The organism is Isoptericola halotolerans (assembly GCF_045689585.1).
GTDB lineage: Bacteria > Actinomycetota > Actinomycetes > Actinomycetales > Cellulomonadaceae > Isoptericola > Isoptericola halotolerans_B.
This window is the reverse complement of sequence record NZ_CP140108.1, coordinates 452,830-507,578: the sequence shown is the minus strand read 5'-3', so window position 1 is coordinate 507,578 and position 54,749 is coordinate 452,830. Positions and strand designations below refer to the sequence as shown.

58 protein-coding genes, 1 tRNA gene and 1 pseudogene (2 of these 60 only partly in view) are annotated in these 54,749 nt (G+C 72.7%); 34 read left to right on the top strand and 26 right to left on the bottom strand.

Annotated features, from left to right (window positions below; genetic code table 11):
* A protein-coding gene (locus tag UQW22_RS02380; RefSeq protein ID WP_407319249.1) for a DinB family protein crosses the window boundary here: on the bottom strand, positions 1–65 show its 5' portion. The gene continues 457 nt to the left of window position 1, outside the view; only the first 65 of its 522 coding nucleotides appear in the window; the start codon lies at positions 63–65; its stop codon lies off the left edge, out of view.
* Positions 66–180: 115 nt separating this feature from the next.
* On the opposite strand from UQW22_RS02380, the gene UQW22_RS02375 reads away from it, so the two are divergent.
* The 3 genes from UQW22_RS02375 to UQW22_RS02365 all read left to right on the top strand — a co-directional run bounded on the left by UQW22_RS02375 (position 181) and on the right by UQW22_RS02365 (position 3,437).
* Complete coding sequence (locus tag UQW22_RS02375; RefSeq protein ID WP_407319248.1) at positions 181–1,251, top strand: hypothetical protein; 1,071 nt, start codon at positions 181–183, stop codon at positions 1,249–1,251.
* Positions 1,252–1,344: 93 nt separating this feature from the next.
* Complete coding sequence (locus UQW22_RS02370; RefSeq protein WP_407319247.1) at positions 1,345–1,872, top strand: hypothetical protein; 528 nt, start codon at positions 1,345–1,347, stop codon at positions 1,870–1,872.
* Positions 1,869–3,437 (top strand): methyltransferase, encoded by a 1,569-nt coding sequence (locus UQW22_RS02365; protein WP_407319246.1) that lies wholly within the window; start codon positions 1,869–1,871, stop codon positions 3,435–3,437. The genes UQW22_RS02370 and UQW22_RS02365 overlap by 4 nt, the downstream gene beginning before the upstream one ends.
* A gap of 14 nt (positions 3,438–3,451) precedes the next feature.
* Here UQW22_RS02365 and UQW22_RS02360 read toward each other — a convergent pair whose 3' ends face one another.
* Positions 3,452–4,213 (bottom strand): alpha/beta hydrolase family protein, encoded by a 762-nt coding sequence (locus tag UQW22_RS02360; RefSeq protein WP_407319245.1) that lies wholly within the window; start codon positions 4,211–4,213, stop codon positions 3,452–3,454.
* 90 nt (positions 4,214–4,303) lie between these two features.
* Between UQW22_RS02360 and UQW22_RS02355 the strand changes: the two genes are divergently transcribed.
* Together UQW22_RS02355 and UQW22_RS02350 are read left to right on the top strand one after the other, a co-directional pair.
* Entirely contained in the window at positions 4,304–5,257 is a 954-nt protein-coding gene (locus UQW22_RS02355; protein WP_407319244.1) for a LysR family transcriptional regulator, read from the top strand.
* A 43-nt stretch (positions 5,258–5,300) separates the two neighbouring features.
* Entirely contained in the window at positions 5,301–6,215 is a 915-nt protein-coding gene (locus tag UQW22_RS02350; protein ID WP_407319243.1) for a CAP domain-containing protein, read from the top strand.
* A gap of 162 nt (positions 6,216–6,377) precedes the next feature.
* Here UQW22_RS02350 and UQW22_RS02345 read toward each other — a convergent pair whose 3' ends face one another.
* Positions 6,378–7,592, bottom strand: coding sequence for a TrkH family potassium uptake protein (locus UQW22_RS02345; RefSeq protein ID WP_407319242.1), 1,215 nt, complete (start codon positions 7,590–7,592; stop codon positions 6,378–6,380).
* Positions 7,593–7,765: 173 nt separating this feature from the next.
* On the opposite strand from UQW22_RS02345, the gene UQW22_RS02340 reads away from it, so the two are divergent.
* Positions 7,766–8,101, top strand: a complete 336-nt coding sequence (locus UQW22_RS02340) for a YnfA family protein (RefSeq protein WP_407319241.1) — start codon at positions 7,766–7,768, stop codon at positions 8,099–8,101.
* A 6-nt stretch (positions 8,102–8,107) separates the two neighbouring features.
* On the opposite strand, the gene UQW22_RS02335 is transcribed toward UQW22_RS02340, so the two are convergent.
* On the bottom strand, positions 8,108–8,479 hold the full coding sequence (locus UQW22_RS02335) for an SdpI family protein (protein WP_407319240.1): 372 nt from the start codon (positions 8,477–8,479) through the stop codon (positions 8,108–8,110).
* Between the two features lie 157 nt (positions 8,480–8,636).
* On the opposite strand from UQW22_RS02335, the gene UQW22_RS02330 reads away from it, so the two are divergent.
* Complete coding sequence (locus UQW22_RS02330; protein ID WP_407319239.1) at positions 8,637–8,942, top strand: hypothetical protein; 306 nt, start codon at positions 8,637–8,639, stop codon at positions 8,940–8,942.
* Between the two features lie 73 nt (positions 8,943–9,015).
* On the opposite strand, the gene UQW22_RS02325 is transcribed toward UQW22_RS02330, so the two are convergent.
* The gene (locus UQW22_RS02325) at positions 9,016–9,426 is read right to left on the bottom strand and encodes a RidA family protein (protein WP_407319238.1); all 411 of its coding nucleotides are present in this window, start codon (positions 9,424–9,426) and stop codon (positions 9,016–9,018) included.
* 73 nt (positions 9,427–9,499) lie between these two features.
* Between UQW22_RS02325 and UQW22_RS02320 the strand changes: the two genes are divergently transcribed.
* The 4 genes from UQW22_RS02320 (at position 9,500) to UQW22_RS02305 (ending at position 13,594) form a co-directional block, all read left to right on the top strand.
* A complete protein-coding gene (locus UQW22_RS02320; protein ID WP_407319237.1) occupies positions 9,500–9,883 on the top strand; it encodes a winged helix-turn-helix transcriptional regulator in 384 nt (127 codons plus the stop codon).
* Positions 9,884–10,111: 228 nt separating this feature from the next.
* The gene (locus UQW22_RS02315; RefSeq protein WP_407319236.1) at positions 10,112–11,161 is read left to right on the top strand and encodes a tyrosine-type recombinase/integrase; all 1,050 of its coding nucleotides are present in this window, start codon (positions 10,112–10,114) and stop codon (positions 11,159–11,161) included.
* A complete protein-coding gene (locus UQW22_RS02310; RefSeq protein ID WP_407319235.1) occupies positions 11,158–13,104 on the top strand; it encodes a tyrosine-type recombinase/integrase in 1,947 nt (648 codons plus the stop codon). The genes UQW22_RS02315 and UQW22_RS02310 overlap by 4 nt, the downstream gene beginning before the upstream one ends.
* Positions 13,094–13,594 (top strand): DUF6262 family protein, encoded by a 501-nt coding sequence (locus UQW22_RS02305; protein ID WP_407319234.1) that lies wholly within the window; start codon positions 13,094–13,096, stop codon positions 13,592–13,594. The genes UQW22_RS02310 and UQW22_RS02305 overlap by 11 nt, the downstream gene beginning before the upstream one ends.
* Here UQW22_RS02305 and UQW22_RS02300 read toward each other — a convergent pair.
* Together UQW22_RS02300 and UQW22_RS02295 are read right to left on the bottom strand one after the other, a co-directional pair.
* The gene (locus UQW22_RS02300; protein ID WP_407319233.1) at positions 13,555–14,922 is read right to left on the bottom strand and encodes a dihydrolipoyl dehydrogenase family protein; all 1,368 of its coding nucleotides are present in this window, start codon (positions 14,920–14,922) and stop codon (positions 13,555–13,557) included. The genes UQW22_RS02305 and UQW22_RS02300 overlap by 40 nt on opposite strands.
* 65 nt (positions 14,923–14,987) lie before the next feature.
* The gene (locus UQW22_RS02295; RefSeq protein WP_407319232.1) at positions 14,988–15,293 is read right to left on the bottom strand and encodes a thioredoxin family protein; all 306 of its coding nucleotides are present in this window, start codon (positions 15,291–15,293) and stop codon (positions 14,988–14,990) included.
* Positions 15,294–15,348: 55 nt separating this feature from the next.
* Between UQW22_RS02295 and UQW22_RS02290 the strand changes: the two genes are divergently transcribed.
* Positions 15,349–15,777, top strand: a complete 429-nt coding sequence (locus tag UQW22_RS02290) for a heavy metal-responsive transcriptional regulator (RefSeq protein WP_407319230.1) — start codon at positions 15,349–15,351, stop codon at positions 15,775–15,777.
* On the opposite strand, the gene UQW22_RS02285 is transcribed toward UQW22_RS02290, so the two are convergent.
* From UQW22_RS02285 to UQW22_RS02265, 5 genes are read right to left on the bottom strand one after another with little or no spacing between them, the layout of a single operon-like run.
* Positions 15,734–17,020 (bottom strand): MFS transporter, encoded by a 1,287-nt coding sequence (locus UQW22_RS02285; RefSeq protein WP_407319228.1) that lies wholly within the window; start codon positions 17,018–17,020, stop codon positions 15,734–15,736. The two genes, UQW22_RS02290 and UQW22_RS02285, sit on opposite strands and share 44 nt — an antisense overlap.
* A 41-nt stretch (positions 17,021–17,061) precedes the next feature.
* Positions 17,062–17,637 (bottom strand): carboxymuconolactone decarboxylase family protein, encoded by a 576-nt coding sequence (locus tag UQW22_RS02280; RefSeq protein ID WP_407319226.1) that lies wholly within the window; start codon positions 17,635–17,637, stop codon positions 17,062–17,064.
* The gene (locus tag UQW22_RS02275) at positions 17,634–18,449 is read right to left on the bottom strand and encodes a class I SAM-dependent methyltransferase (protein WP_407319225.1); all 816 of its coding nucleotides are present in this window, start codon (positions 18,447–18,449) and stop codon (positions 17,634–17,636) included. Before UQW22_RS02275 ends, UQW22_RS02280 begins: the two co-directional genes overlap by 4 nt.
* Before the next feature lie 7 nt (positions 18,450–18,456).
* Positions 18,457–19,836, bottom strand: a complete 1,380-nt coding sequence (locus tag UQW22_RS02270) for a dihydrolipoyl dehydrogenase family protein (RefSeq protein ID WP_407319224.1) — start codon at positions 19,834–19,836, stop codon at positions 18,457–18,459.
* Entirely contained in the window at positions 19,833–20,168 is a 336-nt protein-coding gene (locus UQW22_RS02265) for a DUF427 domain-containing protein (RefSeq protein ID WP_407319223.1), read from the bottom strand. Before UQW22_RS02265 ends, UQW22_RS02270 begins: the two co-directional genes overlap by 4 nt.
* Positions 20,169–20,318: 150 nt before the next feature.
* Here UQW22_RS02265 and UQW22_RS02260 point away from each other — a divergent pair, with 150 nt between their 5' ends.
* From UQW22_RS02260 to UQW22_RS02240, 5 genes are all read left to right on the top strand, one after another.
* Positions 20,319–20,804: a hypothetical protein gene (locus UQW22_RS02260; RefSeq protein ID WP_407319222.1), complete on the top strand. Its 486-nt coding sequence runs from the start codon at positions 20,319–20,321 to the stop codon at positions 20,802–20,804.
* Positions 20,805–20,923: 119 nt separating this feature from the next.
* A complete protein-coding gene (locus tag UQW22_RS02255; protein WP_407319221.1) occupies positions 20,924–21,082 on the top strand; it encodes a hypothetical protein in 159 nt (52 codons plus the stop codon).
* 1 nt (position 21,083) lies between these two features.
* Positions 21,084–21,767: a Crp/Fnr family transcriptional regulator gene (locus UQW22_RS02250; protein ID WP_407319220.1), complete on the top strand. Its 684-nt coding sequence runs from the start codon at positions 21,084–21,086 to the stop codon at positions 21,765–21,767.
* Between the two features lie 291 nt (positions 21,768–22,058).
* On the top strand, positions 22,059–23,150 hold the full coding sequence (locus UQW22_RS02245) for a DUF222 domain-containing protein (protein ID WP_407319219.1): 1,092 nt from the start codon (positions 22,059–22,061) through the stop codon (positions 23,148–23,150).
* Entirely contained in the window at positions 23,140–23,481 is a 342-nt protein-coding gene (locus UQW22_RS02240) for an HNH endonuclease signature motif containing protein (protein WP_407319218.1), read from the top strand. The genes UQW22_RS02245 and UQW22_RS02240 overlap by 11 nt, the downstream gene beginning before the upstream one ends.
* Before the next feature lie 172 nt (positions 23,482–23,653).
* Here UQW22_RS02240 and UQW22_RS02235 read toward each other — a convergent pair whose 3' ends face one another.
* On the bottom strand, positions 23,654–24,703 hold the full coding sequence (locus UQW22_RS02235) for a serine hydrolase domain-containing protein (RefSeq protein ID WP_407319217.1): 1,050 nt from the start codon (positions 24,701–24,703) through the stop codon (positions 23,654–23,656).
* 253 nt (positions 24,704–24,956) lie between these two features.
* Here UQW22_RS02235 and UQW22_RS02230 point away from each other — a divergent pair, with 253 nt between their 5' ends.
* Entirely contained in the window at positions 24,957–25,901 is a 945-nt protein-coding gene (locus tag UQW22_RS02230) for a phosphatase PAP2 family protein (protein ID WP_407319216.1), read from the top strand.
* Positions 25,902–26,082: 181 nt separating this feature from the next.
* Positions 26,083–28,872 carry a type I DNA topoisomerase gene (topA, locus tag UQW22_RS02225; protein WP_407319215.1) on the top strand — a complete coding sequence of 930 codons (2,790 nt, stop codon included), beginning with the start codon at positions 26,083–26,085 and terminating at the stop codon, positions 28,870–28,872.
* 7 nt (positions 28,873–28,879) lie between these two features.
* On the opposite strand, the gene UQW22_RS02220 is transcribed toward topA, so the two are convergent.
* On the bottom strand, positions 28,880–29,101 hold the full coding sequence (locus tag UQW22_RS02220) for a hypothetical protein (protein ID WP_407319214.1): 222 nt from the start codon (positions 29,099–29,101) through the stop codon (positions 28,880–28,882).
* Positions 29,102–29,176: 75 nt separating this feature from the next.
* Between UQW22_RS02220 and UQW22_RS02215 the strand changes: the two genes are divergently transcribed.
* A complete protein-coding gene (locus UQW22_RS02215) occupies positions 29,177–29,644 on the top strand; it encodes a MarR family winged helix-turn-helix transcriptional regulator (RefSeq protein WP_407319213.1) in 468 nt (155 codons plus the stop codon).
* Positions 29,641–30,711 (top strand): Gfo/Idh/MocA family protein, encoded by a 1,071-nt coding sequence (locus UQW22_RS02210; protein WP_407319212.1) that lies wholly within the window; start codon positions 29,641–29,643, stop codon positions 30,709–30,711. Before UQW22_RS02215 ends, UQW22_RS02210 begins: the two co-directional genes overlap by 4 nt.
* Before the next feature lie 53 nt (positions 30,712–30,764).
* Here the strand turns inward: UQW22_RS02210 and UQW22_RS02205 are convergent, their stop codons facing one another.
* On the bottom strand, positions 30,765–31,157 hold the full coding sequence (locus UQW22_RS02205) for a pyridoxamine 5'-phosphate oxidase family protein (RefSeq protein WP_407319211.1): 393 nt from the start codon (positions 31,155–31,157) through the stop codon (positions 30,765–30,767).
* 124 nt (positions 31,158–31,281) lie between these two features.
* On the opposite strand from UQW22_RS02205, the gene tmk reads away from it, so the two are divergent.
* The 5 genes from tmk to UQW22_RS02180 all read left to right on the top strand — a co-directional run bounded on the left by tmk (position 31,282) and on the right by UQW22_RS02180 (position 36,784).
* Positions 31,282–31,923 carry a dTMP kinase gene (tmk, locus tag UQW22_RS02200; RefSeq protein ID WP_407319210.1) on the top strand — a complete coding sequence of 214 codons (642 nt, stop codon included), beginning with the start codon at positions 31,282–31,284 and terminating at the stop codon, positions 31,921–31,923.
* Positions 31,920–33,104, top strand: coding sequence for a DNA polymerase III subunit delta' (locus tag UQW22_RS02195; RefSeq protein ID WP_407319208.1), 1,185 nt, complete (start codon positions 31,920–31,922; stop codon positions 33,102–33,104). Before tmk ends, UQW22_RS02195 begins: the two co-directional genes overlap by 4 nt.
* A gap of 126 nt (positions 33,105–33,230) precedes the next feature.
* Positions 33,231–34,931, top strand: coding sequence for an enoyl-CoA hydratase-related protein (locus tag UQW22_RS02190; protein ID WP_407319207.1), 1,701 nt, complete (start codon positions 33,231–33,233; stop codon positions 34,929–34,931).
* A gap of 41 nt (positions 34,932–34,972) precedes the next feature.
* Positions 34,973–36,553, top strand: a complete 1,581-nt coding sequence (locus UQW22_RS02185) for an alpha/beta hydrolase (RefSeq protein WP_407319206.1) — start codon at positions 34,973–34,975, stop codon at positions 36,551–36,553.
* A gap of 158 nt (positions 36,554–36,711) precedes the next feature.
* Positions 36,712–36,784: transfer RNA gene (locus UQW22_RS02180), tRNA-Thr, on the top strand.
* 92 nt (positions 36,785–36,876) lie between these two features.
* Here UQW22_RS02180 and UQW22_RS02175 read toward each other — a convergent pair.
* Together UQW22_RS02175 and UQW22_RS02170 are read right to left on the bottom strand one after the other, a co-directional pair.
* Entirely contained in the window at positions 36,877–37,233 is a 357-nt protein-coding gene (locus UQW22_RS02175; RefSeq protein WP_407319205.1) for a hypothetical protein, read from the bottom strand.
* A 260-nt stretch (positions 37,234–37,493) separates the two neighbouring features.
* A pseudogene (locus tag UQW22_RS02170) lies at positions 37,494–37,625 on the bottom strand (uracil-DNA glycosylase family protein); the annotation flags it as partial.
* Between the two features lie 53 nt (positions 37,626–37,678).
* Between UQW22_RS02170 and def the strand changes: the two are divergent.
* Positions 37,679–38,365 carry a peptide deformylase gene (gene def / locus UQW22_RS02165; protein WP_407319204.1) on the top strand — a complete coding sequence of 229 codons (687 nt, stop codon included), beginning with the start codon at positions 37,679–37,681 and terminating at the stop codon, positions 38,363–38,365.
* Positions 38,366–38,373: 8 nt separating this feature from the next.
* Here def and UQW22_RS02160 read toward each other — a convergent pair whose 3' ends face one another.
* Positions 38,374–39,207 carry a hypothetical protein gene (locus UQW22_RS02160; protein ID WP_407319203.1) on the bottom strand — a complete coding sequence of 278 codons (834 nt, stop codon included), beginning with the start codon at positions 39,205–39,207 and terminating at the stop codon, positions 38,374–38,376.
* A gap of 101 nt (positions 39,208–39,308) precedes the next feature.
* Positions 39,309–39,893 carry an alpha/beta family hydrolase gene (locus UQW22_RS02155; RefSeq protein WP_407319201.1) on the bottom strand — a complete coding sequence of 195 codons (585 nt, stop codon included), beginning with the start codon at positions 39,891–39,893 and terminating at the stop codon, positions 39,309–39,311.
* 68 nt (positions 39,894–39,961) lie between these two features.
* Here UQW22_RS02155 and UQW22_RS02150 point away from each other — a divergent pair, with 68 nt between their 5' ends.
* Both UQW22_RS02150 and UQW22_RS02145 read left to right on the top strand, forming a co-directional pair.
* Positions 39,962–40,996, top strand: coding sequence for a family 43 glycosylhydrolase (locus tag UQW22_RS02150; RefSeq protein WP_407319200.1), 1,035 nt, complete (start codon positions 39,962–39,964; stop codon positions 40,994–40,996).
* Between the two features lie 193 nt (positions 40,997–41,189).
* Positions 41,190–42,521, top strand: coding sequence for an oligosaccharide MFS transporter (locus UQW22_RS02145; RefSeq protein WP_407319198.1), 1,332 nt, complete (start codon positions 41,190–41,192; stop codon positions 42,519–42,521).
* On the opposite strand, the gene UQW22_RS02140 is transcribed toward UQW22_RS02145, so the two are convergent.
* A complete protein-coding gene (locus UQW22_RS02140) occupies positions 42,502–43,407 on the bottom strand; it encodes a universal stress protein (protein WP_407319196.1) in 906 nt (301 codons plus the stop codon). The genes UQW22_RS02145 and UQW22_RS02140 overlap by 20 nt on opposite strands.
* Before the next feature lie 61 nt (positions 43,408–43,468).
* The gene (locus UQW22_RS02135; protein ID WP_407319194.1) at positions 43,469–44,161 is read right to left on the bottom strand and encodes a hypothetical protein; all 693 of its coding nucleotides are present in this window, start codon (positions 44,159–44,161) and stop codon (positions 43,469–43,471) included.
* Positions 44,162–44,370: 209 nt separating this feature from the next.
* Between UQW22_RS02135 and UQW22_RS02130 the strand changes: the two genes are divergently transcribed.
* Positions 44,371–46,938: an ATP-dependent Clp protease ATP-binding subunit gene (locus UQW22_RS02130; RefSeq protein WP_407319193.1), complete on the top strand. Its 2,568-nt coding sequence runs from the start codon at positions 44,371–44,373 to the stop codon at positions 46,936–46,938.
* A gap of 96 nt (positions 46,939–47,034) precedes the next feature.
* On the opposite strand, the gene UQW22_RS02125 is transcribed toward UQW22_RS02130, so the two are convergent.
* The 4 genes from UQW22_RS02125 to UQW22_RS02110 are packed head-to-tail and all read right to left on the bottom strand — an operon-like array spanning position 47,035 to position 49,948.
* Positions 47,035–47,703, bottom strand: a complete 669-nt coding sequence (locus UQW22_RS02125; protein ID WP_407319192.1) for an HAD hydrolase-like protein — start codon at positions 47,701–47,703, stop codon at positions 47,035–47,037.
* A 9-nt stretch (positions 47,704–47,712) separates the two neighbouring features.
* Complete coding sequence (locus tag UQW22_RS02120) at positions 47,713–48,123, bottom strand: DUF664 domain-containing protein (RefSeq protein WP_407319191.1); 411 nt, start codon at positions 48,121–48,123, stop codon at positions 47,713–47,715.
* Between the two features lie 27 nt (positions 48,124–48,150).
* On the bottom strand, positions 48,151–49,164 hold the full coding sequence (locus UQW22_RS02115; RefSeq protein WP_407319189.1) for an NAD-dependent epimerase/dehydratase family protein: 1,014 nt from the start codon (positions 49,162–49,164) through the stop codon (positions 48,151–48,153).
* A gap of 28 nt (positions 49,165–49,192) precedes the next feature.
* The gene (locus UQW22_RS02110) at positions 49,193–49,948 is read right to left on the bottom strand and encodes an IclR family transcriptional regulator (protein ID WP_407319187.1); all 756 of its coding nucleotides are present in this window, start codon (positions 49,946–49,948) and stop codon (positions 49,193–49,195) included.
* Between the two features lie 68 nt (positions 49,949–50,016).
* Here UQW22_RS02110 and eda point away from each other — a divergent pair, with 68 nt between their 5' ends.
* Complete coding sequence (gene eda, locus UQW22_RS02105; RefSeq protein ID WP_407319185.1) at positions 50,017–50,658, top strand: bifunctional 4-hydroxy-2-oxoglutarate aldolase/2-dehydro-3-deoxy-phosphogluconate aldolase; 642 nt, start codon at positions 50,017–50,019, stop codon at positions 50,656–50,658.
* Positions 50,655–51,761, top strand: a complete 1,107-nt coding sequence (locus tag UQW22_RS02100; protein WP_407319184.1) for a sugar kinase — start codon at positions 50,655–50,657, stop codon at positions 51,759–51,761. The genes eda and UQW22_RS02100 overlap by 4 nt, the downstream gene beginning before the upstream one ends.
* A 90-nt stretch (positions 51,762–51,851) precedes the next feature.
* Here the strand turns inward: UQW22_RS02100 and UQW22_RS02095 are convergent, their stop codons facing one another.
* Positions 51,852–52,871, bottom strand: coding sequence for a LacI family DNA-binding transcriptional regulator (locus UQW22_RS02095; protein ID WP_407319183.1), 1,020 nt, complete (start codon positions 52,869–52,871; stop codon positions 51,852–51,854).
* Positions 52,872–53,103: 232 nt separating this feature from the next.
* Here UQW22_RS02095 and UQW22_RS02090 point away from each other — a divergent pair, with 232 nt between their 5' ends.
* Both UQW22_RS02090 and UQW22_RS02085 read left to right on the top strand, forming a co-directional pair.
* Positions 53,104–54,147, top strand: coding sequence for an ABC transporter permease (locus UQW22_RS02090; RefSeq protein ID WP_407319182.1), 1,044 nt, complete (start codon positions 53,104–53,106; stop codon positions 54,145–54,147).
* Positions 54,144–54,749, top strand: the 5' portion of a protein-coding gene (locus UQW22_RS02085; protein ID WP_407319181.1) for a carbohydrate ABC transporter permease. 315 nt of this gene lie beyond the right edge of the window; 606 of the gene's 921 nt are visible here — the first part of the coding sequence; the start codon lies at positions 54,144–54,146; the stop codon falls past the right edge of the window. The genes UQW22_RS02090 and UQW22_RS02085 overlap by 4 nt, the downstream gene beginning before the upstream one ends.

Genomic DNA, 54,749 nt, shown 5'->3' with positions numbered 1-54,749 from the left:
GTCTCCTTCTCACCGACCGGGTCGGCACCGGTCGTGCGCGGATCCAGCTCGGGTGCGACCCACATGCCTGTCATCGTTGCGCTCACTCGCATAATCTGGCGGTCGGCGGGTACCTGGGTCAAGGTCACGAAGGCAACGATCTGGACACCTTCGGCGTGTCATTGGGTAGCCTTCGCGATCATGAGGCGGACCACAGCGAGGGACGAGGCGCTGCCGCCCGACGTCGGAAGCCCTGTTCCTGCACCTCAGGGTGGTTTCCCGTTCGGTCCGGTGGGCGGTGCGGGCCCTGGAGGGACCCCGCCGTGGGGCGGTCCGTCGCAGGCATCGGCAGGCTCGGCCGGGTCCGCCGCCGACCCGGACCCGTTCCCGGACGCCCCGTTCCCGCCCGGCGCGGCCGCAGCCGCTCCGGCCCCGGCCGCCCTGCCGTGGGCGAGCACCGACGTGCCCACCGACGTCCCCCCGCTCGACGACGTCCTCGACGGCTCGGCCGACGTCGCCGGGACGTTCCGCGACGTGGGCCAGAACGTGGGCAGGTCGACGAAGAAGACGAAGAGGAAGCACGGCCGGAAGGACCGTGCCGCCCGGGTGTCGGAGGGCGGTACCGCCAGCGGCGGAGCGGCCCGCGACGACACCGTCCACGGCGATCCCACCGGCGAGGGCGGCGCACCGGACCGGGCGAGTCGTCGTCGCGCTGCCCGGACCGGGGGTGGTGGCGCGCGCAGCCTGACCGTGCGCGCCCGGACCGTGGCCGCCGTCCTGCCCCGGCGCCGGGCCACCGGGCTGTTCGCCCGTGGCGTCACCCTGTGGGCCGCGGGCGGGCTCGCGCTCGCCGTGGGCATCGGCGTCGGCGCCGGAGCCGACTACCTCGGGAGCGACGCGGAGGCGAGCACCGACGCCGCGACCGCGACGGTCACCGAGGTCACGCCCGAGGTGTGCGCGGCGGCCCAGGTCGCGTGGTCCCGGGCAGCCTCCGCGCAGGTCCGGATGGACGTCGAGTCGCCGCGCTCGTTGCGGACGGGGTTCGTCGGTGCGCGGGACGCGCTCAGCATGGTCGACCCGCCCGGCGCCGTCATCACGGACTGGGCCACCGTGCTCACCTATGTCACCGCCGCGGCCGACGCCACCCAGGACGTGGAGGACGACGAGGTGGAGGCCGCCGTGGCCGATGCGCTCGCCGCGCACGACACCGAGGAGATGACGGCCGCGTCGCAACGGATCACGGACTACCTGGCGGCCGACTGCACGTCCTGACTCGTCCGCTCTCGCCCGATCTGCCCCGTGAGACGTCTCACGGGCCGGTCCCTCGATTTCCCGACCACCCCGGACCTGAGCCACCATGGTGGGATGCTGCCGCTCCGTCCGCGTACCCGCCGCACCGCCTCCGCCGCCGCGGTGGCGCTCGCCGTCGCGGCGTCCGTCGGCGCCTGCGGTTCCTCAGGCGGTTCCACGCAGGCCGCCCCGGAGCCGGCCCCGGCGATCTCCGTCGACGCCGACCTCTCCATGAGCGACGGCGAGGGCGGCGACGAGCCCCCGGCGCTGACCGAGGAGTGCCTCGAGCTCCAAGAGGTGTGGGCGGAGACCAACCGTGCGCTCGCCGGCATCGACCAGGAGCACCCCCGCCTGCTGGTCGCGGGCTTCCGGGAGGCGCACCGGTCCATCACCTCCGTCGAGGACGCGGCCGACGTCCCGGGTTGGGACGGCATGACCGCCTACCTCGACAAGGCGGTCGGAGCCTTCGAGGACGTCGACACCGACGACGACCAGGCGGTCGCCTCGGCCGCGACGCTGGCGATCACGGACGTCGACACGGCGCGGGCCACCACGGCCCACGAGTCGGTCACCGCCTACCTCGACGAGGGCTGCCGCGGGTGACGTCGGTACCGCCCCCGGCCGGGGAGCCGGCGGCGGTCGCCGCCCTCCGCCCGGCGCTGGAGGCCTCCTTCACCGTCGACGCCGTGGAGGACCTGCTGGGCGACGTGGCCTCGGCGGCCCTGCAGCGGGGACAGCTGCTGCCCGCGCGCCGCGTCGTGGCCGGCAGCACCGACCCGCGTGCCGCGCTCACCGCGCTGTTCCTCCTCGGTGACGAGGTGCCGCGGTCCGAGCTCGACGCCGCGCTGCCCGGTCTCGGGGCCGACGGCGCCGCCCGCCTCGGGCTCGTCCGTGCGGCGGGCCAGCAGGCCGGCGACCCGGTGCGCGCCGTCGTCGACCTGCAGCCGTACGCCGCGACGGACGCCACCGGGCCGGTCGCCTGGTGGTTGGCCAGCGATCTGAGCGAGGTCGTGACGGGCCGTCGGCTGGCCGCCGACCACGTGCTCGGTACCGGCGGGGCGTCGACGACGCTGGCACAGGTCACCGTCCGGCCCGAGGTGGGTCGGGTGCTCGACCTCGGGACGGGGTGCGGCATCCAGGCTCTCCACGCGGCCCGGCACGCCGGGGCCGTGGTCGGCACGGACATCTCGCGCCGCGCGCTCGCCTTCGCGCGGTTCAACGCCGCCCTGAACATGCCCGACGCGGACCTGACGCTGCGGCACGGGTCGATGCTGGAACCGGTCGCCGGTGAGCGCTTCGACCTCGTGGTGTCCAACCCGCCGTTCGTCATCACGCCGCGCACAGGTGCACCGGGGGCGGCCGTGGCGGAGGCGCTCGGCGCGTTCGAGTACCGCGACGGCGGCCGGTCCGGCGACGACCTCGTGCGGGACCTCGTCACCGGCGTCGGCGCGGTGCTCGCGCCCGGCGGCGTCGCACAGATGCTCGTCAACTGGGAGCACCGCCGCGGCGAGCCGTGGACCGACCGTGTCGGCGCGTGGCTGGACGAGTCCGGCCTGGAGGCCTGGGTCGTCGAGCGCGAGCTGCTCGATCCGGCCGAGTACGCCGAGACCTGGATCCGCGACGGCGGCACGTCCTCCGAGCGGGAGCCGGACGCGTGGACGGCGGCCTACGGGGCCTGGGTGGACGACTTCGCCGCCCGCGACGTCGAGGCCGTCGGCTTCGGCCTCGTCACGCTGCGCCGTCCGGCGGACGGCGGGCGCGCCACCCTGCGGCGGATGGAAGAGCACCACGGGGTGCTGCGCCAGCCGCTCGGCGGGCACCTCGCGGCCTCCCTGGCCGCCCACGACTGGCTGGAGGCGCACGACGACGAGGCGCTGGCGGCCACGCGGCTCGTCGTGGCGGCCGACGTCACCGAGGAGCGCTACCTGACCCCCGGCGCCGCCCACCCGAACGTCGTGGTCGTGCGGCAGGGCGACGGGTTCGGCCGGGGAGTGCAGGCCTCGACGGGTCTGGCGGCCTTCGTCGGCGTCTGCGACGGCGAGCTCTCGGTGGGGCAGACCGTCGGGGCGCTGGCCGCCCTGCTGGAGGTGCCGTCGTCGGACCTCGCGGCCGAGCTGCTGCCCGCCGTCCGCGGCCTGGTCCGCGACGGCTTCCTCGCGCCCGCCTGACCCTTGCCTGACCCTCAGTCCTGCTCGAGGTACGGATCCGCCCAGGCACTGATGATGCGGGCCGCGCGCCGCGCCTGGCCGGACCTCGTCAGCAGGTGGTCCGACCCCTCCAGGGACACGAAGCTGCGCGGGTGGCGCGCTGCCCGGAAGATCTCGCTCGCGTTGTCGATGCCCACGGTGTTGTCCGTGGGGGAGTGCATCACGAGCAGGGGCAGGCCCAGCGCGGGGATGCGGTGCGCGAGGTCCGCCTCCCGCACGTCCTCGACCATCCCGCGCTTGAGGTTGAGGCGCTTGCCCCCGACCTGCCACACCGCGTGACCCTCCTCCAGCACCTGGTCGACCAGGCCGTCGTAGTGGTGCTCGGCATGGCTGGGGTCGAACGGCGCGCACACCGTCGCGACGGCGCGGGCGGCAGGGATCTCGGGCGCCGCGGCGATCGCGGCGGCGCCGCCCCAGGAGTGCCCGGCCACGATCTCCACCGGGGTGCCGCGTGCCGCCATGAGCTCGGCGGCGAGCACCGTGTCGGCCACCTTGACGGTGAACGAGCCGTCGCCCCAGTCGCCGTCCGAGTCGCCGAGGCCGAGGTTGTCGTAGCGCAGCATGCCGACGCCCTCCGCGGCGAGCTGCTTGCAGATGCGGGCCGCGGCAGGGGAGTCCTTGCCGAGGGTGAACCCGTGGACGAACAGCCCCCAGCCCCGCACCTCGCCCTCCGGCTCGTCGATGATCCCGGCCAGGGTCGGTCCCGTGCTGGACGCGAACGTCACGTGCTCCGTCATCGTTCTCCTTCACTCGGTGCTGGTCGTGTCGTGGGACGGTCCGTGTCCGGGGGCATCCCACCGGTGGTCTGGAAGAAGTATCTTCTCGGTATGGAGATCGACCTCCGGCACCTCCGGCTCGTGACCGTCGTCGCCGAGCAGGGAAGCGTCACGAAGGCTTCCGCCGCCCTCGGCATGGCGCAACCCGCGTTGTCCGCACAGCTCAACCGTATCGACCAGGCGCTCGGGGGTCCGGTCTTCGTCCGCGGTCGGCACGGCGCGCGCCCCACGCCGCTGGGCGAGCTCGTGCTGCGGCACGCGCGCGTGCTGCTGCCCGCGATGGACGCCTTCCACGGCGACGTGCGCCGTCACGTCCTCGCCCGGCCCGACGCCGCCACCGCGCTGCGGGTCGGGACAGTGTCGACCGTGCTGGGCGGCATCTTCCTCAACCGCCTGCGTGCCGACCTCGCCGGCGTGAACGTCACGTCCTTCACCTCGTGGTCCGCGGACGCGGCGGCGGTGCGCCTCGCCGACGGCACGCTCGACATCGCGCTGGTCGGTGCGTGCGGGGACGCGGTGCTGCCGACCGACGGCGGTGTCGAGTGGACCCGGTTGAGGACCGACCCGGTGTTCGTCCTGCTGCCGGAGGACCACCGGCTCGCGGCCGGCGACGAGGTGCCGCTCGCCGAGCTCGCCGAGGAGAACTGGCTCTCCGCCCCGGGCGACGGGTGCTTCGAACGGTGCTTCGTCTCCGCGTGCGCCCGCTCGGGCTTCACCCCGCGGGAGGTGAGCGAGACCGAGCGGGCGTCCGCCGTCGAGCAGGTCAAGGGCGGGCACGCCATCGCGCTGGTCCAGCCGCTCCTGCTCGACCTGCCCGGGGTCCGTGCGGTCGCGCTGGAGGGCGAGCCGCTGCGCTGGACGCAGTACGTCGGGTGGCGCGGCGACGCGGGTGAGCGCTTCGACGTCGCCGTCGTCCGGGCGGCCGCCGTCTACGCCCACGCCGAGGCCGTCCGCCGCACGCCGGCCTACGAGCGCTACGTGATCGCGCAGGGATCCGCCCGGTAGCCGGACCTTTCGTCCGGTACGTCGGGGACGCTACGGTGCCCGCGTGTCGAGTCGACGAGGAGGGGCCCTGCGCCAGCTCGGCGCGCTGCTGGCCACGTTCGGCGTGGGTCTGCTGCTCGTCGTCGTCCTGGCGGTCGTCGCCCCGGACGTGCTGCGGATCGGTGCCCGGGGCGCCGACGGCGTCTCCGCGGCCGCGTTGACCCATGCTTCCCAGGAGCTCGCGGAGGCCGCCGTGCGCGAGCTACCGACCGACGCTGCCGCCGACGGCGAGCGCAGCGCCGACGACGACGCCGATGCTGCCGATGACGGAGCGGATCCCGGCACCGACGACGCCGACGGCGAGCGCAGCGCCGACGACGCCGACGACGGGGCCGAGGCTGCCGATGACGGAGCGGATCCCGGCACCGACGACGCCGACGACGCCGACGACGCCGACGACGGGGCCGATGCTGCCGATGACGGAGCGGATCCCGGCACCGACGACGCCGACGACGGGGCCGAGGCTGCCGATGCTGCCGATGACGGAGCGGAGCCCGACGCCGACGACGCCGACGACGGGGCCGAGGCTGCCGATGCTGCCGACGCGGCGCCGTCGGAACGGGTCCTGGAGCTGGTGAACGCGGAGCGCGCGGCCGCGGGCTGCCCGGCCCTGCGTGCCGAGCCCGCGCTGGACGACCTGGCCGCGGCCCACGCCTCGGACATGGCCGCTCGCGGCTACTTGGACCACACGACGCCCGAGGGGCTCTCGCCGTGGGACCGTGCGGAGGCGGCAGGGGTCGAGGGGGTCGGCGCCGAGAACATCGCGCGGGGCCAGCCGGACGCCGCCGCGGTGGTCGCGGCGTGGATGGACAGCCCAGGGCACCGAGCCAACATCCTGAGCTGTGACCTCACCCGGCACGGACTGGGTGTCGCGCAGGCGTCGGGCGGCCCGTGGTGGACCCAGGTGTTCGGGCGGTGAGCCGGGTCGCGCGGCCATCGGCGCCGGGCCGGGTCAGCCGATGATGACGGCGGACTCGGGCCGCCGGTAGAGCTTGTGCCGGTGACGCAGGGCGAGGCCGGTCCCCAGGGTGATCGGGCCGAGGCGCCCGAGGAACATCAGTACCGCCAGGAGGACCTGGTGTCAGCCGTCGAGGTCGGCGGTGATGCCGGTGGACAGCCCGGTCGTGGTGAAGGCGGAGACCACCTCGAACAGGACCCGGTCGAGCGGCAGGACCGCCGCGGGGACCGACACCGTGATCGTGAGCGTGGTGACGACGACGGCGGCCACACCGACGAGCGCGACGGTCAGCGCCTGACGCTGGGTCGCGCGGGCGATCCGTCGGTCGAAGGCGGTGACGTCGGGGTCGCCGCGGAGCTCGGACCAGATGATGAACGCCAGGACGGCGAACGTCCCCACCTTGACCCCGCAGGCGGTACCCGCGCTGCCGCCGCCGACGAACATGAGCATGTCGGTGAAGAACCAGGTGCCGTGGTTCAGCTCGGAGGTGTCGATCGAGTTGAACCCGGCGGTGCGCGGCATGACCGACTGGGTGAAAGCGGCGAGCATCTTGCCGGGCACGCTCAGCGGGCCGAAGGTCTGCGGGTTCGCCCACTCGACCACGAGGAAGAAGACGGTGCCGACGGTGAGCAGGATCGCCGTCGTGCCGAGGGTCAGGCGGGTGTGGATGCTCCAGCGCGAGGGGTCGCGCAGCGCCGTGCGGGCCGCGTCGCCGCGTCGGGTGCGCGACAGGCGCCACAGCTCGAGCAGCACGGGGAACCCGAGGCCGCCGACGATGACGGCCGCGCAGATGGGCAGGCAGATCCAGGGGTCGCTGACAAACCGCATGAGCGAGTCGCCGTAGATCGAGAACCCGGCGTTGTTGAAGGCCGACAGCGAGTGGAAGATCCCCGACCACGCGGCGTGCCGGAAGGTCTCCCCGTAGCCGATCATGAGGCGCACCGTGAGGACCACGGCCAGGACGAGCTCCGCGACCACGGTGAACCGCAGCGCGCCCAGCATGACCTTCTTGACGTCCCTGAGCCCCACGGTGTGCGTGGACTCGGCGGCGACCATGCGGGTGCGCAGACCCAGGCGCCGGGAGAGCAGCAGCCCCAGCAGCGAGGCGACGGTCATGACGCCGAAGCCGCCGATCTGGATCAGGACGAGGATCACGCCCTGGCCGAACGGGGACCAGAACGTCTCCGTGTCGACGACGACCAGCCCCGTCACGCAGGCCGCGGACGTCGCGGTGAAGAGCGCCTCGACGAAGCTGGCACGCTGGCCGGTGGTCGAGACGGGCAGCAGGAGGAGCGCGGTACCGACGGCGATCGCCGAGAGGAAGCCGAGGGCCACCATCTGAGCGGGCCGGCGTCGGAGGCTGGCAGGAGAGAGGCCCTCGGTGCGGGGGTCCCGCCGGGAGTGGCAGGTGCACGAGAAGACAGTCTTGAACGCGTCCGGACAGGATGATGGGTGGGCTGCGACCACGACCGACGCCCTGCCCGCAACAGCACCGACGGAGGCTGCCTGAGATGACCACCGCCCGATCGATCGTCCTGTTCCTGGGCGCCGCGCTGTTCGAGATCGGGGGAGCCTGGCTCGTGTGGCAAGGGTTCCGCGAGCATCGTGGATGGTTGTGGATCGGTGCGGGGGTGATCGCGCTGGGACTCTACGGGTTCTTCGCGAGCCTGCAGCCAGATGCCCACTTCGGGCGCATCCTGGCGGCCTACGGGGGCGTGTTCGTGGCCGGGTCGCTGGTCTGGGGCATGATCGTCGACGGCTTCCGCCCCGACCGGTGGGACATCGCAGGCGCGCTCATCTGCCTCGTCGGGGTGGCCGTCATCATGTACGCCCCGCGGCCGGCGTAGGGAGCGTCAGCCCGTCGTCCTCCGCACCGTCTCGGCGGCCGCCCGGCCACCGACGCGCGCGCCGTGGAGCACGAGCCCGACCATCACGACGCAGCCCGTGAGCACTGCGACCGCCAGGACCACCGAGGAGACGGGAAGGAGCGCGAACAGCCCGCTCGCCGCCGCGGTCCAGCCGGCCAGCGTGGTCGGTCGCTCCGCACGGACGTGAGCCACCAGCCACGCTTCGTCACTCGCCATGGTGCTGGGAGTGCGGATGCCCGCCAGCTGGTTCCGCCGGAGCCTGCCCGACGCCGCGGCACGAGCCGTGCGAACGAGGAGGACCCCTGCGCCCAGCATGACGACGGCCAGCAGGATCCTCACGGGCAGCATCTCGTCCATCGTCGACGACCCTACCCGGGGCTCCCACGACGTCCCATGACGCCCTAGCGGTCCAGAGCAGTCGGCCGGTCTCGCAGGCTTCGAGACAGGACCTGCTGACGGAGGGGCAGGGGGCGATCGTGCCAGCCACGCACCCGCGCGCGTCCCGGACCTGCCGATGGCGCGCTGGCCGCGGCTGGACGGCACCTCTCCGGACGGGCCGGGTCCGGAGGTGCGGACGCAGTCCCAGCTCGCGCAGCTGGTGGCCCTGGGTCGGGCGCTCCTGGTCATCCCGGCCTCCGGCCGGGCGTGGCAGTGGCCGCAGCACGTCGCGATCCCCGTGACCGACGCGCCGCACGCGACGACCGTCCTCGCCTGGTCGCCGCACGCGCGCTCCCGCGCTCTCGACGTCCTGCGCGAGACCGCGGCCGGGTTGCCGCTGGCAGGGGACCTCGACGAACCTGGCGTGCCCGCGTCGGAGTAGCACGTCCAAGACGTCGGGAGCGTGCCCCACCACGGCGGCCGGCGCGTCGCCCGACCGCGCCGTGCGGACCACCTCAGTCGAGCAGTGCGGTCGCCTCGACCTCGACGAGCACGTCCGGCTCGAAGAGGTGGTCCACACCGACGAGGCTGGCTGGTGGCAGGGGGGTCGGGAGGCCGATCTCTTCGGCGACCCCTTCGATCCCCTCCATGAAGGCACCGATCTTCTCCGGGCTCCACCCGGTCACGTAGAACGTCAGGCGCAGCACGTCCGCGAACGAGGCGTCCGCGCCCGCCAGGCCGACGGCGGTGTTCCGCAGCGCCTGGGCGACCTGGCCGGCGAGATCGCCAGGGGCCACCGGGGTCCCGTCCGCCTGGCGGGCGACCTGCCCGCTGACATGGACGTGGGTGGTGCCCGTGCCGACGGCGACGTGGTGGTACGGGGTGGGCTGCAGCATGCCTTCGGGGGTGAAGTGCTGGACAGTCATGGTGGCTCCTTCGAGTAGGTTTCGATAAGGTACTTGGTCTTGAGCGGATACTTCAACGAAACCAGGTTTCACCATGGATACCGACCGAGCCCTGCGCATCGACGCCCCGCACCGTGAGCTCCTCGACCAGGTGCTCGACAAGTGGTCGCTCGCCGTGCTCGACGAGCTCTGCGAGCGCCCTTGCCGCTTCAACGAGCTGCGGCGAGCCATCCCCGCGGTCACGCAGAAGTCGCTGACCGGCACGCTCCGCCGGCTCGAGCGCAACGGTGTGGTCGCACGCGAGGTGGTCTCCACGCGCCCGGTGGCGGTCAGGTACGCGATCACGCCGCTCGGCAAGACTCTGCGACACCCTGTCGACGTGGTGCTGGAGTGGGCCTCGGAGTACATGCCGGCGATCGAGAGCGCGCGGAGCGCCTTCGACGTGCGGGAGGGGTCGACCCCTGACGCTCTCGCCTGACCGCCCTCCCGGCATGCACATCCAATAGAACACATGTTCCCCTTAGTTTTGAGGAGAGTGTCCGTGTTGTAGCCCACGTAACGAAATGCCCGATTCGCGGCGGCCTGGTCGGCCATTATCCGGAGTGTTGTCGACGCTCTGGAGGGCATGGTGGCGTGGTCGGTGCAGCGGGTGGTCCCGTCAACCGGTGATGAGTCGTGGACGGTCCTGGACCCGTCGTTCGACGTGGTGGAGCCGGTCGACCGGTTCCTGGCGCATCTGAGTGCGGTGGAGCGGTCGCCGGGGACGGTGCGGTCGTACGCGTTCGACCTGCGGGACTACTTTGCGTTCCTCGCCCAGGCCGACGTCGCGTGGGAGGGCGTGGTTTTGGAGGACTTGGGGCGGTTCGTTGCCTGGCTGCGCCTGTCGCCGGCCGAACGGCAGGGCCAGGTCACACGGCTGCCGCGGGCGGGTGGGTACTGCTCGGCGTCGACGATCAACCGGAAACTGGCCGCGGTCGGGTCGTTCTACCAGTTCCACCATCGCCACGGCGTCCAGAGCGACTTCTTGTGGTCGCTGGGCCGTGGCGGTCGCGGGGGCTCGTGGCGACCGCTGCTGGCGCACCTGGGCGATACGCCCACGCGACGCCGGGAGATCAAGTTGCGCGAACCGAAACGCACTCCCCGCGTGCTGACATCCCAGGAGGTGACGACGATCCTGGACGCGTGCGACCGGCTGCGGGACCGGCTGCTGTTCGCGCTGCTGGCCGGGACGGGGATGCGGATCGGTGAGGCGCTCGGACTGCGTCACGAGGACGTCGACGTCGCAGGGCGCGTGATCCACGTGCGACCGCGCCGCAACCTGAACAAGGCCCGCGCGAAGACTGGCGCGCGGGACATCCCGGTCACCCCCGCGCTGGTGCGACTGTTCGCGGACTACCTGTTCGACGAATACGGCGCCCTGGACTGCGACTACGTGTTCGTGAACCTGTGGGCGGGGCAGATCGGGGCACCGATGACGTATGCCGCGGTGACCGACCTCGTCGCCCGCCTCCGCCGCAGAACCGGGATCGCATTCACTCCCCACCAGTTCCGCCACACCTACGCGACCGAGCTGCTGAGCCGCGACGTGCCGTCCGAGGTGGTGCAGAAGCTGCTCGGGCACGCCTCGGTCGCCACCACGATCGATACCTACTCCCACCTGGAGGTGCGGCACGTGCGCGCCGCGCTGCAGGCCGCGGGCTGGCTCCCCGACGACACCCGCGAACGCGTCGACGAGATGCTGGAGGCGCACGCGTGAGCGCGCTCGAGAACGACGCCGCTCCCGACCGGTCGCACAGTTCCGAGGCGCGGATGCGGCTCGCGCTCTGGCCGCAGTTCGCGACGGACGTCATCGTGATCGACGACCCGGCGTGGGCGGGGAACCTGTTCGGCACGTGCGCGGTGGAGGGCTGCCTGCGCTTTCGCAAGGTGCGGGATCTGTGTATGACGCACCTGACGCGTTGGCGGGCCGCCGGGCAGCCCGCCATGGAGGCGTTCCTCGCCGACCCGGGACCCGCCAGCCGACCGGAGCGCATCATCCTCGCCGGCGTCGACGACCCGCTGCGCCTCGAGATCGCACTGGCCGTGCAGCTCGCGGCCACCACCACTGCCGGGGACCGCCCTCGGGTGATGCCGAGCAGTGCCCAGCGCATCATCGAATGGTCGGCCGCCCAGGGCGCAACGACGATCCGCGCCGACCAGCCAGGCAGCCCGCACGGCGCCAAGAGCTGGCCCAAGGTCGTCACTGGAACGCTCAGCGCGCTGCGGCACGTGCTGGAGGAGTTCTTCGACGACGCCCCCGATCCGCAGACAGAGTTCGAGCGCGACGTGTGGCGGTTGCCGGTGGTCGGGTTCACCACCGACGGCGTGGGCTCGGGCGGCCGGCTGCGGTTCGACGGGATCGCCCAGCCCTGGCTGCGGCTGCTGGCGAAGAAGTTCGCCCGCTGGCGGATCACGACGGGTGTCAGCTACTACACGTTGAACCGCGACCAGGCCGCCCTGCAACGACTCTCAGAGGCGTTCACCGCTCAAGCAGGACCGGATGCTGCCGTCGCCGATTTCACGCGTGAGACGATCGAGGTCTTCCTGACGAAGCTCGCCAGCCTGGACCTGAGCCCGCCGACCCGCAGCTACTACCTCAGCTCCGTGAGCGCGTTCCTGGACGCCGTGCGCCGCCACGGTTGGGAAACCGACCTCCCGACCACAGCGGGCATCTATCCGAACGACCACCCCAGACGCCCCGCCGCGCTACCACGCGCCCTGCCTGAGTACGTCATGGCGCAGATCGAAGCACCGGCCGCCCAGGAGCAGCTACCGCAACCGCACCGGCTGATGCTCCGGATCCTGATCGGCACCGGCCTGCGCCTGGCCGACGCCTACAAGCTCAAGATCGACTGCCTGACCCACGACCCGCAGGGCGCGCCCTACCTGCGCTACTACAACCACAAGATGGACCGCGAAGCCGTCGTCCCGATCGACGACGAACTCGCCGCCCAGATCGCCGAACAGCAACGCCTCGTGCTCGCCGAGACACTAGGCGCCGTCTACCTCGCCCCCGGCCACGGCGCGACCGACGGATCGAAGCACTGGTCGAACGCCGCAGTCACGGCCCGCCTGACGGCGTGGCAGGAACAGGTCGGCCTGCGCGACGAGTCAGGCCGACCGTTTCGCTTCACGGCCCACCAGCTGCGGCACACCTACGGCACCCGCCTGATCAACGCCGACGTCCCACAGGAGGTCGTGCGCCGGCTGTTGGATCACGAGTCGCCCGAGATGACCGCCCGCTACGCCCGTCTGCACGACACCACCATCCGCAGCCACTGGGAGAACGCCCGCAAGATCGACACCCACGGCCAGACGGTCGCCCTGGACGCCGGCAGCGCGCTCTCCGACGCAGCCTGGATGAAGGAGAATCTCGGCCGCGTCACCATGACGCTCCCGAACGGGTACTGCGGTCTGCCGCTGCAACAAACCTGCCCGCACGCGAACGCGTGCCTGACTTGCCCCGTCTTCGTCACCACCCCGGAATTCCTGGCTGAGCACCTCGCCCAGCTCCGCGCGACCAACCACCTCATTGCCGAAGCGGAGACCAAGGGGCAGACCCGGGTGGTCGAGATGAACCAGCAGGTCGCGACCAATCTGCGGAACATCATCACCGCCATCCAGACCACCGACGACGACAGGAACGCCGATGCGAGCTGATAACACCCGCCACCTCGTCGCCGCCGCCGAGCAACGAGCCGCCGACGCCCGAGCCCGCGCCGAATGGGCCCTCACTGACCTGCAACGTGCGGGTCGGCCGATCAGTGTCTCCGGCCTCGCCCGTGCCGCTGAGGTATCGCGTTCGTGGCTCTACACCCAACCCCGCCTGCTCGAACAGCTCGAGGACCAGAACACGAGCGCTCGAGCTGCTGCGCGGGTTACCGGCGTGCGCGCGTCGGACTCGTCGCTGCGCCGACGACTCGAACTCGCACATCAACGGGTCCGTCAGCTCACCGAGGAGAACGTGCGCCTGCGCGAGCAATTAGGGCGGGCGCACGGCCAGATCCGTGAGGCGCGGTATGTGGGCGGCGGACCGGAGCCCGAGCAGCATCCAGCAAGTAGCCCTGCCACGGGAGCTGTGTCGGGGCCAGCAGGAGGCCCTTCGTGCGATCAGAGCATCGAGCCGAGGTCGGACCCGACGGTTGGGTAGGTCGCCGTCATGGACCTGAGCTGTCGGGTCGTGAGGCCCAGCTTCATGGCCATGCCGAAGGTGTTGACGAGTTCGGCGTACTCGGGGCCGAGGAGGTGGGCTCCGACGATGTGGTCCGTGGCGCGGTCGACGAGGATCTTCACTGCGGCGGTGGTCTCGGCGAGGCGGTAATTGGAGTACCAGCCGCTGGTGTCGGTGTAGCGGACGTCGAGGTCGATGCCCTGATCGCGGGCCTCGTGCTCGAGCAGGCCGACGCGGGTGAGCTCGGGGATCGTGAACACGGCGGTCGGGATGCCGGTGTAGTCGGGGGCCGTGGTCGTGTCATGGAGCATGTTCGACGCCACGACCTTGCCCTCCGCGGCCGCGACCGGCGTCAGCGGCATGCCGGCGGAGTCGGCGGCGTCGCCGGCCGCGTAGATCGCCGGGTTGGTGGTGCTGCGCAGGTGGTCGGCGACGGTGACACCGCGCGTGGTCCACGCCGCTCCGGCGGCGTCCAGGTCCAGGCGGGCCAGGTCCGGCTGGCGGCCGGCGCCGTGCACGACGAGGTCGACGTCGAGGACTTCGGGGCGCCCGTCGTGCTCGACGTGGACCCGGTAGCCGGCGCCTGCCGGTTCGACTGCGGTGACGGCGGTGGATTGCCATGTTCGGATGCCGACGTCGTGGCTGCGTTCCAGCAGGAGGTCGACCAGGTCGGGGTCGAAGGACTTCAGCGGGCGGGGCCCGTGGTCGACGATGATCGGTGAGCTGCCCGTGCGGGCGGTGATGTGGGCGAACTCGAAGGAGATGAACCCGCCGCCGACGAACAGGATGCGCGCAGGCAGCGCGTCGAGGTCGAGGAACTGGGTGCTATCGACCAGGTGCTCGGCCCCGGGGAAGTCCAGCGGCCGAGGGTGGGCTCCAGTGGCGACGAGGAATCGGTCACCAGTGAGCACTTCGTTACCGACCGCGAGCTGGGTCGGCCCCTGGAAGCTGGCAGGGCCGTGCAGGGTGACGACCCCGCTGCGTTCCAGGCTGGTCTCGATCCGGTGCGGCATCGGGTCGGTGAAGCCCTGCTTGTGCTTCATCAGGTCGGCCCAGTTGATGGACAGCCCGTCGTCGTCGATTCCCTTGCCGCGCAGGAGCCGCGCGGCGTCGACGACCTCGGCGCCGCGCCGCAGGATCTTCTTCGGGTCGCACCCGCGCAGCGCACAGGTGCCGCCGTAGGGCAGGTCGTCCACGACGGCGACCCGCCACCCGTGCGCGGCGGTCTTCGTGGCCGCGGCGGCGCCGGCCGTGCCGGAGCCGACCACGATCAGGTCGTAGCGGCCCTCGAGGTTCTTTGCAGGCATGGCGTGCATTCCTTCCGTCGCCGGTCGTCCGGCAATCGTCATGCTTTTGGTGTGGTGCCGCCGGGCTAGCGAGACGCCGCGGCGAGAGCGTCGCGGAGCTGTCCGACGGTCGGTGAGCCGGCCGGCCCTTCGGGCGTCCGGTAGATCCGGCAGGCCAGCCCGGTGTCGGCACCTGGTTCGGCGAAGGGGTCCACGCCGTCGACCAGGATGCTCGGCGACCCGTGGAAGCCCAGCCGTACAGCCTCCTCCGGTGTCGTCACCCGACGGCGGGTCAGGTGGACGTCGTCACGACCGACGACGGCTTCGGCCAGGCGGTCGTCGGCGGTCTTCCAGCTCGGGCAGTCATCGAAGTAGAGCAGTGTGATCTCCATGCCTCGGACGCTAAACCTTGCACCGTGCTACAAGGTCAAGCGGTATCGTGACCGGATGCGGATCGGTGAGCTCGCCAGCACGACGGGCGTCAGTACCCAGGCGCTGCGCTTCTACGAGCGCAAGGGTCTCGTGCCCCCGCCTGCGCGCAGCTCGAACGGCTACCGGCACTACGCCGAGGGGGTCGTGGCGCGGGTGGAGTTCGTCCGGGCGGCGCAAGCCGTCGGCCTGACCCTGGAGCAGGTGCGCGGCATCCTCGAGCTGCGCGACCTGGGCACTACCCCGTGCACCCACGTCGTCGGCCTGATCGAGGACCAGCTGGCCGAGGTTCGCCGGCGCCAGGCCGAGCTCTCCGCGCTCGAGACCGAGCTGGAGCACCTGCGCGAGCGGGGCGCCCGGCTCGATCCCGCCGAGTGCACCGACGACGGAATCTGCGACATCGTCACGCACGGGCCGGCTCCGCACGGCGGTCCAGGACGATCATGAGGACGACGGCGGCCATGCCGCACAATGCGAACAGGACGGTCAGCACTCCCAGCCCGTCGAACCCGAGCCAGTGCGCAAAGACGCCCCCGAGGACGTTGCCGAGCAGGTACCCGATCCCGAGGACCACGGAGTAGACGCCCATGATCATGCCGCGGTCGGCCGCGAACCGGCCGGAGATATCGGCCAGGTGGATGAGGGCCGCGGGGGTGAAGCCCGCCTCCAGGAAGAGGCCGACGGCCACGATGGGTACCGCCGCGGGCAGCGGCAGGCCGTGGTTGGCGAGCATCAGCCCGGCCGCGGCGACGATCGCGCCGCCGATCGTCACCAGCAGGGTGGGCTTCGTCGGCAGCTGGCCGGCGAAGAACGCCCAGGCCACGACGAACAGACTGAAGAGCAGGACGTAACCGCCGAGGACGGCGGACAGCCACGCCTCCTGCCCGGCCAGGGCGCCGGTGAACCGCTGCCCGGGGATCTGCCGGTCACCGGCCAACACGAACGTGATCTGCGCGGTGACCCAGGTGCCGAGGATCGCGTTCACGGCGATCCACGCAGGCAGGAACGCCAGCAAGCGGCGGTTCGCGAACACCGCCAGGCGACCGCGGACCGTCCGCCGGCGGTGCACCGCGCGCGGCGGCGCGCCGTCGTGGACGAACCCTGCGATCAGCAGTGCGGCCGCGGCGTAGACGGCGGCCAGCACGGCGAATCCCCACAGACCGGCGACGGCGTACAACAGGGGCCCGACGGCGGCGCCCACCGCGATGCCCCCGGACGACGACAGCTCGTACAGGCTGGCCAGGCGCCCACGACGCAGCCGGTCGCCGTCGGTGGCGTCTGCCACCAGCCCCAGGGTGGCCGGGGTGGCCATCGCGCCGCCGGCGCCCTCGATCAGCCGCGCCGTCGCGACGACCACCACCACGAGGATCAGCGGTGGTGCGGCGTCCCGGATCGACGCTCCCGGCGTGATCAGGATGCCGGCCGCCGCCAGGAGCGGCGCGACGATCAGGAAGACCCGTCGCCCCCGCCGGTCGCTGGCGGCCCCGGCGACGGGTGCGACGACCAGCTCGGCCAGATAGGTGAGGCCGGACAGCGCGCCGAGCAGCACGGATCCCACCGCGACACCGTTGCGGCCGAGCTCGACGAAGTAGCTGCCGACGAGCAGGGCGCCCGTGGCCGAGCCGATCCGCAGCAGCAGCTGCGCGGTGATCAGCGCGCCGAGGCCGCGGGGCCGTCCGGCGGCCGGCACGACCCTTCGACTCGTCGCCCTGCTCGTCGTCACGCCGGATGTCATGCCACGACTCCCGGGGCGGCCGGGACATCGAGGCGCGTGCGGGCGAGGTGGTTGAAGTAGTTCGTGTACAGGTTCACCGCGACGTGCGCGTACAGCTCCGCCGGCTCGGTCGTGGTCCACCCGGCGTCCAGCGCCCGCTGCCAGGTGTTGTCGGTGACGTCGCCCACCCGGCCTGCCGTCTCGCGAGCCACGGCGAGCAGCGCGTCCCGCCTCGTGTCGTCGCTGGGCTCGGCGCGGCGGATCGCGAGCATCTGGTCGTCCGTCAGGCCGGCGGCGCGGCCCGAGAGGGTGTGCGCGGACTGGCAGTACGCGCACTCGTCCGTCGCGCCCACGGCAAGCGCGATCGCCTCGCGGCTCGCGACGTCGAAGGTTCCGTGGTCCTTGATGGCGGCCTGCAGACCCGCGTACCCGGCGATGGTCAACGGGGGGTGCGCCATCTCGCCGTGGATGTTGAGCGTGGTGCCCATCCTCCGGGTGAGCGAGGCCAGGTGGTCGCGGGACGGAGGTGGGGCGTCCTCGACCGTGTGCACGGGGATGCGGGGCTCGTTCGGTCGCGGGTTGAGGTGCGTCATGGCTTCCTCCTTTGTTCTCCGGTGTGGTCGATGCCGGGGTCGTCTGGCGCCTTGGTCGCGATCAGGCGCAGCAGGGGCAGCGGCAGCGCGCGGCCGGGGCGGGCCAGCCGCGCCAGCGCGCGCTCGGCCGCGCGCCGCTGGGCGTCGGTGCGGCCCGGGGTGTACAGGGAGCGCACAGCGCCTGCGGCGTCGGCCCGCGTCGCCAGCGGGAATGTGAACCGGTGCCGTGACGCCCTCACGGTCTGGAGCCCGCACCGTGACGCCGCCCTGACGAAGCGGCGCTCGGTGATGCGCTGCGGCATCGAGCCGGGGCCGTGCAGCCGCCACGCCAGCGCGAGCAGCGGGCGCACATCCGCAGGGCGCAGCGGGCCCGACGTCGGCAGGAGGAAGCCGGCCCTCCCGCCGGGTCGCAGGACGCGCGCGATCTCCGAGAGCGCGGCGTCGAACGGCCGGACCAGCATGAGCCCCATCGACACCACGACGGTATCGACCGAGGCGCCGGCGACCGGCAGCTCCCGGGCGTCGCCGAGCACGACGGGTCCGCGTCCTCGCTCCCGCGCCAGGGCGAGCTCCGCCGGCGAGACGTCCACACCGAGGTAGGACTTCGCCCGCGCGGCCAGACGCGGTTGGAGCGGAGCCGAGCCGCATGCCACGTCCAGCACCCTGCCGAGGCGCTCCGGGAGCGCCGCGCTGAGCCAGTCGTACGGCGTGCCGAGGGGCGGTTGAGCGGCGCACTCCAGCGCCCGTTCCGTGATGCCCGGGCGCTCGTCGTGGTAGTCGCTCAGGTAGTCGGGCCAGTCGTCGTCGCGCACGGCGCCCTCATTCCCCGGGGCGGGCGCCGCGGCGGGGCGGCCGGGCGGTCCGACCGCCGTAGCCGCCGAAGAACTGCGCGGCGGCCTGCTGCACGGCGACCGACCACGTCGGGTAGGCGTGCACCGTCTGGGCCAGGCGACCGGTGAACATCCCGGTGCGCAACGCCAGCGCGGGCTCGTGGATCAGCTCTCCGGCCCGCCGCGCCACGATGGTCGCGCCGAGCAGTCGCCCGCCGCCGAGGTTCCCCACGACGGGACGCGGCCCCGCCACCAGGGTGACGAACCCTGCGGTGGCCCCTGCCGTGACCGCCCGGTCGACCTCCGCCATCGGCAGGTGGGCCACGCGGGCTCGGGGGCCCGCCTCACGCTCGGTGATCCCCACGGTGGCGACCTCGGGGTCGGTGAACACCACCTGCGGGCTGCCGGCCGGGTCGTAGGTGGGACGCCGCCGTCGGGGGCCCGTCAGCGCGACCTGGACGGCCACCCGCCCCATCGCGTAGGCGTCGTGCGTGTGCCCGGACAGCCCGGTGACGTCCCCGGCGGCGTACACGCCCTCCGCCGTGGTAGCGAGGTGCGCGTCGACGACCAGGTACCCCCGCTCGTCCGTGCGCACGCCGGCCGCCTCGAGCCCGAGGTTCGCGGTGGCAGGGCGCCGGCCGGTGGTGACGAGCACGCGCTCGACGTCGAGGTCGGCGACGTTCTCGACCGGGCTGCCCGCCCGGATCTCGACACCGTCCGCGGCCAGCGCGTCGCGGATGACGGCGGAGACCTCCGGCTCGGCGTCCGGCAGCAGCCGGCCGGCCGCCTCGACCAGCGTGACCCGCACGCCGAGGCGGGCGAACGCCTGAGCCAGTTCACAGCCGGTCGGCCCTCCGCCGAGCACGGCCAGCGAGGACGGCGCCTCGGCCAGGTCGAAGATCGTGTCGGTGGTCAGCGCGGGGCGGTCGGCGGGCAGCTCGGTCAGGCCGACGACCAGCGGGAGCACCGGCGCAGACCCGGTCGCGAGCACGATCCGCCGCGCGACGACGTGCGTGCCGTCCACCTCGACCACGCCGCCGCCGGCGAGCCGGGCACGCCCGCGCAGCACCTCGATCCCGTGGGAGCGCAGCACGGACGCGTCCTCGGTCGCGGCGATCCGCGCCACGTTGGCCCGCACGGCGGCCATAGCCTCCTCGAAGAGCACTCCGCGGGCGGCCGCCTCAAGCAGAGTCTTGGACGGGACGCAGCCGGTGAAGGTGCAGTCGCCGCCGATATCTCCCTCGGCGACGAGCAGCACCCGCGCGCGAGCACGAGCGGCCGTCTGCACGGCGGCCAGCCCCGCGGAACCGCCCCCGACAACCACGACGTCGTATTCGCCGCTGCCGGCGGCGCGGCCGTGTGAGCTCACGCGGACGCCCCCGCGCCGTCCCCGGGGAGGCAGACATCGCCGTCGGGAACGTCCTCGACGACAACGCCGCCCCAGAACGCGACGTGGTTCTTGATACGGCGTGCCAGCGGACTGGGGTGGCGGTAGGTCCACGCCGCGTCCGCCGCGACCTCATCGCCGTCGGTCACCGCGTAGTAGCTCGCGATCCCCTTCCACGGGCACAACGACCGCGTGGGTGTCTCGATGAAGTACTCACGGTGCAGGGACTCGGGTGGGAAGTAGTCGTTGCCCTCGACCTGCACCGTGCGGTCGGCCTCCGCGATCACCACGCCGTTCCACCGAGCGCGTTTCATGATGGCTCCCTTCTCCTCGGCAACTGCCTCGACGCTACGCACGGCTCGTGGTGGGAACTGTCACCCAGGTCACCGAAAGACACCACCCGTGGGCAGGAGGCTGGGCGCGAGGCCGCCGACCGTCGGCGGCTACGACGAAGGGACCCCATCGTGTCTACTGCAGCTCACGCCGCCGACGCCGCCGGCCAGCCCTTGGCACACGCCGGCATCGTCACCAAGGCGGCCAACGGCGCCCTCGCCGGCCTGATCGGGGGCATGGTCTTCGGCATGCTTATGGCCATGATGGGCATGCTGCCCATGGTCGCCGGCCTCGCCGGTTCCGAGAACGCCGTCGTCGGGTTGGGCGTGCACCTCGTCAACTCCGCCGTCATCGGCGCGATCTTCGGGCTCGTCGCCTGGGGTACCGCCGACAAGCTCTGGCCCGTCCTGGGCGCCGGAATGGTCTACGGCATCGTCTGGTGGGTGCTCGGCGCCCTGATCCTCATGCCGCTGTGGCTGAGCGTGACGATGGATCCGATGATGCGCGACATGATCTTCACGGTCGGCTCCGACCAGTGGATGAGCCTCATGGGCCACGTCATCTTCGGCCTGGTCACTGCCCTCGTGCTGTTCGGGCTCAAGCGACGCCGCGCATGACGACGCGCCTCAGCGCACCGGTGCTGCGGGTCGTCGTCGCCACCGCGTGCGCGGGTTGCCATATCGCCCGCGCACGCGCCGACGCCGTCCGACGGCTCCGACCCGGATACCCCGTCGAAGTGGTCGACCTCGAAACCGCGCCGACACCCCGCGGCGTCGTCGGGACCCCGACCTACCTCCTGGGCGACGACATCATCTCCCTCGGCAACCCCGAGCTCGCCGACCTGCTGCTCCAGCTGGACGAGGCGGACGGCCCTCCGCCGGGGGACGATGCTTGACATGGCCGCCACACCACCCGACGACCTCTACTGCCTGGCCGAGGTCGACCTCTTCCGCGACCTGTCACGCCACGAGATGGCCGAGCTCAACGCCCGCGCGCCCCTACGCACCGTCGACGCCGGACAGATCGTCTTCGATCCGCTGCGGCCCGTCGAGGTGCTCTTCATCGTCAAGCGCGGCCGTCTGCGGGTGTTCCGAGTCCTGGCCGACGGCAAGACCGTCACCACCGCGGTGCTCGGACCCGGGACCGTCGTCGGCGAGATGCCGCCGCTCGGCCTGCGGATGCGCGGCGCCTGGGCCGAAGCGCTCGAGCCCAGCGAGCTGTGCCTCATGAGCCGCACCGATGTCCGCGACATGCTCTTCACCCAACCCCGCGTCGCTCTGCGCATCGCGGAACTGCTGTCGACCCGGCTCGCCGACCTCGAGGACCAGGTCGCCGACCTCACCACCAAGACACTGACCGAACGACTCGCGGCGACACTCTGCCGCCTGGCCCGGCACGCCCCCGACCAGCCCGTCCGCCTCACCCACGCACAACTCGCCGCACTCGTCGGCGCGACACGCGAACGCACCACCACAGCCCTCGGCGAGCTCGCCGACCAGGGCTGCATCAACCTCAAACGCGGTCGCATCCACCTGACCAACACCACGCTCCTCGACACCATCGCCAACTCGGAGCGCTGAAGACCCTCATGTCATGGACAGGCGTCCACGACATGACTGCCCAGTTTGGGCTGCAGTCTCGCGCGGTCACCTCAGGGGAACACATGTTCGAGTTCTGGTAGTGTCGGACCATGACGACGCAGTCCGCCGGGCCATCGACAGCCCCGGCTGCCGCTGTGACGCGACAACTCGCGCCGACGGACGTCGAGCTGTCCCGACTCGACCACCTGCTCGACTCGCTGGCCGAGGTCCAGTCCGCGATCGGCGCCCTCGAGGGGCGACGGGCAGTTCTCCTGGCCGAGGTGTCTCAGGTTGCCGAGCAGGCCGAGGCCCGGCTCGTGGACGACGCCGGAGCCGGCCCGCGGGCGACGTCGGCCCCGGCGTCAGGAGCTCGCCCGCCGGGCCGTGCTCGCGGAGGTCGCGACCGTCCTGCACGTGGGCGAGCATGCCGCCGGGACGTTGTGCGACCACGCGAACGCCCTACGCGCCAAGGCCCCGCGCACGCTCGCGACGCTGTCGGAGGGCCGGTGCTCGTGGGCGCACGCCTCCCGCGTCGCCCGGCATGTCGCCGACCTGGACGACGACGCCGCCGGACGCGTCGAGGAGGCGGTCGCCCCGGCGCTCGTCACCAGCACGCCGGGGCAGATCGATGCGCGGGTGCGCCGGGCGAGGGAGTGCCTCCATCCAGAGCCGGTCGAGGTGCGCCATGCTTGGGCCGTCGAGGCCCGGGGCGTCCACCTCGACGACGGTCGTGACGGCATGGCGTGGCTCTCGGCGCACCTGCCCGCCGTCGTGGCGCACGCCGCGTACGACAGGCTGGCCCGCGCCGCGACGAGCCTGCGCGGGGAGGGCGCGTCCCTTCGCCGGGGCCACGCGATGGCGGACGCGTTCGCTGCGCTGCTGCTCGACGACGGCACTCTCGACCGCACCTGCGTGCCCACGTTGCCCGATCCGGCACCGTCTGAGCCCGTTTTGTCCGAGCCGGACTCGCCGGAGCAGCCCGCGCCGTCGCCCCCACCGCTCTTCCTGACCCAGCAGTCCTCTTTCCAGGAGCCGTCGGCCCCGCCGCGACCGACGGCCCCACCGCCGCTGGCCCCGACGATGCCGTCGCTGGCTGCGCTGGCGAGGTCGATCCGGCCTCGCGTCACGGTGACGGTGCCGGTGCTGACCCTGCTGGGCGTGGCCGACATCCCGGGTGACCTCGACGCCTACGGGCCGGTGAGCCCCGACGTCGCCCGCGAGCTGGCCGGGCTGGCACCGTCGTTGCGTCGGGTGCTGGCGCACCCGGAGTCCGGCGTCGCGCTGTCCGTCGGCCGCGAGTCGTACACGGTCCCGTCCGCTGAGGGCTGCGCTCGTCCGGCGCGACGCCACCTGCCGCTTCCCCGGGTGCGGGGTGGCCGCTGACCGGGCTGATCTCGACCACACCACCGACTGGGCCCTCGGCGGCACCACGAGCGCGGACAACCTGGCTCACCTGTGCCGCAAGCATCATGTGCTGAAGCACCGGACGCGATGGTCGGTACGCCGCGCGGCGCCCGGCCGTACCGGGAGCGACGCCTCCACCGGTGAACCGTTGGGACTGGGCGGCGTGCTGGAAGGGACGTCGCCCACTGGCAGGCGGCACGTGACCCGCCCGGACGGTCGCCCGCCCGCGAGCATCCACCGATCGCTCCCGGAGCCCGTGGTTCCACTCGAGCCACCGGGCCTACCGGATCCTGGTGAGCCCCCGTTCTGAGTGCTTCCCGTTCTCAGGGCCCGGACTGAGCAGGTGCCACGCCGGTCGGGCGTGCCCTGTGCCCCCGCACCGGCGTGCCCTGTGCCCGTCCCGCACTGGGCGAACATGCCCTGCGCTCGTCCTGCACGAGGCTCTACCGGTCGTCGTGCTGCACCGCCGTCGGCGCTCCCGCTCACCGGTCGAGCGCGGCCAGCAGCCGGAACGCTGCCAGGGCGACGCTCCGACCGTGGTTGGCCAGGACGACGACGGCGTGCCCGGTGCCGGGGTGCAGGCACAGCGCGGAGCGGAAGCCTCCGGTGCCACCGCTGTGCCAGATCACGAGGTCGCGCCCGCGGCGGCGGTCCGCCTCGGTCACCGTGCGTTGCCAGGCGAGGCCGATGCGCGGCCCCTGCTCGGCCACGGCCGTCCGGACGGCCCCACCGAGGTCTCCGGGCGGCGGGTCGAGGTGTGCACGACCCCAGTCGAGGAGGTCGGTGGCGGTCGAGTGCAGCGCCCCGGCCCCGGGCAGCGCGTCGAGGTTCCAGGGCGCGGCCGGCGTGTGTCGGCGGTGGTGGCCGACGGCGGTCCGGGCGACCTGCTCGGGCGTCGCCCGGTCGGTGGTCCCGGTGTCCGCGAGCCCGAGCGGACCGGTGGCGTCCCGGGCGACCAGCTCGCCGAAGGTGAGCCCTTCGTGCCGGGTGAGGGCGATCCCGAGCAGACCGAAGCCGCTGTTCGAGTAGGCCGGCCGGCCCGTACCGGGCGGGCGGCGCAGCCGGCCGGTGCGGATCGCGGCCAGCAGCGCGTCCTCCGAGTGGCGGCGGTAGGGGTCGAGCCCGCGATAGGCGTCCAGGGTCCCGCGGAGCACGGGGACGTGGACGCGCGGCAGGCCGGACGTGTGGGTGGCGAGGTGTCGCAGGGTGACCTCGACGCCGCCGCGCCCGAGCCCCGCGACCTCGTCGACGAGCTCGCCCACGGGCGTGTCCAGGTCGAGCCGGCCGGCCGTCACGGCACGGGCCAGCGAGAGACCCGTGAAGGTCTTGGTGATCGAGCCGATCTCGAACCTCGTCCGTGCGTCCGGGGTCGCGCCGTCGGGCAGGGAGGTCCGGCCGGTGCTGCGCACCGTGGACGTCCCGTCGGGGGCCAGGTGCCCGACGACGACGCCGACCCGTCGTCGGCCCAGACGGGTCGCCGTGTGCTCGAGGAGCGGTCCGACGTCGATGGCGCCGGGACGTTCTGTGCTCATGGCTCCCACCTCGTGCCCAGGACCTTTCCCCTGAGCAGACGAGCCGGGCTCGCGCCGAGTTCCCGGGCTCAGGACGCGGGTCGCGGGTCTCCGGTCTGCCGGACCTGCGGCACCCGTGCGCAGGCCGCACGGGTCGTCCACGACTTGGCCACACGGAACGGATACGGTGACCTGCGTGAACGGCGACACTCGTGAGCTCCCGGCAGCGGTCCCTCCGGAGGGTCCCGCGTCGCTCCCGCCTGCTCACGCACCGATGTCCGGTGGACAGGTCCCCACGCCGGTCGGCGCCGTCGTGGCGCCGCCCCGGCCGCGGGTGCGCGCCGGGGTGCAGGCGGTCGCCGCGGTGGTCGCGGTGCTCGCGGTCGTCGCGCTCGGGGCGACCTACCGCTACTTCGTCACGACGGTGCCGGGACAGTCGCTCGACGAGCTCGCGTTCACCGGTGCGGCGTACGGCCAGGGACGGCTCTGGCGGGTCGCGGAACCGGTGCTCGACGTCGTCTCCGTCGCGTTCATCGTGGGCGGGATCGGCGCGGCCATGGCGGTGGCGCTGGTACGTCGGCGGTGGGTGCTGGCGCTGCAGGTGGCGGTGCTGGTCGGCGGTGCCAACCTCACGACGCAGGTGCTCAAGCACCAGGTGCTCACCCGCCCCGACCTGCTGCCCGGCTGGAACGGGGCGAACACGTTGCCGAGCGGCCACACGACCGTCGCCGCGAGCGTCTCGGTGGCCCTGCTGCTGGCGACGCCGCGGGCCTGGCGTCCGGCGGTGGCGCTGCTCGGGGCCGCGTACACCGGGGCGACCGGGGTGTCGACGCTCGTCGGCCAGTGGCACCGTCCGTCCGACGTCGTCGCCGCGCTCTTCGTGGTCCTGGCGTGGGGTGCGCTCGTCTGCGCGATGACGCCCGCCAGCTCGCTCGACGTCGCACCCCGTCGTCGACGGCTGCCGTCGGGGCTCCCGCAGCCCCATGCGTTCCACTCGCCGGGCTCCTCGGTCGTGGCGGGGCTGCTGCTCCTCGGCGGCGCGGTGACCGGCGGTCTCGCGCTCGCCGCGGCCGTCCGGCTCCTGGAGGCCGGTACGGTGCCGATCGGCGAGGACGTGACGGCCTACGGGGCGGGGGTCCTCGGCGTGCTGTCCGCCACCGCAGTGACGTTCGCGCTGCTCCTGCTGGTGCGTCAGGCCACGGCCCGTCCGCGGGACTGAGGGAAACCCGGTTCGCTGCCAGGACGCACGAAGGCGTGTGGACGACGCTGCACCGACGGCGGCACTCCTCGGTAGAGTGCCGCCGTCGTCGTCCGTGTCGTACCGTGACAGGACGCTGCACCCGTCAGCGCCCGCGCAGGACCGCCCCACACCGCTCAACACCGTCGGAAAGCAGGAACGGATGCCACAGGCCCGCAAGCTCGTGATCGTGGAGTCTCCCACCAAGGCTCGCAAGATCCAGGGCTACCTCGGCGACGACTACGTCGTCGAGGCCAGCGTCGGCCACATCCGTGACCTCCCGCAGCCCTCGGACCTGCCGGCGGAGATGAAGAAGGGGCCGTACAAGAAGTTCGCGGTCGACGTCGACAACGGGTTCGACCCCTACTACGAGGTGTACGCGGACAAGAAGGCGAAGGTCCGCGAGCTCAAGGCGGCGCTCAAGGACGCCGACGAGCTCTTCCTCGCCACCGATGAGGACCGCGAGGGCGAGGCGATCGCCTGGCACCTCATCGAGGCGCTCAAGCCCAAGGTCCCCGTGCACCGCATGGTCTTCCACGAGATCACCCGCGAGGCCATCGCCCGCGCCCTGCAGAACACCCGCGAGCTGGACTCGGACCTCGTCGACGCCCAGGAGACCCGCCGCATCCTGGACCGGTTGTACGGCTACGAGGTGTCGCCGGTGCTGTGGCGCAAGGTCCGCCAGGGGCTGTCGGCGGGGCGCGTGCAGTCGGTGGCGACCCGGCTCGTGGTGGAGCGCGAGCGCGAGCGCATGGCGTTCGTCACCGCCGACTACTGGGACGTCAACGGCTCGTTCGCACCGCAGGAGGGGGACGACGCCGGTCAGCTGTTCCGTGCCCGCCTCACGGGCATCGCCGGCGAGCGGGTGGCGTCGGGCCGCGACTTCGACGACCGGGGGCGCCTCAAGGTGCGCACCGGCGTCGTGCACCTCGACGAGCCGGCCGCCCGGGCCGTCGTCGCGGGCCTCGACGCGGCGGACTTCTCCGTGCGCTCGCTGGAGACCAAGCCGTACTCGCGCAAGCCGGCCGCGCCCTTCACGACGTCGACGCTCCAGCAGGAGGCGTCGCGCAAGCTGCGGATGGCCTCCCGCCAGACGATGCGCACGGCGCAGGCGCTGTACGAGAACGGCTACATCACGTACATGCGGACCGACTCGCCGGCGCTGTCGGCCGAGGCGACCGACGCGGCACGCCGACAGGCCGCCGAGCTGTACGGACCGGAGTACGTGCCCGGGGCGCCGCGGCTGTACGCCTCGAAGAACAAGGGCGCCCAGGAGGCGCACGAGGCGATCCGTCCCGCGGGTGACTCGTTCCGCACCCCGGCGCAGGTGGCCCGCGAGATCTCCGGCGACCAGTTCAAGCTCTACGAGCTCATCTGGAAGCGCACGGTCGCCTCCCAGATGGCCGACGCCAAGGGGTCGACGGCGTCCGTGCGGCTCGCCGCGACGCTGGGCGCCGGGGCGGGGGAGCGCGCCGGCAGCGACGCCGTCTTCTCGGCGTCCGGCACGGTCATCACGTTCCGCGGGTTCCTCGCGGCGTACGAGGAGTCGCGGGACGTCGATCCCGCGTCCGAGGGCGCCGAGACGGGTGCGTCGAAGGAGAGCCGTCTGCCGCGCATGGCGGAGGGCGACACCCTGGCGAGCACCGACCTGGCCGCCGAGGGGCACTCCACCTCCCCGCCCGCCCGGTACACGGAGGCGTCGCTGGTCAAGGCGCTCGAGGAGCTCGGCATCGGCCGTCCGTCGACGTACGCGGCGACGATCTCGACGGTCCAGGACCGCGGGTACGTGCGGACCAAGGGGCAGGCGATGGTCCCGACGTGGCTGGCGTTCGCCGTCGTGAAGCTGCTCGAGGAGCACTTCGGCCGCCTCATCGACTACGACTTCACCGCCGAGATGGAGGCGGACCTCGACCAGATCGCCGCGGGGGACCGCGAGCGGGTGGCGTGGCTGACCCGGTTCTACTTCGGTGAGGGCACCGAGGGCACCGAGGGCACCGAGGGCAACGCCGGCGAGGGCTCGCACACCTGGGGTCTGCGCGACCTCGTGGCGGACCTCGGCGAGATCGACCCGGTGGCCGTCAACTCCGTGGAGATCGGTGAGGGCATCCGGGTGCGGGTGGGGCGGTACGGGCCGTACCTGGAGGACCTGCGGGCCGAGCCGGACAAGGAGGGCAAGGCGCCACGGGCGTCGGTCCCCGAGGACATCGCACCCGACGAGCTGACGGTGGACAAGGCGCGTGAGCTGCTGGCGGCGGGCGCCGACGACGGGCGCGTGCTGGGCGTCGACCCGGAGTCCGGGAACGAGATCGTCGCGAAGAACGGCCGCTACGGCCCGTACGTCACCGAGGTGCTCGACCTGCCGGAGATCGACCCGGAGCTGTCGGCCGCCGCGAAGAAGAGGGCGAAGGCGGCGCGGCCGAAGCCACGCACGGGGTCGCTGCTCAAGTCCATGGAGCTGGCCACCGTGACCCTCGACGACGCGCTGAAGATCCTGTCGTTGCCGCGGGTGGTCGGCACCGATCCCGAGTCGGGGGTCGAGATCACCGCGCAGAACGGGCGCTACGGCCCGTACCTGAAGAAGGGGACGGACTCGCGGACGATCGCCTCGGAGGAGCAGCTCTTCACCATCACGCTGGACGAGGCGCTGAAGATCTACGCGGAGCCGAAGCGGCGGGGGCGGGCGGCGGCGACGCCGCCGCTGCGCGAGCTCGGCGACGACCCGACGAGCGCCAAGCCGATCGTGGTCAAGGACGGCCGCTTCGGGCCGTACGTGACCGACGGCGAGACGAACCGCACGCTGCCGCGCGACCTCACCCCGGAGTCGATCACCGCCGAGCGGGCGATCGAGCTGCTCGCCGAGAAGCGCGCGCAGGGTCCGAAGAAGCGCAAGGCGCCGGCGAAGAAGCCGGCGGCGAAGAAGGCACCGGCGAAGCGGTCGACGACCAAGAAGTAGCGGGCGGTCACCCGGGCCGACGGCGCTCCACGACGTAGGAGTGCCCGTCGGCCCCCGTGACGCGCTCGAAGGTCTGACGCAGCTCGGCCTCCCGGGCCTGGTCCTCCGGGCGTGGGGGGACGGCCGGTCCGCGGCGGATCGAGGCGGGTCCGAAGACCGGCAGGAAGGTCTCGGTGAACCGCATGCCCCAGGTGCGGTCGTCGCCGGGGCGGCGCCTGAACAGTGCCATCCGTGCTCCTCGCTCGGTATTCCTTGGTGCACCAATGATTGGTGTACCAAGCATATCCGGTCCTACGCTGTCCCCATGGAGCACCCGCAGGACCCGCTCGCCCTCGAGGCGCAGGTCTGCTTCGTTCTGTCCGCCTCCGCGCGGGCGATGGTCGCGCTGTACCGACCGATCCTCGAACCGCTGGGGATCACCCACCCGCAGTACCTCGTGCTGCTCGGGCTGTGGGAGGACGCGGGTGCCGGGCGGACCACCTCCGTCACCGGGCTCGCCGCGCGCCTCTACCTCGACCCGGGCACGCTGTCGCCCTTGCTCAAGCGTCTCGAGCAGCAGGGGCTGGTCGGGCGACGACGCGCGACGGCGGACGCCCGCGTCGTCGAGGTGCACCTCACCGCTGCGGGGAAGGCGCTCCGCGAGGAGGCGCTCCAGGTGCCGGCGAGGGTCGTCGAGGCGACGGGCCTGAGCCTGGACGAGCTGCAGCGCGTCCGTGTGGCCGCGGACGCCGTCATCGCCGCCGCCCACGGTCCCGCTACCGTGGGTGCATGACCGACAACACCGCCGTCGACCCGGCCACGTACGCCGCCCGCCTGACCACCGCCGACCTCGACGGCACCGTGCCCGAGCTGCTCGACGCGCCCGCGCTGCGGTGGGGCGTGCTCGGCGCCGGCAACATCGCCGCGTCGTTCTCCGACGGTGTCCGCGAGCGCACCGCGGCGTCCGTCGTCGCCGTCGGCTCCCGGTCGGTGGACAAGGCCCAGGCGTTCGCCGACGCCCATGCCCCCGGCGCGCGGGCCCACGGGGGCTACGAGGCGCTGGTGGCCGACGACGAGGTCGACGCCGTCTACGTCGCCACCCCGCACTCGCACCACCTCGAGCACGCGCTGCTCGCGATCGAGGCCGGCAAGCACGTGCTCGTCGAGAAGCCGCTGACCCGCTCGGTGTCCGAGTCGCGCACGCTGCTGGACGCTGCGGAGGCCGCCGGCGTGTTCTGCATGGAGGCCGTCTGGACGCGGTTCCTGCCGCACGTCGCGGCGATCCGCGGCGCGATCGCCCGCGGGGAGATCGGCGAGGTGCGCACGGTGATCGCCGAGTTCGACGTGGCCTTCGCCTTCGACCCCTCGCACCGTCTCTTCGCACCGGAGCTCGCGGGCGGCGCCCTGCTCGACCTGGGGATCTACCCGATCACGTTCGCCCACGACCTGCTCGGCGTGCCGGACACCGTGCTCACGCACGGCACGCTGGCCGAGACCGGCGTCGACGACCACGTGAGCATGATCCTGGGGTACGACAGCGGTGCGCAGGCGATCCTGCACACGTCGTCCGGGGCGTCGGGCGGCGCGGGGGCGCGCATCATCGGCACCCGCGGGCGCATCGACGTCCCGGCGTTCTTCTTCGGCCCGACGCGCTTCGACCTGGTGCGTGACGACGGCCCGTCGTGGTCGTTCGAGTCGCCCGACGGCGAGGGCAAGGCGTACGAGGCCGCCGAGGTCGCGCGGTGCCTCGCCACGGGACGCACCCAGAGCGAACGGATGCCGTGGTCGCACACCCTCGAGGTGATGACGATCCTCGACCGGGTGCGCGCCGAGCTCGGGGTGGTCTACCCCGGCGAGTGACGCCGTCGGGCGGGGCCCGGCCTGCCGGTCGGGGTCGGACAGGGCCCGGACGGTCAGCGCGTCAGCCGGCGCCCGCTGATCGTCGCCGGCGTGATGCGGACCCACACGTTCTTGCCGTCGTCCTGGTAGGAGACCAGGCCCGTCGCCTCGGCGGCAGCCAGGTCGGCGTCGTGCTCGAGGATCTCGGCGGTGCCCTTGACCACCACGCTCGTGGCGACCTCGGGCGACCACTCGTCGGCCTCCAGGGCGACCCGGGTGTTCACCGCGACCTCGACGAGCTTGCTGCCGGGGTAGGTGCGGAAGTAGACGTGGCCGTCGGCCGCGGCGAACGACACCGGGAAGATGTCCGGCTCGCCGGCGACGGCGGTCGCGAGCCGGCCCACCGGCCGGTCCCGCAGGAACTCCCAGCAGGCGTCCTCGGTCAGCGTGACGGTCTCTGCGGTCATGGCGTCTCCCCTCGGCTGGTGGTCGTCCCATCGTCCCACGGTCGTCCTTGCCGTGGCGGTGCCACCCGGGGGCGCCGGGAGCCCGAGGGCACGGGTGTCGGTGGGTCGCGGCTAGGGTGGCGCCGTGAGCACAGCACGGGGGTACTTCGTCTCGTTCGAGGGCGGCGACGGCGTGGGGAAGTCGACGCACGCACGCCTGCTGGGGGACTGGCTCGGTGAGGTCACCGGCCGGGAGGTCGTGCTGACCCGCGAGCCCGGGGGGACCGAGCTCGGCTCCGTGCTGCGGCAGGCGGTCCTGCACGGCGAGGATCTCGATCCCCGCACCGAGGCCCTGCTGTACGCCGCCGACCGCGCCCACCACGTGGCCACCGTCGTCCGCCCGGCGCTCGCGCGGGGCGCCGTCGTGGTCACCGACCGCTACCTCGACTCGTCGGTCGCCTACCAGGCCGGCGGGCGCGAGCTGGGCGAGGGGGAGGTGGAGGACCTCTCGCTCTGGGCGACCGGGGGGCTGCTGCCGGACGCCACGGTGCTGCTCGACCTCGACCCCGTCGAGGCGGCCGGCCGGCTCGTGGGCGCGCCGGACCGCTTGGAGCGGGCGGGTGACGCGTTCCACCGGCGCACCCGCGAGGCGTTCCTGCGGCGGGCCGCGGAGACGCCGCAGCGGTGGGTCGTCGTGGACTCCGCCGCACCGCGCGAGGACGTGCAGGCTCAGATCCGGGTCGACGTCGCCGCACGGCTCGGCCTCACGCCGGAGGTCCGCGCGTGACCAGCGGCACGAGCGTGTGGGACGACGTCGTCGGGCAGCCCGAGGCCGTGTCGGTGCTGCAGCGTGCGGCGAGCGATCCCGCGGCCATGACCCACGCCTGGCTGGTGACCGGTCCGCCGGGTTCCGGCCGGTCCGTCGCGGCCCGCGCCTTCGCAGCCGCCCTGCAGTGCACGGCCGGCCCGGCGGACCAGGGGAGCACGGGTCGCACGGCGCCTGGCTGCGGACGATGCCGTGCATGCACCACGACGCTCGCGGGGACGCACCCGGACCTGACGGTCGTCGCGACCGACAAGGTGGTCATCACGATCGACGAGGTGCGCGACCTCATCACGAAGGCGTCGCGGACCCCGTCCGGGGGGCGCTACCGGGTCATCGTCGTCGAGGACGCCGACCGGATGGCCGAGCGCACCACGAACGTGCTCCTCAAGTCGATCGAGGAACCACCGCCGCACACCGTCTGGGTGCTCTGCGCCCCCAGCGTCCAGGACGTGCTGCCCACCATCCGGTCGCGGTGCCGGGCGGTCGTCCTGCGCGTGCCGCCCGCCAGCGACGTCGCAGACCTACTCGTGCGCCGCGACGGCGTCGAACCCGGGCTCGCCCTGGACGCCGCCCGGGCCGCGCAGTCGCACGTCGGGCTGGCGCGCCGCCTCGCCCGCGACCCGGAGGCCCGCACCCGGCGCCGCGCCGTCCTCGAGGTCGCCCGGCGCATCCGCGGCGTCCCCGATGCCGTGCTCGCCGCCTCCGAGCTCGTCGAGGTCGCCAAGGCCGAGGCCACCGCGTCCACCACCGAGCGGGACGCCGCCGAGAAGGCCGAGCTGCTGCGGGCGCTCGGCGTCGGCGAGGGGGACACGCTGCCGCCCAAGCTGCGCTCCCAGCTCAAACAGCTCGAGGACGACCAGAAGCGCCGGGCCACCCGCCGCCAGCGCGACGTGCTCGACCGGTCGATGGTGGACCTGCTGTCCCTCTACCGCGACGTGCTCGTGGTCCAGCTCGGCGCCGAGGTCGAGCTGGTCAACAGCTCCCACGCCGACGTGGTCCGGTCGCTGGCCCGCGACGCCACGCCCGAGCAGACCGTGCGGCGCATGGACGCGATCGGCCAGGCGCGCGAGCGCCTCGAGGGCAACGTCGCGCCGCTGCTGGCTCTCGAGGCGATGACCATCGCGCTGCGCCCGCAGGGCTGACCCCGCCTGCGCGGGCGCCGTCGTCCTCTGGCCGGGGGCGGATGTCAAGGTACATCTTGCTTTTTCACCCGGTTTGCCCTGTGATCGTCCGTGGCGTGCCATCCGGGCACTCCGACGACGAAGAGGATGATGATGCGGATCCTGCTGCTGGTCTCGGCGTTCAACGGTCTCACGCAGCGCGCCTGGTGCGCGCTCACCGATGCCGGTCACGACGTCGGCGTCGAGATCGCACCGACGTTCGACTCGCCGGAGGCGCTGACGGCGGCCGTGGCAGACGCCGACCCCGACCTGATCCTGTGCCCGTTCCTCAAGCACCGCGTGCCGCAGGAGGTGTGGGACCGGTGGACCACCGTCGTCGTCCACCCCGGTCCGGTCGGCGACCGCGGACCGTCCTCGCTGGACCACGCGATCCTCAACCGCCAGGAGCGGTGGGGCGTGACGGCGCTGTCCACCGTCGAAGAGATGGACGCCGGGCCGGTGTGGGCCACGTCCACGTTCTCGATGCCCGACGCCCCCGTGGCGAAGAGCGCCCTGTACAACGGCCCGGTCGCGGAAGCGGCCATGGCCTGCGTCACCGAGGTGGTGCGGATGGTCGCCGACGGTGAGGAACCGGTTCCGGCCGACGAGCTGCCCCGCGACGTCCCCGGGACGGGGGAGCTGCCGCTGCTGCGCCGGGCGGCGTTCGAGGTGGACTGGTCCCTCGGGGTCGAGGAGCTGGCCCGCCGGGTCGCCGCCGCCGACGGCGCCCCCGGCGCCCCCGCCGAGGTCGACGGCGAGCGGTACTGCCTGTTCGACGCCGTCGCGACGCCGGACGTGCTGGACCCGCAGGCAGCGCCGGGGAGCGTCGTCGGCCACGACGTCGACGCCGTCGCCCTGGCGGCCACCGACGGCACCCTGTGGGTCGGGTACGCGGCGACCCTCGGCGCGCGGCGCGGCACCAAGCTGCCGGCGCCCGCCGTCCTGGACCCGCAGGCGGCATCGCCCCGGCACGAGGCTCCCGCCGAGCTGGCCGAGTCCCGCTACGAGCGCGACGGCGACGTCGGCGTCCTGACGTTCCGCTCGTACAACGGCGCGATGCACACCGAGCAGTGCCGCAGGCTCACCGCCGCCGTGCAGGCCGCCCGCCTGGACGACACCACCGTGCTCGTCCTGCGAGGTACCGACAGCCTGTTCTCCAACGGCATCCACCTCGGCGTCATCGACGCGGCCGAGGACCCCGCCGCCGAGGCCTGGGCGAACATCCAGGCCATCGACGACCTGTGCGAGGCGATCGCCGGTGCCGAGCAGCTCACCGTGGCGGCGTTCACGGCCAGCGCCGGGGCCGGCGGCGTCATGACCGGGCTCTGCGCCGACGTCGCGCTCTCCCGGGACGGCGTGGTGCTCAACCCGTACTACGACATGGGGATCTACGGCTCCGAGCTGCACACCTGGTCCGTCACGGCACGGGTCGGCGAGGACGTCGCCGACCGCCTGCTGACCCGCTGCCTGCCCGTCTCGGCGCACCAGGCGGCCGAGCTCGGGCTGATCGACGGCGTCGGCCCGCGGAACGCCGCCGAGTTCGACGCGTGGCTCGCCAAGCGGGCCGCCGAGCTGGCCGGACCGACCGAGCGGGAAGCGGCGGAGCAGACGGCCCGGCGTCGCGCCCCCGAGCGCCCGCTGTCCTACCACCGCACCATCGAGCTGGCCGAGATGGCCCGCGACCTCTTCGACGACCGTCACGGCTTCGCGGCGCGCCGCCAGGACTTCCTGCGCAAGGCTGCCGCGTCCGAGACGCCCGGGCGGCTGCGCTTCGCCGGTTCCCCGAAGGCGCTCGCGGAGGTTCGGTGAATGGCGGCCGGACGCTCGCGGCCGGCCGGTAGGTTGTCCTCGTGAAGTTCACCCCCCGCCCGAGTCCGTCGTCCCCTCGCTCGAACGGTCGCCTCCCCGGCGGCGTGACCGGGGCGCTCGTCCTGAGCGTCGCCGGGCTGCTCCTGGTCGCCGGCTGCACGGCGGACGCCCCGGGCAAGGAGCAGGCACCCGCCGGCGAGGCCACCTCGTCCGCCGGAGGCGGCGCGCCCGACGGGTACGAGGAGTTCTACGGCCAGGACGTGGTGTGGCGCGAGTGCCGCACCGACTTCGAGTGCGCCACGGTGGCGGCGCCCCTGTCCTGGAGCGACCCGGACGCCGGCGAGATCGAGCTCGAGCTGATGCGGACCCGGGCCAGCGGCGACCGGATCGGGTCGCTCCTGGTGAACCCGGGCGGACCTGGCGGGTCCGGCGTCGACTATCTCGAGGCCGCCTCCGGCAGCCTCGGCGAGCGGGTCCGGGAGGCGTACGACGTCGTCGGGTTCGACCCGCGGGGGGTGCGGGAATCGTCCGAGGTCGTCTGCTACGACGACGCCGAGAAGGACGAGTACCTCAGCGAGGACTTCGACCTGTCGACCGACGAGGGGATCGTCGGCGCCCGCGAGTCGAGCGCCGCGTGGGCGCAGGCCTGCGCGGAGAACACCGGCGAGCTGCTCGGCAACGTCGACACCCAGAGCGCGGCGAGGGACATGGACATGCTGCGCGCGGCGCTCGGCGACGAGGAGCTGCACTACCTCGGCTTCTCGTACGGCACGAGCCTGGGGGCGACGTACGCCGGGCTGTTCCCCGAGCGCGCCGGCCGTCTGGTGCTGGACGGGGCCATCGACCCGCGGATCGGCTCCGCCGAGATGTCCGCCGGTCAGGCGGTCGGCTTCGAGAACGCGCTGCGCGCCTACGTCGGCGACTGCCAGGCCGGACCGGACTGCCCGCTGACCGGAACGGTGGACGACGGCATGGAGCAGGTGCGCAGCGTGCTCGACCAGGCGCTCGAGCGCCCGTACCCGACCGACGGCGACCGGGTGGTGACACAGACGCTCGCCTTCTACGGCGTCGCCGTCACTCTCTACGACGAGCAGAGCTGGCCGCTGCTGACCCAGGCGCTCGACGAGGCGATCGGCAGCGGCACCGGGTCGATGCTGCTGTACCTGGCGGACTTCTACAACGACCGGAACGCCGACGGTTCCTTCGCCACCAACTCCACCGAGGCGTTCACCGCGATCAACTGCCTGGACGGCCGCAGCTCCGACGACGTCGAGACCATGCGGGAGCAGGCCGCCGAGATCGAGGAGGCGGCGCCCACCATGGGGTCGTTCTTCGGCTACGACGGCCTCACCTGCGCCGACTGGCCCCACCCCGTGGTGGAGCAGGAGTACGACGTCGCCGCCCCCGGCGCGGCGCCCATCGTGGTCGTCGGCACCACGAACGATCCCGCGACGCCGTACGTGTGGTCCGAGGGCATGGCCGAGGCGCTCGACTCCGGCGTCCTCGTGACCTACGAGGGCGAGGGGCACACCGCCTACGGGCGGTCGAACGACTGCATCATGGACGCCGTGGACAGCTACCTCGTCGACGGCACCGTGCCGGAGGACGGCCTCACCTGCTGACGGGTCCTCGAGGTAGCGCCCGGCCCGCCGAGGTAGCGCTGAGGGTGCCGGGGTAGCGCTGAAGAGCGCGCCAGGGCTCCTTTTGGAGTCCGGGCCCGCGTTCGGGTACTGTGGGCGCGCCCGCTGATCGAGGTCCTGTCCCGGTCGCGCTCGGGCACGCCGCCTTAGCTCAGTCGGTAGAGCGGTTCACTCGTAATGAACAGGTCGTCGGTTCGATTCCGACAGGCGGCTCACCACACGAAGGGTCCCGGAACCAAGCGTTCCGGGACCCTTCGTCGTCGAGCGGCGGATGGTCAGCCACGCGGGTGCGAGCTCGTGCCTGGTCAGCCACGCGGGTGCGAGCTCGTGCCCTGGTACCGGTCCGGCGGGGAGGGCTCGGCCGCCGTCTGCGGCGTGGCCTTGCTCCCGTGACGGGTCTCGCCCTGCGGGGGCGGCGCATCGGGGTCGCCGCCGGACGGCTGGGCGCCCTGGCGGAGCTCCTCCAGCCGCTGCTCGAGCACGGTCAGCACGGGCAGCCGGTTGCCGTGCGAGCGCTCGTAGGCGATCACCTTCTCGAGGGCACCCGCGTCGAGCGGGCGGACCCGGTGCGCGAGCGTGCCCACCGGGAGGTGGTCGTAGTCGGGGAGCGGCAGGTCGTCGTGGGCGGGCGCCGGGGTCTCGTGCGTCCGGTCGTCGGTCATGGCTTCCTCCCTGAACGCGGGACGGTGGGTCCTCGACCGTAGGCACTCCGGCCGTCGTCACGCATCTCGGTCGGCACGCCTGAGGCAGCAGCACGCCCGAGGCGGTCAGCCCGTCGTCGACGCCGCGGCGACACGCAGGTCCTCGACGAGGTGGTCGAACGCCTCGGCCCGGTCCGCCCGGTCCCGCAGGCGCACCACCGACGAGGGTGGGTCGTGACGACGCCGCCGCCGTCCGGGAGCGCGGCACCCGCCGCGTCACCGGCGTCGAGGACCTCGCCGCGGACGTCGCGGATCGTGACCGTCCGGCCGAGGACGGCGCGAGCAGCCGTCGTCCCGAGGGCGACGACGACGTCGGGCCGGAGCGACGAGAGCTCGGCCTCGAGCCACGGCAGGCAGGCCCTCGGGGTCGACCTTCCACGACGCGTGCGCCGGTAGGCTCGCGTCCATGGCTTGGAGCTTCGGGCGGCGGCGTCCCACCACCTACCTGCTGGGTGGGGCGGTCGACCCCTACCCGGCGCAGGTGCCCGAAGGGCGACGGGGCCGGGTGCGGCGGATCACCGAGATCGGGGAGCTGGTGCTGCACACCCCGGCGCGCACGGTGACGGAGTTCTCGACGCCGGAGCTGGCCCGTCTGGTCGAGGACCTCTTCACCACCATGGAGGTGGCGCAGGGGGTCGGGCTGGCCGCGCCGCAGATCGGGGTCGACCTGCGGGTCTTCGTCTACGACCTCACCGACGAGCGGGGCGACCGGCACGTGGGTCACGTCGTCAACCCCGAGCTGGAGGTCGACACGACGGCGGAGCTGATCACCGAGGAGGAGGGTTGCCTGTCCGTGCCGGGCGCCTACGTCCCGCTGGCGCGTCGGGGGGCGGCCTGCGTCCGGGGCGTCGACCAGCACGGTGGTCCGGTGCAGCTCGACGCCGTCGGCTTCCTGGCGCGGTGCTTCGTGCACGAGACCCAGCACCTGGACGGCACCCTCTACTGGGACCACCTGTCGGCCGCCGACCAGCGCGACGCGCTGCGGCAGCGGGACGAGGAGCGTCCCGACGTGCTGGCGACGCGCCGGGAGATCGCGATCGAGCTCGGCAAGACGCCCGCCGACTATCCCGACCGGCCGGCCGGCGGGCGCTGAGGCCGGGCTCAGTCCTCGCCGCGCCGCATCCGCCACACGACGACGCCGCCGGCGGTGAGGCCGACGGCGGCCAGTCCCAGCCCGGTCGCGGCCCACAGCTCGCCGTCGGTGACGTCGTCCTGCGCCGCTGTGTCGTGCCGGTCGTCGATCACCGGCAGGTCACCGCTGAAGCTGCGACCGAGGGCCTCGAACTGCTCGGTGCGCATCGCCTCGGCGACGGCCGCGACCGACGGCGACGGGGACGGCGATGGCGTCGGGCTGGTGGTGGGGCTCGCCGACGGCGTGGGGCCGGGCGTCGGCGTGGGGCTGGGCGTGGGCTCGGCGGAGGCCGTGGAGGACGGCTCGGCCGTGGAGGGCGTGGGTTCCGGCTTTTCGGCCTCGGGTTTCGGTTCGCTCGGCTCGGTGGTGGTTGTCGGCGACGGGCTCGGCGACGTGTCCTCGGCGTTCGGCGCCGGGGCGGGCTCCGCCGTCGCCGGCTCGGTGCAGCGCGTGTCCCGGCGGGACTCGTGCCACTCGCCGACGTCGGGCACGTGGACGTAGGTGACGCAGTACCCGTCGGGCATCTCGGCCGCCGCGCCGGTGAACGGCACGTACCCGCTGGCCCCGCGGAGGGGTTCGGTCAGCCACGCGTAGTCCCAGCCCTCGAGGCTGCGGACGGAGTACCCGACGTCCCGGTCCCGGTCCCGGTCCCGGTCATCGACCTCCTTGCCGTCGAACGTCACGCCGTCGGCGGTGACGGTCAGGTCGTCGTCGGCCGCGGCGGGCGCCTGCGCCGCGGCGGTCAGGCCGGTCGCGAGGGCGCCCACGAGCAGGGCACGGACCGCAAGGCTGGCGACGCGCACGCGTGACCTTCCGACGCTGGGTGCCGGGGGGCCGGCGGGGCGAACCACATCGTAGAGGACACGCCGCGGGCGTCGGTCCGCCCGCCCGTGCGGCCCTCGTGTCAGAGCACGGCGAGCCAGTCGACGACGGCGCGCGCGACGGCGTCGTCCTGGTTCCGGACGTCGTGGGCGCCGGGGAGCGTGACCTGGGTGACCGGGCCGGGGATCGCGGCGGCGTGCTCCGCGAGCTCCGCGGGGGTGCCGAACGGGTCGCGGTCACCGGAGACGAAGAGGACGGGGACGTGGAGGGCGCCGAAGTGCTCGACGCGCAGCTTCGCGGGCTTGCCGGGCGGGTGCAGGGGATAGCTGAGGAGCACGAGTCCCGCGGCGGGCAGCCCTTCGGCCACCGCCATCGAGCACATCCGACCGCCGTAGGAGCGGCCGCCGAGGAGGAGCCGGTCGGTGCCGACGTCGAGGCGATTGGCGAGCCGCTCGGCCTCCGCACGCAGGTGGGCGGTCGCCACGGGTGGCCGGTCGGGCATCCGGCGGCCGGCGAGGCGGTACGGGAAGTCGACACGCTCGACGGTCAGTGCCATCGAGGCCGTGACGTGGTCGGCGACGGCGCGGAGCGAGTGGTGGTCGCGGTCCGCACCGGCGCCGGGGGTGAGCAGGAGTCCGGTGGGTGCGGACTGTGACAGGGCCGACATGGCCCCAGTGTCGCGCAGAGGGTAGCCTCAGGTGCTCTACATCGTTGTACAAGTTGAACGAGGACATCATGGCGGACCAGGTCATCAGCAACCCGATCGTGCTCCAGCGCGCCGACCCGCACGTGCTGCGCCACGACGGGCAGTACTACTTCACCGGTTCGCACCCGGCGTACGACCGCGTGGTGCTGCGGCGGGCAGAGAGCCTGGACGAGCTGCAGTCCGCCGGGGAGGTGACGATCTGGACCCGTCACGAGACCGGCCCGCAGTCCCGCCTCGTCTGGGCGCCGGAGATCCACCGGGTCGACGGCACCTGGTACGTCTACTACGCCGCCGCGCCGGACGACCACGGGACCGCCGACGCCCCGAGCGCGAACGAGACCTTCAACCACCGGGTGTTCGTCCTCGAGTGCACCGCCGAGGACCCGCTGACCGGCGAGTGGGTCGAGCGCGGCCAGGTCGACACAGGCTGGGAGAGCTTCGCGCTGGACGCGACGAGCTTCGTGCACAGGGGGCGGCAGTACCTCGTCTGGGCGCAGGAGGACCTCGAGGTCTACGGGCACTCGAACCTGTACATCGCGCGGATGGAGAACCCCTGGACGCTCGCCACGGCGGCGGTCGAGCTGACCCGCCCCGAGTTCGAGTGGGAGACCCGGGGGTTCTGGGTCAACGAGGGCCCGTCCGTGCTGGTCCGGGGCGGGCGGGTCTTCCTGACCTACTCCGGCGCGGCGACCGGCATCGACTACGCGATGGGGCTGCTCACGGCCGACGCGGGCGCCGACCTGCTGGACCCGGCCTCGTGGACCAAGAGCGTCGACCCGGTGTTCGTCTCGGACCCGTCGGTCGGGCAGTACGGTCCGGGGCACAACTCGTTCACGGAGTCGCCCGACGGCGAGACCGTCCTCGTCTACCACGCCCGCACCTACACCGAGATCACCGGCGACCCGCTGTGGGACCCCAACCGGCACGCGCGTGCCCAGGTGCTGCCGTTCGACGCCGACGGCGCGCCGGCGTGGGGGACGCCCGTGCCCGACACGCGCCCGGTGCCCACCTCCACCGACGTGCTGGCGCCCGACGGCGGGAGCATGGACTTTCTCACAGCCTGACGTCGCTGCAGGTCGGAGGGCTGCTGCGCGCCGAATGTGTGCTCCCGGCGCCATTACATCGTTTACCGTGACGGGTACGAGCACGATGACAGGCCGCTGTCGGCCGTGCCAGAACAGCCGGAAGGAAACCGATGACGGTCCAGCACGAACCCAGCACCCCGAGCGCGGCAGCCGCGACCCGGCGGGTGACGTCATGAGCGACGGGACGATCTCGAGCAGCGCCCCGGCCGGCGCCTCCACCCCGCGTGCCCGCGGCTCGCTGCGGAAGCCGACCTTCTGGAACGTCGGCGGGCTGTTCTTCTTCTACTTCGCGATCTGGCAGCTCGTCTTCACGTTCCTCTCGCCCTGGCTCGAGGAGCAGGCGGGGATGTCCAGCGGGAACATCGGCCTGCTCAACTCGGTGATGGCGCTGACCGCGCTGTGCCTGCAGCCGTTCTACGGCTTCATCCAGGACCGGCTCGGGTTCCGCAAGAACCTCTTCGCCGTCGTCGTCCTGGTGGGCGCCTTCATGGGCCCGTTCTTCGCCTTCGTCTTCGTGCCGATCGTCGACGTCAACCAGGTGCTCGGCGCCGTGGTCGGCGGCGTCTACCTGTCGCTCGTCCTCAACTCGGGGGTCGGCGTGGTCGAGGCCTTCAACGAGCGCGCGGCACGGGCGAACCGGTTCGAGTACGGTCACGTCCGGCTCTTCGGTTCCGTGGCCGGCGCGACAGCCTCCCTCGTCGGGGGCTTCCTCTGGGCCTCCGACCCCGACAACGTGTGGTGGGTCGGGACCTTCTCCGCCCTCGTCCTGGGCGCGCTGCTGTTCGTGGTCCGGACCCCGAGGCCTGGTGAGAAGGGCTACGAGGCCGTCGGTGGCGCCGCTGCGGACGAGCCGGACGCGCCGCGGGTCACCCAGGGCACGGTGCCGCACCTTCTCAAGGACCGGTCGTTCGTCGGGTTCATGGTCCTGATGTTCGGCACCGCCGCTCTCTACGACGTCTTCGACCAGCAGTACGCCATCTACTTCGGCAGCATGTTCGACGGCCTCGGGGACCCGCAGGTGCTGTTCTCCCGCGTGGTGTTCGTCCAGATCCTGCTCGAGGCCCTCGTGATGGTGGCGATGCCGTTCATCATCAACAGGATCGGCGCCAAGCGCGGCCTGCAGCTGTTCGTGCTGGTCCTGGTGGTCCGCGTCGTCGGGTCCGCGCTGTTCACGTCCACCGAGCTGCTCGTCGTGTGGCGGCTGCTCGCCGCGATCGAGATGCCGCTCATGCTGGTCTCGGTGTGGAAGTACCTCACCCGGATGTTCGACGTCCGGATCTCCGCGACGGCCTCCATGATCGGGTTCAACACCGCCAAGCAGATCGGGATCGTGATCTTCTCCTGGGTGTTCGGGCTCTCCTACGACGCCATCGGCTTCGGCGACTCCTACCTGATCATGGCTGGCGTCGTGCTCGTCGTGACAGCCGTCGCCAGCGTGCTCATGCGGGACGACCGGGGTCGGGTGGCGCCGGGGGCGGGCGACCTCAGCCGTGCAGCACCGTGACGGGGCACTCCGCGAAGTCCAGCACCTGACGGCTCGTCGAGCCGAGCAGCAGCCGGTCGAAGCCACCCAGCCCCCGCGCGCCGACCACGAGACGGTCAGCGCCCGCGGAGGCGTCGATGAGGACCTTCGCGGCCTGCCCGTGCACCACCTGGCGGTGCAGCCGGTCGGCCGACAGGTCCACGCCGGCCGCTGAGACGGCCGCGTCGAGGCACTCGCGGGCGAAGCGCTCGTAGTCGTTGATCGGCGGGGCCCACCCCCACGAGCCGGGCAGCGGCGCCAGGGTCGTGATCTGCCACGCGAAGACGGCCTCGAGGACCGCGTCGGAGCGCGCCGCCACCTCCGCGCCGTGCCGCAGCGCCGCGACGGACGGTTCCGACGTGTCCACGCCGACGACCACGCGCGGGGTGCCCGACGGCGGCGCCGCGGGTGCGTGCGAGGCGCCCGCCGTGGCGGCCACGTCGTCGGGCGTGCGCTCCGCCTCCGTGCGCTCGACGTGCCGCACCACGGTCACCGGGATCCGCGCGTGCTCCACGACGGTCGAGGAGACCGAACCGAGGATCCGTCGCCCGATGCGTGCTCGCCGTCGGCGGCCGAGCACGAGCATCTGCGCCTCCGCGCTGGCGGCGAGGAGCGCGTCCGGCACCGGGCCCGGCCGCACCGCGTACTCGGCGTCGAACCGGGCGTGCCGCTCGCGCGCCCGGTCCACGATCCGCGCCGTCTCGGCCTGGACCTCCTCCAGCACGGCCGTCAGCGCCGACTCGTCCGCAGCGGGAGCGACCCGCAGGACCGTCAGGGGGTGCCCGCTCGAGGCGGACTCCGCCACCGCCCAGTCCAGGGCCTCGTCGGCCTCCGACGACCCGTTCACGCCCACCACGATGCCTTCCATGCGGTCAGCGTAGGGCGGCCCCGGCCGGCCGGCAGCCCGGGCCGCGGCCCGGGCTGGTCCGTCACCGGCGGCGCGGCGCGCCCAGCAGCGAACGGATCGGGCGGGTCACCACGACGACGCGTTCTACCAGGTCGCTGGGACCGGTGACGACGAGGCCGCGGTCACCGAGCGGGACGTGGACGGCGGTGACCTCCCGCACCCGGACCCGCGTCGCCGGCAGGGTCGTGCCGTCGACCGCCAGCTCGGCCGGCTCCAGCGGGACGGCATCCACCTCCGTGACGATCGCCCGCATCGCGCTGCGGTAGTCCGCGAAGTCGTCGGCGAAGTCCGTCGTCCCGTGCGGCGTCGGGTCGTGGTCGGGCTCGACGGGCGCCGAGATGTCGGCGTGCAGCGGGGCGGCCAGCGCGCCGCTCGCCGCGGCCCGCACCACGTCCTCCACGGCGTCCGCGGCCACGGCCGTCCGCAAGGTCTCGACCTCGAACGCCTCGCGCGCGAAGGTGCGGTACGACCGGACGAACCGGTCCGACGTCGGGTCGGCCTCGTCGTCGTACCCGGTCAGCGCCTCGTCCTCCAGGTCGAGGCCCCACATCAGCGGGTCGACGACCTCGCCGACGACGCCGGAGAAGCGGGCCAGACGCGCGTCCACCGGGTCCCGGGGCCGCGGGCGGGCCTGGTCGCCGGGATGCTCGCCGGCCGTGCCCCGCCCCTGCTCGTCAGCCGTGCCCCGCTCGGCCTCGTGCCCGACGTCGTCCATGGTGGCCTCCCCGCTCGTGCCGACCCGTGCGTGTCTCCACCATCGCCCCGCGGGCGCGGGAACGGCAACGAGGCGCGCCGTCACGCCCCTGGCGAACAAGGGCATCTGGAGGGGGGTCGGCGTGTTGGGAGCGAATAGAGTCGTAGCGGTCAGGCTGTCGCCGTCGATCCGACGGGGCCAGGAAAACGCCGCTCGTGAGGGAGCAGCACATGTTCGAGAGATTTACGGACCGAGCCCGTCGGGTGGTCGTCCTCGCGCAGGAAGAAGCGAGGATGCTCAACCACAACTACATCGGGACCGAGCACATCCTCCTCGGCCTCATCCACGAGGGTGAGGGCGTGGCGGCGAAGGCGCTGGAGTCGTTGGGCATCTCGCTCGACGGCGTGCGCGCGCAGGTCACCGAGATCATCGGTGAGGGCCAGCAGGCCCCGAGCGGGCACATCCCGTTCACCCCGCGCGCCAAGAAGGTGCTGGAGCTGTCGCTGCGCGAGGCGCTGCAGCTCGGCCACAACTACATCGGCACCGAGCACATCCTGCTCGGCCTCATCCGTGAGGGTGAGGGCGTGGCGGCCCAGGTGCTCACCAAGATGGGTGCCGACCTGAACAAGGTGCGCCAGCAGGTCATCCAGCTGCTGAGCGGCTACCAGGGCAAGGAGCCCGTGGCCGCCGGCGGCCCGCAGGAGGGTCAGCCCTCCGGGTCCGCGGTGCTGGACCAGTTCGGCCGCAACCTGACGCAGGCCGCCCGCGAGGGCAAGCTCGACCCCGTCATCGGCCGCAAGCAGGAGGTCGAGCGGGTCATGCAGGTGCTGTCCCGCCGCACCAAGAACAACCCGGTGCTGATCGGCGAGCCCGGCGTCGGCAAGACGGCCGTCGTCGAGGGTCTCGCGCAGGACATCGTGCGCGGCGACGTGCCCGAGACGCTCAAGGACAAGCAGCTCTACACGCTGGACCTGGGTGCCCTCGTGGCCGGCTCGCGCTACCGCGGTGACTTCGAGGAGCGCCTCAAGAAGGTGCTCAAGGAGATCCGCACCCGCGGCGACATCATCCTGTTCATCGACGAGATCCACACGCTCGTCGGTGCCGGCGCTGCTGAAGGAGCGATCGACGCGGCCAGCATCCTCAAGCCGATGCTGGCGCGCGGCGAGCTGCAGACCATCGGCGCCACGACGCTCGACGAGTACCGCAAGCACGTCGAGAAGGACCCGGCGCTCGAGCGTCGTTTCCAGCCGATCCAGGTCAACGAGCCGTCGCTCGAGCACGCCATCGAGATCCTCAAGGGTCTGCGTGACCGCTACGAGGCGCACCACCGCGTGTCCATCACGGACGCCGCGCTCGTCTCGGCCGCCCAGCTCGCCGACCGGTACGTCAACGACCGGTACCTGCCGGACAAGGCGATCGACCTCATCGACGAGGCGGGCGCGCGCCTGCGCATCCGCCGCATGACGGCCCCGCCGGAGCTCAAGGAGCTCGACGAGCAGATCGCCGAGGCGCGCCGGGACAAGGAGTCGGCGATCGACGACCAGGACTTCGAGAAGGCCGCCGGCCTGCGCGACACCGAGAAGCAGCTCGCGCAGCAGCGGTCCGAGAAGGAGAAGGCCTGGAAGTCGGGCGACCTCGACACCGTCGCGGAGGTCGACGAGGAGCTCGTCGCCGAGGTGCTGGCGATGTCCACCGGCATCCCGGTCGTCAAGCTCACCGAGGAGGAGTCCAGCAAGCTCCTGCACATGGAGGACGAGCTGCACAAGCGGGTCGTCGGTCAGGACGTCGCCATCAAGGCGCTGTCCCAGGCGATCCGGCGTACCCGTGCCGGTCTGAAGGACCCGAAGCGTCCCGGTGGCTCGTTCATCTTCGCCGGCCCGACCGGCGTCGGGAAGACCGAGCTCGCCAAGGCGCTCGCGGAGTTCCTGTTCGGCGACGAGGACTCGCTGATCCAGCTCGACATGTCCGAGTTCTCGGAGAAGCACACGGTCTCGCGGCTGTTCGGCTCGCCCCCCGGCTACGTCGGGTACGACGAGGGTGGCCAGCTCACCGAGAAGGTGCGTCGTCGTCCGTTCTCCGTCGTGCTGTTCGACGAGGTGGAGAAGGCCCACGCGGACATCTTCAACTCGCTGCTGCAGGTGCTCGAGGACGGCCGGCTCACCGACTCCCAGGGTCGGGTGGTCGACTTCAAGAACACCGTCATCATCATGACGACGAACCTCGGTACCCGGGACATCGCCAAGGGCGTCCAGACCGGCTTCAACGCCGGCGGCGACCTGGCGACGGACTACCAGCGGATGCGGGCGAAGGTCAACGAGGAGCTCAAGCAGCACTTCCGGCCCGAGTTCCTCAACCGTGTCGACGACACGATCGTGTTCCCCCAGCTCTCGGAGCAGGAGATCATCGAGATCGTCGACCTCGAGGTCGCCAAGCTGGACAAGCGTCTGCGCGACAAGGACATGGGCATCGAACTCACGCCGGCGGCCAAGAAGCTGCTGGCGGAGAAGGGCTACGACCCGGTCCTCGGCGCCCGGCCGCTCAAGCGGGCCATCCAGCGGGAGATCGAGGACGCGCTGTCCGAGAAGATCCTGTTCGGCGAGCTGAAGTCCGGCGAGATGGTCCTCGTCGACGGCGAGGGCGAGGGCATCCTCGGGGAGTTCACCTTCCGCGGGGTGCCGAAGTCCGAGCACGACCGTGGACCCGTGTCGGTGGGCGCCGCCGCGGCGCTCGACGCGCCGACCGGTGTCTCCGTCAAGGACCTGCCGCCCACGGGGCAGATGCAGGCCGGCGCGGAGTGAGTCCCGCGTGATGCGCTGAGCGGAGCAGGACGAAGGCCCCGGACCCTCCTCACAGGGTCCGGGGCCTTCGTGGTGCCCGGAGCGGGGCGGCCGGGCTCAGCGCAGCCGGGCCAGGACCTCCGGGACGAGCCCGGCGACGTCGTGGACCAGGCCGACGGCGCCGGCCGCCTCGAGCTCGCCGGGCGCCGCGTAGCCCCAGGCCACGCCGAGGCAGTCGATGCCGTGCTCGGAGGCGCCGTGGACGTCGTGCTCGCGGTCGCCGACCATCAGCACCGGTCCGTCCTCGGGCGCGGCCGGGGAGTGCCGTCCGAGCGTGGCGAGCGCCTTCGCGATGACGTCCGCCTTGGTGCCCTGCTCGTCCGGCGGCGCGCCGAAGACGTCGTCGAGCAGCTCGGTGAGGCCGAACCGCTCGCAGATCGGCCGCGCGTACACCTCGGGCTTGCTCGTGGCCACGGCCAGGGTGCATCCGGCCGCGCGCAGGTGACGCAGGGCTGCCGGCATGCCGTCGAACACCGCGTTGTCGAACATGCCCCCGGCGGAGAAGGCGGCGCGGTAGGCCGCGACGGCCTCGGCGACCCGCTCGGGCGGGACGCCGTGGGCCGGGAACGAGTCGATGATCGGCGGGCCGACGAACGAGCGCAGCGTCGCGTCGTCGGGCACCGGCAGCCCGAGCGTGCGGTAGGCGTGCGCCGCCGACGCCGTGATGCCCGGTGCCGACTCCATGAGCGTGCCGTCGAGGTCCAGCAGGACGAGGGGTGTGGTCACCGCGTCAGGCTACGCGGCGTCGGTCTCGGCCTGCTCGCGCGCCAGGTCCGCGTACGCCGCGTCGACGACCTCCTGGTCGGCGGTCGCGCCGTCGAAGTCGGCGTCGTGCGGTCCGTACAGCTTCGGCGGCGGCCCTCCGGGCAGGATCCAGCCCCGCCAGTCCCGCTCGACCTCTGCCAGGTGGCGCAGCATGCCGAGCAGCGACATGGTCGACGGCGGCACGGACCGCTGGGCGAGCTGCTCGGGCGAGAGGCCCTCGCACTTCATCAGGAGGGTGTGCCGGTAGCCCGTCAGGAAGTCGTCGATGGTCTCCCGCTCGCCCTCCGGGCGGACGTCGCTCTCGCGCGGGTCGTCGTCCGGGTCGACCCACATGTCGGGGTGGACGTTCGCCTGGGTCCATCGCTCAGGTCGGTTGCTCACCCTCGTCATGGTGGGCCTTCCGGGTGCTCAGATCCCCCGGGCGTGCTCCACGAGCCGGTCGAAGCCCTCGTCCAGCGCGCGGTCGACCACCCGCGCCTCCGGGTGCGCGTCGTACCAGGCGACCTGCTCGTGGGCGGCCTGGTCGAAGGTGACCGTGGTGGCGAACTCCGGGACGAGCGCCTGCAGCTTGGCGCAGTCGAACAGCATGGAGTGCGCCTTGTCGCCGAGGAGCCCGTCGCCCTCGTCGGGCAGCACGCGCGCGATCGCCTCGGACGGCACGTGCACGATCTCCGGGTCGGGGACGCCGGCCGCGGCACCGAGCCATGTGTAGACCTGGTCCCACGTGGGCGCGTGCGTGCCCATGATCTGGAACGCGTCGCCGACGGCGTGCGGGTGGCCCAGCAGGCCGACGAACCCGACGGCGAAGTCCTCGGTGTGCGTCAGGGTCCACAACGACGTGCCGTCACCGTGCACGACGACCGGCTTGCCGGCCCGCATCCGGGCGACGTCGGTCCACCCGCCGAGCGTGGGGATCAGCGTGCGGTCGTAGGTGTGGCTCGGGCGTACGACGGTGGCGGGGAACGCGTCGTCGCGGTACGCGCGGACGAGGAGGTCCTCCCCGGCGATCTTGTCGCGGGAGTACTGCCAGTACGGGTTGCGCAGCGGGGTCGACTCGGTCACCGGGAGGCGTGACGGCGGGGTCTGGTACGCCGAGGCGCTGGAGATGAAAACGTACTGGCCCGTGCGGCCCGTGAACCGCGCGACGTCGCGGGCGACGTGGTCGGGAGAGAAGGCGCGGAACTGTGCGACGACGTCGAAGTCCCGGCCGGCGAGCGCGGCGTCGACCGCTGCGTCGTCGGCGACGTCCGCGACGAGCGTCTCGACGTCGTCCGGCAGCGGGCGCGTGGTGGACCGGCCGCGGTTGAGGACCGTGACGCGGTGGCCCTGGGCCACGGCGCGAGCGACGGACGCGGCGCTGATGATGCCGGAGCCGCCGATGAAGAGCAGGTCGAGCGGGTTGCGGGTGCGCGTGGAGGTCATGGAGGCCATGGTGCCCGACGGACGCCGGTCAGGACCGCCGTGATGCCGCCGCGGTGCTCAGGCCGACCGGCAGGTGCTCCGCGAGCTTCTCGGTGAGCGCGGTGATCCGGGCCTCGCGAGACGGGCCCGTCATGCGCTCGACGGGGGCCGTGAGGGAGACGGCGGCGAGCGGGCGGTCGGCCCGGAGCACGGCGACCGCGGCGCAGGCGATCCCGGGCTCGTTCTCCTCGGTCTCGGTGGCGTACCCGAGGCGCCGGGCGCTCGTGACGGCGTCGCGGAGCCGGTCGGCCGTCGTGCCGGTGCCGGCATAGCCGGTGAGGGCGTCGTCGTCGAGCGGCCCGGCGGCCAGGAGCGCGCGGCCGAGCGCGGTGGTCGCGGCGGGGCGGCGGCGTCCGACGGCGGACCACACGCGCACGGCTCGCTGCGGTTCGACCTTCTCCAGGTAGACGACCTCGCGGCCGGCGAGGACGCCGAGATGGACGAGCTCGTCGACGGCGGCGCTGAGCGCGTCGAGCGCCGGGCGCAGGAGGGCGGGCAGGTTCTCCTCGGCCAGGAAGGAGCTGCCGAGGGCGAGGACGGCGGGACCGAGGCGGTAGGTGCCGTCGTCGGTCTGCTCGGCGTAGCCGCGGTGGCGCAGCGCGGCCAGGGTGCGGTGCAGCGTGGACTTGTTGGCGCCGACCTCGTCCGACAGCGCCGCGAGAGAGGTGCCGTCGGCGCCGGCACGGCCGAGGGCGTCGAGGGTGAGGAGCGCCTTGTCGACGCTGCCGAGCGGGCTGGGTTCCATCGCCGCCGTCCGGTAGGGTGCGTTTCGCAGTGAACAATCGACGTTCACCATAGCGAAACGGAGAGCGAATGTCACCCGGCGACACCCTGACGTCCCTCGAGCAGCACCGCCTGGTTCCCGTCGTCGTGGTCGACGGCGCCGAGCAGGGCGAGCGGCTCGCCGAAGCCCTGGTGGCGGGCGGCCTGCCCGTCGCCGAGATCACGCTGCGCACCGCCGGCGGGCTCGACGCCATCCGCGCCGTCGCGCGCCGCCACCCCGACGTCGTCGTCGGTGCCGGAACCGTCGTCACGGCGACGCAGGTGGACGCCGTCGTCGACGCCGGCGCGCGCTACGTCGTCTCGCCCGGCCTGGCGCGCAGCGTGGTCGAGCGTGCCCAGCACCACGGCGTGCCCGTGCTGCCCGGCGTCGCCACGCCCACCGAGATCATGACGGCGCTGGACCTCGGCGTCGACACCGTCAAGCTGTTCCCGGCCTCCGTCGTCGGCGGTCCCGCGGCGCTCAAGGCGTTCGCCGCGCCGTTCACCGATCTCCGGTTCGTCCCGACCGGCGGCGTGAGCGCCGCCAACCTGGGCGACTACCTCGGCCTGGCGCCCGTGCTCGCCGTCGGCGGCTCCTGGATGGTCGCCAAGAAGCTCGTCGACGCCGGCGACTGGGCCGAGATCACCCGCCTCACGGCAGAAGCCGTCGACCTCGTGAAGGAGAACTCATGACCAACCCGTCCATCACCACCCGCCGCGCCGCGGACTGCCGCTACGACGTCGTCGCGCTCGGCGAGGTCATGCTCCGGATGGACCCGGGCGACCGGCGCATCCGCACCACCCGCAGCTTCGACGTCTGGGAGGGCGGCGGCGAGTACAACGTCGCCCGCGGGCTGCGCCGCTGCTTCGGGCTGCGGGGCGCGATCGTCACGGCGCTGGCGGACAACGAGGTCGGCCGCCTGGTCGAGGACTGCATGCTCACCGGCGGCCTCGACACCTCCTGGGTGCGGTGGCGCGACTTCGACGGCATCGGTCGCGAGGTGCGCAACGGGCTCAACTTCACCGAGCGCGGTTTCGGCGTGCGCGGGGCGATCGGCGCCAGCGACCGCGGGCACACCGCCATCTCCCAGATGCGGCCCGACGACGTCGACTGGGACGCGCTGTTCGGCTCCGGCGTGCGCTGGCTGCACACGGGCGGCATCTTCGCCGCGCTGTCCGAGTCCGCCGCGGACGTCGCCGAGGCGGCCATGTCTGCCGCTCGCCGGCACGGCACGGTCGTGTCGTACGACCTCAACTACCGCCCGTCCCTGTGGAAGGGCATCGGTGGCGTCGAGCGGGCGCGCGAGGTCAACCGGCGGCTGGCGCGGCACGTCGACGTCATGATCGGCAACGAGGAGGACTTCACGGCCTCCCTCGGGTTCGAGGTCGAGGGCGTCGACGAGTCGCTCACCGACCTCGACACCGGCGCGTTCCGCGCGATGATCGAGCGCGCCTCGGCCGAGTACGAGAACTTCCAGGTCGTCGCCACGACGCTCCGCGGTGTGAAGTCCGCCTCGGTCAACGACTGGGGCGCCATCGCCTGGTCGCGCGCCGAGGGGTTCGTCGAGGCGACCCACCGTGCCGACCTGGAGATCTTCGACCGCGTGGGCGGCGGCGACTCCTTCGCGTCCGGCCTGGCCTACGGGCTGCTGGAGCTGGGCTCGCTCCAGGAGGCCGTCGAGTACGGGGCCGCCCACGGTGCGCTCGCCATGACCACGCCGGGTGACACGACGACGGCGACCCTCGCCGAGGTCGCCAAGCTCGCCTCGGGCGGCAGCGCGCGCGTCCAGCGCTGACGTTCCTGGGCGCTGTGGGTGCACGACGCGCCGTCGTCAGCTCCGCGACGACGGCACGTCGCGCACCCACAGCGTTGGGGGTTTCCGTGGTCAGGGTGGCGGTGCGGTGGACTCGCGCACGACGAGCTCCGTCGCCAGGTTGACCCGGGACACGTCGGGCGGCGCGCCCGCCGCCAGGCCCAGCAGCATCCTCGTCGCGAGCGCGGCCATCTCGGTGAGCGGCTGACGGACCGTGGTGAGGGCCGGCGTCGTCCACCGCGCGATGGGCAGGTCGTCGTACCCCACGACCGAGAGGCCGCCCGGCACCCGGAACCCGAGGTCGTGCGCGGCCCGCACGACCCCGATCGCCTGCATGTCCGACCCGGCGAAGATCGCGGTCGGCCGGTCGTGGTGCCGCAGCAGCTGGTGGGCGGCGTCGTACCCGGCCTCGACGTAGAAGTTCCCGGCGCGGACGAGCGCGGGGGCGTAGGGGATGCCCGCCGACTCCAGGGCGCTGCGGTACCCGTCGATGCGTGCCCGGCTGCACAGCATGTCCGACGGACCGCTGACGGCGGCGATCCGGCGGTGGCCGAGCTCCACGAGGTGCCGGGTGGCCGCCAGCCCGCCGTTCCAGTTGTCGGACCCGACGGTCGGGACGTCGGCCGGCGGCTCGCCGTCGGTGTCGATGACGACGAACGGGACGGACCTGCTCACGAGCCGGCGCTGCTGGGCGTCGGTGAGCTGCGAGGCCACGAGCAGGACGCCGAGCGGAGGACGGGCGAGCGTCGTCTCCAGCCAGGTGCGCGGCGGCCGGTGCTCCCCGCCCAGCTCGGACAGGATCACGCTGGTGCGTGCGGCGGCCGCGGCGTCCTCGACCCCACGGATGATCTCGAGGGACCACGTGGAGCCCAGCCGGTGGAAGACCAGGTCGATGAGGCCGGTGCCCGCCGGCGGGATGCCGCTCCGGCGACGGCGGTAGCTGTGGCGCTCGAGGGCGCGTTCGACCCGGTCGCGGGTCGCGGCCGCGACGTCGGCCCGGCCGTTGAGGACCTTGGAGACCGTCGGCACCGACACGCCGACCTCCCGGGCGATCTGGGCGATCGTGGGCGCGCGGCGCTGCGTGTCGGGCACAGGGCTCCCTTCGCCGATCGACCGAAACTTTCGATCCCATCGTAGCCGCGTCCGTCGGGTGATCGTCAGCGCATGTGCCGCCGTGGTTGGACCGTGACCGCGCAACTGCTTGACCGATCGAACCGTCCCGCCTAGTCTCGCCGACGTTGACAACGTTTTCAATGCCGAAACTTTCGACAGGCGATGACGCCAGGGCGCGAGCCCGTCACGACGACGTGAACCAGGAGCAGGTATGACACGAGGGACCGAGGCGGTGGACTTCGCGCCGGCCGCAGCGCTCGCCACCGCGACCGGCCCGCCACCGTCGGACGACCGACGGTCCCGGGTGCACCGGCGCGGGCGACGGGGACGGCAGCGCGACGACGTCCGCCGCAGCGACACCTGGGCCCGCGCGCTGCGCCGGGACTGGCGGCTGTACACGTTCCTCGTGCTGCCGGTCGTGTTCCTGCTGCTGTTCCGGTACGTGCCGATGCTGGGCAACGTCATCGCCTTCCGCCGGTTCCGCCCCGGCGGGTCCATCTTCGGCGACGAGTGGGTCGGCCTGCACTACGTCGAGATGTTCTGGACGGACCCGACCTTCTGGCGCGTGTTCGCCAACACCGTCGTCCTCGGCGCGCTGACGCTCGTCGTGGTCTTCCCGCTGCCGATCGTGCTGGCGTTGCTGCTCAACGAGCTGAGGTCGCGCCGGTTCAAGAAGGCCGTCCAGACGATCACCTGCCTGCCGCACTTCATGTCGATCGTCATCGTGGCCGGGTTCGTCTACGAGCTCACGGCGCTCAACGGGACGATCAACCAGATCATCACGGCGGTGGGCGGTGACGAGATCTCGTTCATGCAGCGGGCGGACTGGTTCCGCACCGTCTACGTGGGCTCCGAGATCTGGCAGGTCGTGGGCTTCGGCACGATCCTCTATCTCGCCGCCCTGACCACCATCGACGACCAGCTCTACGAGGCGTCCCGGATCGACGGCGCAAACCGCTGGCAGCAGACCTGGCACATCACCCTGCCCGGCATCCGCCCGACGATCGTGGTGCTGCTCATCCTCAACATCGGCACGTTCCTCGCGGTCGGGTTCGAGAAGGTGCTGCTGCTCTACAACCCGTTGACGTACTCCACCGCGGACGTCATCGCGACGTACCTGTACCGCGTCGGCCTGACGAGCGGGAGCTTCTCCTACGCCGCCGCCATCGGCCTGTTCGAGGCCGTCATCGGCCTGACCCTCGTCCTGTCGGCCAACGCCCTCTCGAAGCGACTGGTAGGAGCCTCCCTGTGGTGAGCACGACGCACAAGACGCCGGACATCTCCGCGGTCCGGTCGGTCCCCACGACCGTCAAGGACGGTCGTGGCTACACGGTGTTCCGGTGGACCAACGCCGTCGTGCTGGTGCTGGTCTGCCTGGTGACGCTGTACCCGTTCGTGAACCTGGTCGCCCAGGCGTTCAGCTCGCAGGGCTACATCGTGGCCGGCGAGGTGAACCTCGTCCCCCGCGGCTCCAACCTGACGACCTTCGAGACCGTGTTCGGCGACGAGCGGTTCTGGACCGGGTACCGCAACACGATCGTCCAGACGGTCCTGGCGACCGGGATCGCGATGGTGCTCACCACGACGATGGCCTACGCCCTGTCCAAGCGGTACCTCAAGGGCCGGTCGTTCTTCGTGGGGCTGGTCGTGGTGACGATGTTCTTCAACGGCGGGCTCATCCCCAACTACCTGCTCATCACCAACCTCGGGCTGAAGAACTCGATCTGGGCGATCGTCCTGCCCAACGCGACCAGCGCCTTCAACCTGCTGGTGATGAAGTCGTTCTTCGAGAACTTCCCCAGCGACCTCGAGGAGGCCGCCTCGATCGACGGGCTGACGACGTACGGCATCTTCGGC

Excerpts from the sequence above, each read along its gene's own strand:
- UQW22_RS02360 (WP_407319245.1), bottom strand. The coding sequence starts at position 4,213 with ATGACGGAGCACGTGACGTTCGCGTCCAGCACGGGACCGACCCTGGCC.
- UQW22_RS02230 (WP_407319216.1), top strand. The coding sequence starts at position 24,957 with ATGTCCGGTGGACAGGTCCCCACGCCGGTCGGCGCCGTCGTGGCGCCG.
- UQW22_RS02145 (WP_407319198.1), top strand. The coding sequence starts at position 41,190 with ATGAGCGACGGGACGATCTCGAGCAGCGCCCCGGCCGGCGCCTCCACC.
- UQW22_RS02330 (WP_407319239.1), top strand. The coding sequence starts at position 8,637 with ATGGCGCGCTGGCCGCGGCTGGACGGCACCTCTCCGGACGGGCCGGGT.
- UQW22_RS02325 (WP_407319238.1), bottom strand. The coding sequence starts at position 9,426 with ATGACTGTCCAGCACTTCACCCCCGAAGGCATGCTGCAGCCCACCCCG.
- UQW22_RS02155 (WP_407319201.1), bottom strand. The coding sequence starts at position 39,893 with ATGTCGGCCCTGTCACAGTCCGCACCCACCGGACTCCTGCTCACCCCC.
- UQW22_RS02220 (WP_407319214.1), bottom strand. The coding sequence starts at position 29,101 with ATGGCACTGTTCAGGCGCCGCCCCGGCGACGACCGCACCTGGGGCATG.
- UQW22_RS02320 (WP_407319237.1), top strand. The coding sequence starts at position 9,500 with ATGGATACCGACCGAGCCCTGCGCATCGACGCCCCGCACCGTGAGCTC.
- UQW22_RS02205 (WP_407319211.1), bottom strand. The coding sequence starts at position 31,157 with ATGACCGCAGAGACCGTCACGCTGACCGAGGACGCCTGCTGGGAGTTC.
- UQW22_RS02280 (WP_407319226.1), bottom strand. The coding sequence starts at position 17,637 with ATGACGCACCTCAACCCGCGACCGAACGAGCCCCGCATCCCCGTGCAC.
- eda (WP_407319185.1), top strand. The coding sequence starts at position 50,017 with ATGTCACCCGGCGACACCCTGACGTCCCTCGAGCAGCACCGCCTGGTT.
- UQW22_RS02090 (WP_407319182.1), top strand. The coding sequence starts at position 53,104 with ATGACACGAGGGACCGAGGCGGTGGACTTCGCGCCGGCCGCAGCGCTC.
- UQW22_RS02250 (WP_407319220.1), top strand. The coding sequence starts at position 21,084 with ATGGCCGCCACACCACCCGACGACCTCTACTGCCTGGCCGAGGTCGAC.
- UQW22_RS02100 (WP_407319184.1), top strand. The coding sequence starts at position 50,655 with ATGACCAACCCGTCCATCACCACCCGCCGCGCCGCGGACTGCCGCTAC.
- UQW22_RS02335 (WP_407319240.1), bottom strand. The coding sequence starts at position 8,479 with ATGGACGAGATGCTGCCCGTGAGGATCCTGCTGGCCGTCGTCATGCTG.
- UQW22_RS02370 (WP_407319247.1), top strand. The coding sequence starts at position 1,345 with ATGCTGCCGCTCCGTCCGCGTACCCGCCGCACCGCCTCCGCCGCCGCG.
- UQW22_RS02305 (WP_407319234.1), top strand. The coding sequence starts at position 13,094 with ATGCGAGCTGATAACACCCGCCACCTCGTCGCCGCCGCCGAGCAACGA.
- UQW22_RS02150 (WP_407319200.1), top strand. The coding sequence starts at position 39,962 with ATGGCGGACCAGGTCATCAGCAACCCGATCGTGCTCCAGCGCGCCGAC.
- UQW22_RS02355 (WP_407319244.1), top strand. The coding sequence starts at position 4,304 with ATGGAGATCGACCTCCGGCACCTCCGGCTCGTGACCGTCGTCGCCGAG.
- UQW22_RS02340 (WP_407319241.1), top strand. The coding sequence starts at position 7,766 with ATGACCACCGCCCGATCGATCGTCCTGTTCCTGGGCGCCGCGCTGTTC.
- UQW22_RS02375 (WP_407319248.1), top strand. The coding sequence starts at position 181 with ATGAGGCGGACCACAGCGAGGGACGAGGCGCTGCCGCCCGACGTCGGA.
- UQW22_RS02265 (WP_407319223.1), bottom strand. The coding sequence starts at position 20,168 with ATGAAACGCGCTCGGTGGAACGGCGTGGTGATCGCGGAGGCCGACCGC.
- def (WP_407319204.1), top strand. The coding sequence starts at position 37,679 with ATGGCTTGGAGCTTCGGGCGGCGGCGTCCCACCACCTACCTGCTGGGT.
- UQW22_RS02235 (WP_407319217.1), bottom strand. The coding sequence starts at position 24,703 with ATGAGCACAGAACGTCCCGGCGCCATCGACGTCGGACCGCTCCTCGAG.
- UQW22_RS02175 (WP_407319205.1), bottom strand. The coding sequence starts at position 37,233 with ATGACCGACGACCGGACGCACGAGACCCCGGCGCCCGCCCACGACGAC.
- UQW22_RS02115 (WP_407319189.1), bottom strand. The coding sequence starts at position 49,164 with ATGACCTCCACGCGCACCCGCAACCCGCTCGACCTGCTCTTCATCGGC.
- topA (WP_407319215.1), top strand. The coding sequence starts at position 26,083 with ATGCCACAGGCCCGCAAGCTCGTGATCGTGGAGTCTCCCACCAAGGCT.
- UQW22_RS02190 (WP_407319207.1), top strand. The coding sequence starts at position 33,231 with ATGATGATGCGGATCCTGCTGCTGGTCTCGGCGTTCAACGGTCTCACG.
- UQW22_RS02110 (WP_407319187.1), bottom strand. The coding sequence starts at position 49,948 with ATGGAACCCAGCCCGCTCGGCAGCGTCGACAAGGCGCTCCTCACCCTC.
- UQW22_RS02130 (WP_407319193.1), top strand. The coding sequence starts at position 44,371 with ATGTTCGAGAGATTTACGGACCGAGCCCGTCGGGTGGTCGTCCTCGCG.
- UQW22_RS02135 (WP_407319194.1), bottom strand. The coding sequence starts at position 44,161 with ATGGACGACGTCGGGCACGAGGCCGAGCGGGGCACGGCTGACGAGCAG.
- UQW22_RS02140 (WP_407319196.1), bottom strand. The coding sequence starts at position 43,407 with ATGGAAGGCATCGTGGTGGGCGTGAACGGGTCGTCGGAGGCCGACGAG.
- UQW22_RS02345 (WP_407319242.1), bottom strand. The coding sequence starts at position 7,592 with ATGGTGGCCCTCGGCTTCCTCTCGGCGATCGCCGTCGGTACCGCGCTC.
- UQW22_RS02210 (WP_407319212.1), top strand. The coding sequence starts at position 29,641 with ATGACCGACAACACCGCCGTCGACCCGGCCACGTACGCCGCCCGCCTG.
- UQW22_RS02215 (WP_407319213.1), top strand. The coding sequence starts at position 29,177 with ATGGAGCACCCGCAGGACCCGCTCGCCCTCGAGGCGCAGGTCTGCTTC.
- UQW22_RS02300 (WP_407319233.1), bottom strand. The coding sequence starts at position 14,922 with ATGCCTGCAAAGAACCTCGAGGGCCGCTACGACCTGATCGTGGTCGGC.
- UQW22_RS02295 (WP_407319232.1), bottom strand. The coding sequence starts at position 15,293 with ATGGAGATCACACTGCTCTACTTCGATGACTGCCCGAGCTGGAAGACC.
- UQW22_RS02290 (WP_407319230.1), top strand. The coding sequence starts at position 15,349 with ATGCGGATCGGTGAGCTCGCCAGCACGACGGGCGTCAGTACCCAGGCG.